The 57671-nt window shown below is 72.3% G+C and carries 43 protein-coding genes and 5 pseudogenes (1 of these 48 running past the window's edge); 22 read left to right on the top strand and 26 right to left on the bottom strand.

Annotation, left to right across the window (positions count from 1 at the left end; translation table 11 throughout):
- On the bottom strand, positions 1-902 hold a 902-nt coding region (locus tag AB0L29_RS28160), incomplete at its 3' end, for an IS701 family transposase (protein ID WP_365830820.1).
- A 227-nt stretch (positions 903-1129) separates the two neighbouring features.
- Between AB0L29_RS28160 and AB0L29_RS28165 the strand changes: the two genes are divergently transcribed.
- Positions 1130-2359, top strand: a complete 1230-nt coding sequence (locus AB0L29_RS28165; protein WP_365830822.1) for a Xaa-Pro peptidase family protein — start codon at positions 1130-1132, stop codon at positions 2357-2359.
- Positions 2360-2607: 248 nt separating this feature from the next.
- Here the strand turns inward: AB0L29_RS28165 and AB0L29_RS28170 are convergent, their stop codons facing one another.
- From AB0L29_RS28170 to AB0L29_RS28180, 3 genes are all read right to left on the bottom strand, one after another.
- Entirely contained in the window at positions 2608-3021 is a 414-nt protein-coding gene (locus AB0L29_RS28170) for a nitroreductase family deazaflavin-dependent oxidoreductase (protein ID WP_365830824.1), read from the bottom strand.
- A 125-nt stretch (positions 3022-3146) separates the two neighbouring features.
- Positions 3147-3803: a leucine efflux protein LeuE gene (leuE, locus tag AB0L29_RS28175; protein ID WP_365830826.1), complete on the bottom strand. Its 657-nt coding sequence runs from the start codon at positions 3801-3803 to the stop codon at positions 3147-3149.
- Between the two features lie 62 nt (positions 3804-3865).
- On the bottom strand, positions 3866-5353 hold the full coding sequence (locus AB0L29_RS28180; protein WP_365830828.1) for a radical SAM protein: 1488 nt from the start codon (positions 5351-5353) through the stop codon (positions 3866-3868).
- Positions 5354-6116: 763 nt separating this feature from the next.
- Here AB0L29_RS28180 and AB0L29_RS28185 point away from each other — a divergent pair.
- The 4 genes from AB0L29_RS28185 (at position 6117) to AB0L29_RS28200 (ending at position 11808) form a co-directional block, all read left to right on the top strand.
- Complete coding sequence (locus AB0L29_RS28185) at positions 6117-8105, top strand: ABC transporter ATP-binding protein (RefSeq protein ID WP_365830830.1); 1989 nt, start codon at positions 6117-6119, stop codon at positions 8103-8105.
- 19 nt (positions 8106-8124) lie between these two features.
- Positions 8125-10053 carry a methyltransferase, FxLD system gene (gene fxlM, locus AB0L29_RS28190; protein ID WP_365830832.1) on the top strand — a complete coding sequence of 643 codons (1929 nt, stop codon included), beginning with the start codon at positions 8125-8127 and terminating at the stop codon, positions 10051-10053.
- Between the two features lie 103 nt (positions 10054-10156).
- A complete protein-coding gene (locus tag AB0L29_RS28195; protein ID WP_365830947.1) occupies positions 10157-11248 on the top strand; it encodes a bifunctional class I SAM-dependent methyltransferase/NUDIX hydrolase in 1092 nt (363 codons plus the stop codon).
- 65 nt (positions 11249-11313) lie between these two features.
- The gene (locus tag AB0L29_RS28200) at positions 11314-11808 is read left to right on the top strand and encodes a proprotein convertase P-domain-containing protein (protein WP_365830834.1); all 495 of its coding nucleotides are present in this window, start codon (positions 11314-11316) and stop codon (positions 11806-11808) included.
- A 134-nt stretch (positions 11809-11942) separates the two neighbouring features.
- On the opposite strand, the gene AB0L29_RS28205 is transcribed toward AB0L29_RS28200, so the two are convergent.
- The 3 genes and pseudogenes from AB0L29_RS28205 to AB0L29_RS28215 form a co-directional block, all read right to left on the bottom strand.
- Positions 11943-12746 (bottom strand): phosphatidate cytidylyltransferase, encoded by an 804-nt coding sequence (locus tag AB0L29_RS28205; RefSeq protein WP_365830949.1) that lies wholly within the window; start codon positions 12744-12746, stop codon positions 11943-11945.
- Positions 12743-14512, bottom strand: a complete 1770-nt coding sequence (locus tag AB0L29_RS28210) for a histidinol-phosphate transaminase (RefSeq protein WP_365830836.1) — start codon at positions 14510-14512, stop codon at positions 12743-12745. Before AB0L29_RS28210 ends, AB0L29_RS28205 begins: the two co-directional genes overlap by 4 nt.
- A gap of 509 nt (positions 14513-15021) precedes the next feature.
- Positions 15022-15270, bottom strand: a pseudogene (locus AB0L29_RS28215) (RHS repeat-associated core domain-containing protein); the annotation flags it as partial.
- A 323-nt stretch (positions 15271-15593) separates the two neighbouring features.
- On the opposite strand from AB0L29_RS28215, the gene AB0L29_RS28220 reads away from it, so the two are divergent.
- The 5 genes from AB0L29_RS28220 to AB0L29_RS28240 all read left to right on the top strand — a co-directional run bounded on the left by AB0L29_RS28220 (position 15594) and on the right by AB0L29_RS28240 (position 21308).
- Complete coding sequence (locus tag AB0L29_RS28220; protein WP_365830838.1) at positions 15594-17279, top strand: ribonuclease J; 1686 nt, start codon at positions 15594-15596, stop codon at positions 17277-17279.
- Positions 17280-18315: 1036 nt separating this feature from the next.
- The gene (locus tag AB0L29_RS28225) at positions 18316-18576 is read left to right on the top strand and encodes a hypothetical protein (protein ID WP_365830951.1); all 261 of its coding nucleotides are present in this window, start codon (positions 18316-18318) and stop codon (positions 18574-18576) included.
- 522 nt (positions 18577-19098) lie between these two features.
- Positions 19099-20496, top strand: a complete 1398-nt coding sequence (locus AB0L29_RS28230; RefSeq protein ID WP_365830953.1) for a DEAD/DEAH box helicase — start codon at positions 19099-19101, stop codon at positions 20494-20496.
- Positions 20497-20542: 46 nt separating this feature from the next.
- Positions 20543-20944 (top strand): CBS domain-containing protein, encoded by a 402-nt coding sequence (locus tag AB0L29_RS28235; protein WP_365830840.1) that lies wholly within the window; start codon positions 20543-20545, stop codon positions 20942-20944.
- 55 nt (positions 20945-20999) lie between these two features.
- A complete protein-coding gene (locus tag AB0L29_RS28240; RefSeq protein ID WP_365830842.1) occupies positions 21000-21308 on the top strand; it encodes an SCO5918 family protein in 309 nt (102 codons plus the stop codon).
- A 613-nt stretch (positions 21309-21921) separates the two neighbouring features.
- Here the strand turns inward: AB0L29_RS28240 and AB0L29_RS28245 are convergent.
- The 8 genes from AB0L29_RS28245 to AB0L29_RS28280 form a co-directional block, all read right to left on the bottom strand.
- Entirely contained in the window at positions 21922-23778 is a 1857-nt protein-coding gene (locus AB0L29_RS28245; protein ID WP_365830955.1) for an SWIM zinc finger family protein, read from the bottom strand.
- 1088 nt (positions 23779-24866) lie between these two features.
- The gene (locus AB0L29_RS28250; RefSeq protein WP_365830844.1) at positions 24867-27695 is read right to left on the bottom strand and encodes a DEAD/DEAH box helicase; all 2829 of its coding nucleotides are present in this window, start codon (positions 27693-27695) and stop codon (positions 24867-24869) included.
- A gap of 235 nt (positions 27696-27930) precedes the next feature.
- Positions 27931-28515, bottom strand: a complete 585-nt coding sequence (locus AB0L29_RS28255; protein ID WP_365830846.1) for a sugar kinase — start codon at positions 28513-28515, stop codon at positions 27931-27933.
- Positions 28512-29657: an ROK family glucokinase gene (locus AB0L29_RS28260; protein ID WP_365830848.1), complete on the bottom strand. Its 1146-nt coding sequence runs from the start codon at positions 29655-29657 to the stop codon at positions 28512-28514. The genes AB0L29_RS28255 and AB0L29_RS28260 overlap by 4 nt, the downstream gene beginning before the upstream one ends.
- A gap of 312 nt (positions 29658-29969) precedes the next feature.
- Positions 29970-30755: an ATP-binding cassette domain-containing protein gene (locus AB0L29_RS28265; protein ID WP_365830850.1), complete on the bottom strand. Its 786-nt coding sequence runs from the start codon at positions 30753-30755 to the stop codon at positions 29970-29972.
- Positions 30752-31792 carry an ABC transporter permease gene (locus AB0L29_RS28270; protein ID WP_365830852.1) on the bottom strand — a complete coding sequence of 347 codons (1041 nt, stop codon included), beginning with the start codon at positions 31790-31792 and terminating at the stop codon, positions 30752-30754. Before AB0L29_RS28270 ends, AB0L29_RS28265 begins: the two co-directional genes overlap by 4 nt.
- Positions 31789-32793, bottom strand: a complete 1005-nt coding sequence (locus tag AB0L29_RS28275; protein WP_365830854.1) for a sugar ABC transporter substrate-binding protein — start codon at positions 32791-32793, stop codon at positions 31789-31791. Before AB0L29_RS28275 ends, AB0L29_RS28270 begins: the two co-directional genes overlap by 4 nt.
- 181 nt (positions 32794-32974) lie before the next feature.
- Complete coding sequence (locus tag AB0L29_RS28280) at positions 32975-33712, bottom strand: GntR family transcriptional regulator (protein WP_365830957.1); 738 nt, start codon at positions 33710-33712, stop codon at positions 32975-32977.
- Positions 33713-33840: 128 nt separating this feature from the next.
- On the opposite strand from AB0L29_RS28280, the gene AB0L29_RS28285 reads away from it, so the two are divergent.
- Positions 33841-34863, top strand: a complete 1023-nt coding sequence (locus tag AB0L29_RS28285; RefSeq protein WP_365830856.1) for a Gfo/Idh/MocA family oxidoreductase — start codon at positions 33841-33843, stop codon at positions 34861-34863.
- A gap of 105 nt (positions 34864-34968) precedes the next feature.
- Here the strand turns inward: AB0L29_RS28285 and AB0L29_RS28290 are convergent, their stop codons facing one another.
- From AB0L29_RS28290 to AB0L29_RS28300, 3 genes are all read right to left on the bottom strand, one after another.
- The gene (locus AB0L29_RS28290; RefSeq protein ID WP_365830858.1) at positions 34969-35364 is read right to left on the bottom strand and encodes a ribonuclease domain-containing protein; all 396 of its coding nucleotides are present in this window, start codon (positions 35362-35364) and stop codon (positions 34969-34971) included.
- A 309-nt stretch (positions 35365-35673) separates the two neighbouring features.
- Positions 35674-36300, bottom strand: a complete 627-nt coding sequence (locus tag AB0L29_RS28295; RefSeq protein WP_365830860.1) for a dihydrofolate reductase family protein — start codon at positions 36298-36300, stop codon at positions 35674-35676.
- 102 nt (positions 36301-36402) lie between these two features.
- The gene (locus AB0L29_RS28300) at positions 36403-37215 is read right to left on the bottom strand and encodes an AIM24 family protein (protein WP_365830862.1); all 813 of its coding nucleotides are present in this window, start codon (positions 37213-37215) and stop codon (positions 36403-36405) included.
- A gap of 100 nt (positions 37216-37315) precedes the next feature.
- Here AB0L29_RS28300 and AB0L29_RS28305 point away from each other — a divergent pair, with 100 nt between their 5' ends.
- The gene (locus AB0L29_RS28305; protein WP_365830864.1) at positions 37316-38083 is read left to right on the top strand and encodes an SDR family oxidoreductase; all 768 of its coding nucleotides are present in this window, start codon (positions 37316-37318) and stop codon (positions 38081-38083) included.
- A gap of 57 nt (positions 38084-38140) precedes the next feature.
- On the opposite strand, the gene alc is transcribed toward AB0L29_RS28305, so the two are convergent.
- Positions 38141-39271, bottom strand: coding sequence for an allantoicase (gene alc / locus AB0L29_RS28310; RefSeq protein ID WP_365830866.1), 1131 nt, complete (start codon positions 39269-39271; stop codon positions 38141-38143).
- Positions 39272-39332: 61 nt separating this feature from the next.
- Positions 39333-40670, bottom strand: a complete 1338-nt coding sequence (gene allB / locus AB0L29_RS28315; RefSeq protein WP_365830868.1) for an allantoinase AllB — start codon at positions 40668-40670, stop codon at positions 39333-39335.
- Positions 40671-40940: 270 nt separating this feature from the next.
- Between allB and AB0L29_RS28320 the strand changes: the two genes are divergently transcribed.
- Positions 40941-41744: an IclR family transcriptional regulator gene (locus AB0L29_RS28320; RefSeq protein ID WP_365830870.1), complete on the top strand. Its 804-nt coding sequence runs from the start codon at positions 40941-40943 to the stop codon at positions 41742-41744.
- Between the two features lie 89 nt (positions 41745-41833).
- Here AB0L29_RS28320 and AB0L29_RS28325 read toward each other — a convergent pair whose 3' ends face one another.
- Positions 41834-42121, bottom strand: coding sequence for a DUF5955 family protein (locus AB0L29_RS28325; RefSeq protein ID WP_365830958.1), 288 nt, complete (start codon positions 42119-42121; stop codon positions 41834-41836).
- A gap of 254 nt (positions 42122-42375) precedes the next feature.
- Between AB0L29_RS28325 and AB0L29_RS28330 the strand changes: the two genes are divergently transcribed.
- Positions 42376-42990 (top strand): nucleotidyltransferase family protein, encoded by a 615-nt coding sequence (locus AB0L29_RS28330; protein WP_365830872.1) that lies wholly within the window; start codon positions 42376-42378, stop codon positions 42988-42990.
- 186 nt (positions 42991-43176) lie between these two features.
- Positions 43177-44802, top strand: a complete 1626-nt coding sequence (gene aceB, locus AB0L29_RS28335; protein ID WP_365830874.1) for a malate synthase A — start codon at positions 43177-43179, stop codon at positions 44800-44802.
- On the opposite strand, the gene AB0L29_RS28340 is transcribed toward aceB, so the two are convergent.
- From AB0L29_RS28340 to AB0L29_RS28355, 4 genes and pseudogenes are all read right to left on the bottom strand, one after another.
- Entirely contained in the window at positions 44792-45085 is a 294-nt protein-coding gene (locus AB0L29_RS28340; RefSeq protein WP_365830876.1) for an Rdx family protein, read from the bottom strand. The two genes, aceB and AB0L29_RS28340, sit on opposite strands and share 11 nt — an antisense overlap.
- Positions 45082-45996, bottom strand: coding sequence for a HipA family kinase (locus tag AB0L29_RS28345; RefSeq protein ID WP_365830878.1), 915 nt, complete (start codon positions 45994-45996; stop codon positions 45082-45084). Before AB0L29_RS28345 ends, AB0L29_RS28340 begins: the two co-directional genes overlap by 4 nt.
- Before the next feature lie 79 nt (positions 45997-46075).
- Positions 46076-46249: pseudogene (locus tag AB0L29_RS28350) on the bottom strand (site-specific integrase); the annotation flags it as partial.
- A gap of 65 nt (positions 46250-46314) precedes the next feature.
- Positions 46315-47048 (bottom strand): annotated as a pseudogene (locus AB0L29_RS28355) (IS6 family transposase).
- A gap of 253 nt (positions 47049-47301) precedes the next feature.
- Here AB0L29_RS28355 and AB0L29_RS28360 point away from each other — a divergent pair.
- Positions 47302-47613, top strand: a pseudogene (locus tag AB0L29_RS28360) (nitroreductase family protein); the annotation flags it as partial.
- A gap of 111 nt (positions 47614-47724) precedes the next feature.
- Here AB0L29_RS28360 and AB0L29_RS28365 read toward each other — a convergent pair.
- Positions 47725-48306, bottom strand: a pseudogene (locus AB0L29_RS28365) (hypothetical protein); the annotation flags it as partial.
- A gap of 779 nt (positions 48307-49085) precedes the next feature.
- Here AB0L29_RS28365 and AB0L29_RS28370 point away from each other — a divergent pair.
- The 6 genes from AB0L29_RS28370 to cas6e form a co-directional block, all read left to right on the top strand.
- A complete protein-coding gene (locus tag AB0L29_RS28370) occupies positions 49086-49325 on the top strand; it encodes a hypothetical protein (protein ID WP_365830880.1) in 240 nt (79 codons plus the stop codon).
- Positions 49326-49553: 228 nt separating this feature from the next.
- Complete coding sequence (gene casA, locus AB0L29_RS28375; RefSeq protein ID WP_365830960.1) at positions 49554-54284, top strand: type I-E CRISPR-associated protein Cse1/CasA; 4731 nt, start codon at positions 49554-49556, stop codon at positions 54282-54284.
- On the top strand, positions 54281-55123 hold the full coding sequence (gene casB, locus AB0L29_RS28380; RefSeq protein ID WP_365830882.1) for a type I-E CRISPR-associated protein Cse2/CasB: 843 nt from the start codon (positions 54281-54283) through the stop codon (positions 55121-55123). Before casA ends, casB begins: the two co-directional genes overlap by 4 nt.
- Before the next feature lie 91 nt (positions 55124-55214).
- Entirely contained in the window at positions 55215-56423 is a 1209-nt protein-coding gene (gene cas7e / locus AB0L29_RS28385) for a type I-E CRISPR-associated protein Cas7/Cse4/CasC (protein ID WP_365830962.1), read from the top strand.
- Complete coding sequence (gene cas5e, locus AB0L29_RS28390; RefSeq protein ID WP_365830884.1) at positions 56420-57205, top strand: type I-E CRISPR-associated protein Cas5/CasD; 786 nt, start codon at positions 56420-56422, stop codon at positions 57203-57205. The genes cas7e and cas5e overlap by 4 nt, the downstream gene beginning before the upstream one ends.
- Positions 57205-57671 carry the 5' portion of a type I-E CRISPR-associated protein Cas6/Cse3/CasE gene (cas6e, locus tag AB0L29_RS28395; protein WP_365830886.1) on the top strand. Its footprint extends 259 nt past the window's final position, so 467 of the gene's 726 nt are visible here — the first part of the coding sequence; it begins with the start codon at positions 57205-57207; its stop codon lies off the right edge, out of view. The genes cas5e and cas6e overlap by 1 nt, the downstream gene beginning before the upstream one ends.

The following is a 57671-nucleotide window of genomic DNA, read 5'->3' on the forward strand; positions in this document are numbered from 1 at the left end:
TCGACGGCCTTGCCGGCCGGGCGGACGCGCACGGCGGCGAAGCGGGACCGTAACTGGCCGCGCGAGCCGGGCCGCCAGGCGACGGTGGTGAACGCTTCCTGCCCGAGATCGGCGGCCCGGGCTGCCACCGAGGGGGCCCGGTGACGGTAGCGGGGCTGGGGCCGGCAGCCGACGGGACTCTTGCGCTCCGGAGCCACGGGCTGGGCGTCGAACGGGTGGGCACTCACGTCCGCGCGGACGGCCGGCACGTAGTCGATTTTGCGGTCTGTCAGGCCGGCCCGCAGGTGGGCATTGGTGCCGTAGGCGGCATCGGCCACCACGACCGGCGGCCTCATGCCCCAGTCGGCCAGCTCATCGAGCATGTCCAGAGCCAGCCGCCACTTCTCGCGGTGTGTGACCTCGGACGGTACACGGGCAAGGGCCCGGCGTTCGGTGTCCGAGCACCACTCCTTGGGCAGGAACAGCCGGCACTGCAGCGGGCAGGAGGCGGTGTCACCGGCGGCGTGGACGCTGACCGCGACCTGGCAGTTGGCGCGTTTGCCCAGGGCCCCGCAGTACTGCGGAGCCACCCCGGCCGACATCCGGCCGTCCTTGGGCACCGACACGTCATCGATCACCCAGGCCGTCGGGCTGATCAGCGGCAGCATCCGCTCACAGATCCGCCGCTGCACCGGCACCGGGTCCCAGGTGGACTGGTTCACGAACTGCTGCAGGTTCTGTTCGTTGCCGTCCGGCAGCCTCGAGGCCATGGCCTGGATCGACTTGCGTCGGCCGTCGAGCATCAGTCCCCGCAGGTAGCAGTCGCCCTTGGCCCGCTGGTCCTTGCGCGGCAGCGACGCGAAGACGTCCGCCGCGTACAGCGCTAACTTCGCCCGGACACGGTTCACTTCATGTGCGTCCATCCACCCGACATGCCCAGGAACAGGCCGAGAACCCGGCGGCTTGGTCCGGCGAGAGGTCCGTCGCACGGGTGACTGAGTGGTGCCGATGCGTGAGACGAGGGACTCGACGGGGCACACGTGGCGTGGCGGGGCCGATTCCGCGCGTGCGTCCTCCACCGTCGTACGAGGGCGAACGCTCGCCACCACTGCTGCGCCCTGCTCGCCGCCCTATTCGCCAAGGACGATGCATGCGCACACAGATCATCGGCGCCGTCCGCGAACGGCTGCAGGACCGGGGCTTGGACGCCTACATCGCCTGCACTCCTTCCAACGTCTTCTATACGACGGGCTTCCAGAGTTTCTTCCTGATGCAGTGGTGGAGGATGCTGGGCACGGTCCTTGCCGTCATCCCGGCCGACCCCACCCAGCCGCCCGCCCTGGTGGTCAGCGACTTCGAAGCGGTACAAGCCCGTGAGGAGTCCGGTTTTGAAGACGTCCGGCCGTTTCGGGTGTGGGTGGAGCTGCGTGACGCTCGCGACCTGGCCGACCCTTCGGCCACCGCTGCACCCGGCAGCCGTCCGGCCCAGTACGACACCGCCGAGCAGGACGCGCTGCTGCGTTCCGTCCTGGCGGACCGCGGCCTGCTCAGCGCCCGGATCGGCACGGATCTGCGGTACGTCCCGTACGACACCGTACGCCGGGTCGCCGCCTTCGCGCCCCGGCTGACCTGGGAAGACATGACGGACGACCTGTACGGACTGCGCAGCGTGAAATACGACTTCGAGATCGAGAGGCTGCGGCGGGCCACGGAACTGTCCGAAGCGGGCATGAGCTTCGCCGTCCGCGACCTGCGCCCCGGCCTCACGGCCCTCGATCTGCGGCACCGCTACCAGCAGGGCGTCCTGGCCGCCGCCATGGCCGATCCCCGTTACGCCGGCTACAGCGACCAGTGGATGCTGCCTGCCGTCGGCCCCTCCACCGGGACCGGTGCCGCTCCCGGGACCGGTCCCGTTCTCGCGGACGGTGCCCTCATCAAGTTCGACTGCGGCGTCACCCTGGGCGGCTACCGCGGCGACGGCGGACGCACCTTCGCCTTCCGCACCGTCCGGCCCGCCGCGCGGCGCCTGCACGACGTCCTGCTCGGCGCCCACCGGGAAGCCCGGTCCGTCATCCGTCCGGGTGTCACCGCCCGCGAGGTGTTCCAGGCCGCGCAACGGCACATCCGCGCGGGCGGTTACCCCTCCTTCACCCGCGGCCACTACGGCCATTCGGTGGGGATCGACACCTTCCACGAGGAACCGCCCTACCTCAGCGCCGACGAGGAACGGCCACTGCTGCCCGGCATGGTGCTCGCGGTGGAGACCCCCTCGTATTCCTCGGACACCGGGGCCATCATGATCGAAGACCTGTTATTGGTGACCGATGACGGTCACGAGGTGCTCCACCGGCTGCCGCACGAGCTGACAGTGGTGGGCTGACCACGTCGTATGACCTCCGTCGGCGGGACCACCCGCCGGAACAGCAGCCACACCTCGTCCGGCACCGACCGCTCGACCGGATCCGTCGTGCACCGCCCGACGAGCGGTCACACCACCGGAAAGGACGTCCTGACACTCCAGCGGGAGTTGACCATTTGCTGGTCGGAGGAGGTCTTTCGGGTGACTTCCGCTGACCCCTCACCCAGCGGTCCGACGGAAGTCACCGTTGCGGGCGTTCGGGCAGGAGTTCAGCGTCGTTCGAGCAGAACCACCGGGATCACCCGGGACGTCCGCTTCTCGTATTCCGCGAATGCCGGGAAGCGCTGCTTCTGGGTCTCCCACACAGGGTCGCGCTCATCCCGGCCGAGGACGCGCGCCCGGACCGGGATCGTCTCCGTACCGACTTCGATCTCGACGTCCGGGTGGGCGAGCAGGTTGTGATACCAGGCCGGATTCGTGTCCGCCCCGGCCGCGGAGGCGAAGACCGCCCAGCCGTCCGCGGTCTCCTGGTACATCACCGGGTTCTCTCGAGGAGAGCCGCTCTTCGCCCCGATGTGGTGCAGCACGAGCATCGGCACGCCCTCGAACTGCCCGCCGACGCGTCCGCCATTGGCGCGGAACTCGTCGATGATCTTCTGATTCCATTTGTTCGCGTCGGTCATTCTCCCATTTTCCGCCACCGCGCATCCGTCAGCTCGTGTCGCCACACCACCAACCGCACTTGCCTGCACACAGGCCTGATTCACCCACCGCGGCAAGAGCCGTCAAAAAGGCGCCGGTGCCACGCTCAGTTGCTCGTCGTGGCCAGCTTCGCCGCGAAACCGAGGAACAGTGCTCCTGCCCCCGTGGTGAGGCCCGCCGAGAGCTTCCGGCGGCGGCGGAACTGCGTGGCGAGGTACGTGCCGCCGAGGATCAACGCGGTCACGTACACGATGCTGATGGCTTGGTAGACGAGTGCGAGCAGCGCGAAGGACAGCCCCGGGTACGCGTACCGGGGGTCGACGAACTGTACGAAGAACGAGATGAAGAACAAGATCGCCTTCGGGTTCAGGACGGTGATCACCAACGAGCGCCGGAACAGCCTTCCGCCCGTCGAGGGGTCGGGGCCGGCCGCCGCGTCCTCCGCCGTCTTCTCGTTGCGGCGCCGCCACATCGCCCAGGCCGCCCGGATCATGCCCACCGCGATCCAGGTCAGGTAGCCGGCCCCGGCGTACTTCACGAGGGCGAACAGCAGCTCGTTGGTCCGCAGCAGCGAAGCGAGCCCGGCAGCCGTCGCCACCATGAGCAGGGTCTCGCCCAGGAACACGCCTGCCGCGGCGCGACAGCCGGCCGAGACCCCGAGCCGTGCCGCGACCGACAGCGTGAACAATGAACTCGGCCCCGGCAGCAGGATGATCAGCAGCGCGCCCAGGGCATAGGTCAGCAGGTTCTCCACTCCCAGCATTCCGGCATCCTCCCCTTCGCCCGCCGGGGGCCCGGCAGCCGGCCGGCCCCCGGGCGGCACGGCTATCCGACGTTGTTTCCCGTGCGCACCTTGTACGCGCTGACCATCTCATCCACCTCGCCGATGCGCTCCAGGGCGTACTTCTCACTGATGTGGGTGAAGTTGTCCGCCCAGAAAGCACCCAGCTCGTCGATGTCGAGCAAGTCCTGATCGCCGAACCTGGCGAACATCTCCTCCCGGTCCTCCCGCGTCACGGTGATTCCCAGAGCAGTCAGGTAGCCGTCGATCTCGGCGCTGCTCTTGAAGGAGTCCGGCCGCTCGTAGTCGACGAGCAGATCCCATGCCGGACCGTTCGGCAACGGAATGAACTGCGAGAACTCGACCAAGGAGAGCTCCACCTCGCCCAGCATCTGCCGGATCCCGGCGATGGTGCGGTCCGGCGTCTCCGGCCGCTCCCCCGGGGCGCCGGCGATGTACGAGGCATGAACCGAGATGCCCGCCTTGTTCAGCATCCGAATGGCTTCGAGATTGGTTTCGTCGGTTGTCTTGTTCTTCCGCTGCGCCTCGAGCATTTCGGGGTCGGCGGCGTCCAGCCCGATGGTGGCGCGCGTGACGCCGAGCCGCCGGAGCTTGTCGACGTTGTTGCGCTTGGTCAGCCCGAGGGCGCGGGCGTAGACCATGAGCTGCAGTTCGCCCTCGTCGATACGGCGCTTCAGGTGCGGCGGGGTGGCGTCGATGAGGGCGTCCACGTAGCGGGGACTGGCGGTGAAACTGTCGTAGACCTCGAAGAACAGGTTGATTCCGTGCTCGCGGTTGTACTGGTCGATCGCTTTCCAGAAGCCGCGGGGATCACTCGTATTGACGGTCAGGTCCGCGATGGAGCAGTAGGTGCAGCGCTTGTAGCCGTTCTCGCAGCCGCGTGCGTTGTTCACCGTCACCGGCCGCACCCGGTGGTCGTGGAGGTGGCCGAATTGCGTACGGTAATGGTCGGCGTAGATGTCGAGTACGTCCTCGATGAAGGACGGGTCCGGAATCGTGTTGCGCAGGGAGAGCGCGTACTTCGGTGCCGGATTGAGGTGGATCCGGCCGTCGTGCCGGTAGGCGGGCGAGGACACCCCGGACAGGCTGGTGCCGTCGAGCAGAGCGCGCACCAGTTCCACGAACGGGATCTCGCCGCCGTCGTTGGCTATCACGTAGTCGATCTGGTGCCTGTTGCGAAGGATCGTCTCGGGAAAGAAGATCGCGTGGTCGTCGCCGAGGACGACCTCGGCCCCGCACGCCTTGGCGGTCTCGGCGATCCTCAGGGTCTCGGAGTAGGCCGGGGTCAGCGCGCTGACCCCGACGAGATCGGGCGCGAAGGCCCGGACGGCCTGTTGCACGGTCTCGGTGTTGCTGATGCCACCGTCGACGACCCGGATGTCCACACGATCACCCAACGCTTCTCGCGTCGCGGTGGCGAGCTGGATGATCCCTATGTGCGGGTAGCAGGCGCAGTTCGAGGCGTTCCTGTTTGCGGTGGGGTCGGGGGCGTTCGCGAGCAGTACCTTCATCGTCGTTCCCTCACTGGCACAGGGAGAGCGAAGCGTACGGGCCGACGGCGGCCCGCCCGTACGGACGGGTCATGAAGATTTGCACGCGGAATATGCATGCACCAGGCATCAATCGGCCAGAGCGGCGACTGAAACCGGATCATCCGATTCCATTCGGCCACATGAAAACGATCAAGACACTGGACGCGGCTTCCCGGCAGTGCGGCTCGCGCCTCGATGACCGCCGCCGGAGGCCTCCCTCCGCCCCGGGAGCTGAGGTGAGCCGGCGGACTCACACCGAGCGTGCGATCCCCCGCTTCTCCTGATGACCGCGGTCGGCGGCCGCTCCCTGGATCCGGCGCTCTGCTCGCCCGCTTCCGCTGAATCACGCTCCATCCCCCGGCGCGGGAACAGCGGCACGCTCGGCGTTTCGGCCACCGCCGCTCCAACCTCCGGCCCAGGGGCCGCAAGGGCCGATGCAGCCCGCAAGCTCCGGCGTGCGCTCAATCCCAGGGTTACCAACACGACCGAAACACATGTGTTCGAAATTCCGGTCGGCTCGTTGAGCCGCAGGAGCAGCCACACAACCGTCAAGGGGGACCACGTTGACTTCGGCCAGGACACCAGCACATGCAATTGCCCACAACGTGGCACGGAGCGAGGAGTACTCGTACCGCGAGTCCAGCGGCAGGGCCTCTGCGCGGATGGTCACGGTCACCATGGTGCGGTGGCTGCCCACGCCGGATCTCCGGGCTCTGAGCCGGTCCGGGCCGGGAGGCGCGCTGTGAAGAGGTTCTTCGGACGCGTGCAGTTGGCCGAGCCGGAGGTCTCCGACGCCGAGCAGGAGCTTTTCGGCGGCCCTCTGCGCTACGACTTGGGCTGGTCGGAACACGAGCGTGCCCGGCTCGACCTGACGATGGTGTCGGCTCTGCGCTCCATGCCGAGGCTGGTCGGGGCGACCTTGCGGATGGCGTGGCAGGCGGACCGCCGCGCTCTGCTCACGGTCGCCGTCAGCGAGATCGGGCAGGGTCTCGCGGCGGCCGTCGGGTTGCTCGCGGTCAACGCCGTCATGCACGCGCTGCTCGGCTCCGGCACCCCCGAGCAGCGACTGCACGCAGTGCTGCCCGGGCTGCTCGCCGCCGCCGGAGCGGCCGTGGTCAACTCGGGCCTGGCCGGATGGTCCACCGCGCGGGCGGGCCGGCTGGAGCCGCTGGTCGAGCGGATCGCCACGACCCAGTACCTGGCCGCCGCCGCGTCGGTGGAGCTGGAGGCCATCGAGGACCCGGAGTTCCGACGGCTGATCGACGTCGCCCAGTACGGCGCCGGATCCGCCCGCCGCATGATCGGCGCTTGCGTGGCCGCGCTGAACGGAACCATCTCCCTGATCTCCACGGCCGGTGTGCTCACCGTCCTCCATCCCGCGCTGCTGCCGATGCTGATCCTGATCGCGGCGCCGCGCGGCTGGGGCGCGATGCGGGTGGCGCAGGAACGGTACGTGTCGGTGATGAGCTGGGTCGAGCACGTGCGGGCCAGCCGCCTCATCGGCAACCTGCTCACGGAGCGTACCGCCGCGCAGGAGGTGCGCATCCACGCCGTCGGGCCGTTCCTGCTCAGCCGCTACGAGCGGATGGCCGAGAGCGCCGAGGCCGAGCAGGAGCGGCTGGCCACCGGCAAAGCCGTCACCGAGTGGGTGGCCGCCGCGCTGTCCGGCCTCGCCATGGCGGCGACGTACGCGGCCATGTTCTTGCTGATCATGAGCGGCCACATGAGTCTGGCCGTGGCCGGGACCGCCTTCATCGCCGTCCGGTCCGGCTCGGCGAGCCTGGGCGCGCTGGTGATGAACGTGAACCAGCTGCACGAGGAGTCCCTCTATGTCCGCGACCACGCCCGGTTCCTGGACGAGGCGGCCCGGCGCACCATTCCCGGCGGGGGTGATCCCGTTCCGGCCCAGGTGAGGCAGATCGTCCTCGACCGGGTCGGCTACCGCTACCCGGACCGGGAAGCCCCCGCCCTGGACGAGGTGTCCCTCACGCTGCCCATGGGCTCGGTCACCGCCGTGGTCGGCGAGAACGGCTCCGGCAAGAGCACCCTGATGAAGGTGTTGTCGGGCCTGTTGCTGCCGCAGAGCGGGACGGTGTTGTGGGGTGAGGCCGACATCGCCTCCCTGGACCGCTCCGAGGTCTTCGACCGTGTCGCGCTGCTCACCCAGGACTTCCAACGCTGGCCCGTGACCGCCGCGTTGAACATCCGGATCGGCCGGCCCGCCCGGCCGGCCGACTCCGAGGACCTGCAGCCGTCCGTGGACTACGCAGGTGCCGGACCGGTCATCGCAAAGCTTCCCGACGGCCTGAACAGCCTGCTGGCCCGGATGTTCCGCGGCGCGAGCGAACTGTCGGGCGGCGAGTGGCAGAAGGTCGGGCTCGCCCGGACCCACTGGCGCAGCTCCACTTCGGACGCCGACGGCGTGCTCATCGTGGACGAGCCCACCTCCGCCCTCGATCCGGAAGCCGAGATCGCCGCTTTCGACCGCATCCGCCGGCTGGCCGCCCCGAACCGGGCCGTCGTCCTGGTCACCCACCGCATGTCCGGCGTGCGCCACGCCGACCGCATCCACGTCCTGCACCACGGACGGCTCGTCGAGCACGGCAGCCACGACGAACTCATGGCCGCCCAGGGGCGCTACGCCGCGATGTTCGACGCGCAGGCCGCCCAGTACGCCCCCGCGGGCACCATCCCCCGCCCCGGCTCCCCCACCGTCGCAGATCCCGTATGACCCGCTCGAAAGGCCCAGCGTGACGACTCCCCCCACCACCGCGCAGGAACACGGTCCCAGCACGCTGCGGCACCGGCTCGTCGATCAGCTCCTCGCGGCCGGCCACGTCCGCACCGCCACTGTCGAGGCCGCCCTGCGCAGGGTTCCCCGCCATGCTTTCGCACCGGAAGTGCCCGTGCAGACCGCGTACGCCGATGACATCATCCCCACCCGGCACGCGCCCGACGGCCGCATCAGCAGCTCCGTCAGCGCGCCGTGGCTGCAGGCCGTCATGCTCGAATCGGCCCGCCTCCGGCCCGGCCACCATGTCCTGGAGGTCGGCTCAGGCGGTTACAACGCCGCTTTGATCGCCGAACTGGTCGGCCCGGCCGGACAGGTCACCACCGTCGACATCGACCCTGACGTCACCGACCGCGCCACCCGCTTCCTCTGCGCCACCGGATACGACCGTGTCCGTGTCCTGACCGCGGACGCCGAGCATCTACCCCCCGAGGCCGTCCCCGAGGGCGGCTTCGACGCGGTGATCGTCACGGTCGACACCTGGGATCTTCCGTGGATCAGCATGGTTGCGGAGGGCGGACGCCTCGTCGCCCCGCTGCGCCTCCACCAGTACGTGTGGTCCATCGGTTTCACCCGACGCGACGGTGCGCTCGTCAGTGACGAGCCGCTCACCGTGTGCGGCTTCGTGCCCATGCAGGGCGCCGGCGCGTGGGACCCGAATCTGCGCACCGTCCCGGGCCGCGGCATCCGCCTCGCCTTCGAGGACGGAACGCCCATGCCCGTCGACCAGCTCGCCCCGGCCTTCGACAAGGCGCCCTGCACGGTCCGCACGGGCGTCACCGTCGGGGGTGAGGAACCCTTCGACTCCCTCACCCTGTATCTGGCCGGCGTGCTCCCCGGCTTCTGCCGCCTGTCCGTCGACCCGGACCGCCGCACCGGCGTCACCAGCCCCCCACCGCCGCACTGGCCCGGCGCGGCCATCGTGCGCGGGACATCACTGGCCCGGCCGGCACACGAACGGATCGGAGACGGAGATCACGGCAGAGGTGTACACGAGTTCGTCATGCACGGCTACGGACCAGCCGGTGACCTGGCGGCCGCGGAGATGGCCCAGCACGTCCAGCACTGGCAGCGCAACCACCGCGCCGCGCCCTGCCCGCGCATCACCGTCCAGCCCAAGGACGCCACCGGACCGACAGGCGCCGACACCGACGGCCCGCACGTGTTCCACAAGAAGCACACGCGAATCAAGATCGACTGGCCCGTCGTTCCCGGCGCCGCAGCGCCTGCTCCGGTGCCGCCCCGGCTCCCGGCCCCCGCCGATGCCCGCCAGGACCGAGATCCCGGCCATCCCGCCCTCCGGCAAAGGAGCCCAATGGCGACCACCCCGGCCACCGCCCACCACTGGGAGTCGCTCTGGGCCGGCGGACGCCGGTACCGGGAGGTCACCAGCACCGAGGCCACGCTGCTCGCCGACCACGTCGGACCGGGCCGCGGACGCCCGGCTCTCGACATCGGCACCGGTGAGGGCTCCCTCGCCCGCCACCTCCACCGGCTCGGTTACCGCACCACCGGCATCGACTTCGCGCCCAGCGCCATCGCCGCAGCCCGGAACACCCAGCAGGGCGAGGGGCCGGCCTGGCACCTGATGGACTTCGCCTCCGATGACCTCGGCGCCCTGCCGGATGCCGCGTATGCGGTCGTCACCTGCCGCCTGGTCTACCGGTGGATGGACGACAAGGTGGCCTTCCTCGACCGCGTCCGGCAGGTCCTGGCGCCCGGCGGGACCTTCTGGGTCGTCACCGAACTCGCCGGCCGTCGCGAGGAGAACGATCCGTACAGGCACCTCGGGATCACACCCGTCGAGGCGGAGACACTTACCGCGGGCTGGTCCGTCGTACGCACGGTCGATCTCGACGTGCTGCGCTGCTATGCACTCCGCCCCTGAACTCGGCATGGAGGTCAACATGTCGGACGTCGAACATCAGACCCGCCTCGCCTGGGACGCCTACGGAGCACACCACCTGAGGCGCGGTACGCCCCTGCCGGAAATGGATCAGATCACCTGGGGCCCTGCCCCGAACGGGCCGGGGGACGCCGTCCTCGGGGACATCGAGGGCCTGCGGGTCCTGGACATCGGCTGCGGCCCTGGCCGGCACGCCGCCCACCTGGCCCGTACCTACGGTGCACAGGTGGACGGCGTCGATGCTTCCCTCAGCCAGATCGAGAGAGCGCGTGCCCGCCACTCCGGTGTGCCGGGACTGCGGCTGCTCCACGCCGACGCCGTCGAGCACCTGGGGACGGCGGCCCCGTACGACGTGATCTACTCCCTCAGCACCTTCCACTTCCTCGACCCGCACCGGCTCCTGCCCGCCCTGGCGACCGCCCTCAAACCGGGCGGACGGCTGTACTTCACCGTGCTGCACACCAACTCCGCCGGCGACGGCCCCGCCTCGACCGTCACCCCACGTCCGGAGGTCCTGCGCCTGGCCGGCGGCGACGATCTCACCGTGCACATGTGGGTGCTCACACCCGAGGTGTGGGAAGACCTGCTCGTCCAGTACGGGTTCCGCGTGCAGGGCATCACCGTCCTCGACGCACCGGAGAAGAACAACCACGCCTCCTACCGGCTCTTCCAGGTCCACCGGCCGGCCCGCATCACCGCCCGCCCCCGCACCCCGAAACCACCCCTCGCCCACGCGGCCGTCGGCGTCGGCGCCGTGCTGATCGGGCCTCAGGGCCTCCTCCTCGGCCGACACCGGCTGGGCACACGGGAGCTGCCCGGCGGGACCGTGGAGCCGGGCGAGTCACTGCAGGAGGCAGTCGTGCGTGAACTCGCCGAGGAGACCGGCCTGCACGCCGACCCCACCGACGTCCGCCTCCTGGGCATGCTCCTCGACCACGTCGGCGACATCGTCCGCATCACCTGCGGCGCGCTCGTCACCCGCTGGCAGGGCGAGCCGGCCGACCAGCCCGGCGAGAGCGTCGGTGACTGGCGCTGGTGGCCGCTGGACGCCCTGCCCCCGGACCTGTTCGAGTGCAGCGCCCAGATCCTCACCGCGTGGCGCCCCGGCCTGCCGATCGACCACGTCCCCGCCCACTTCACACCCGTCACCGACCCACCCGGGACCGCCTCCGCGTGACCCGAGCCCTGGACGGTCGGGGCCATACGGACGACCGCACCGTGGCCCTCTGCAAGGACGAACCCATGGCCGCGCCACACGTGGCCGGCGCCTTCGCGATCCTGCGGGAGGCGTTCCCGGCCAGAAGCATCGGGGAACTCGAGTCGCTCCTGCATTCCAGCGGGAAGTCCGTCACCTGCGCCGGCGCCGGCACCCCGCGCATCGACATCGGCGCGGCACTGGACGGAACAGTGACGAACCCGGAGCCCGAACCGGCCGCCGAACCCCGCCCTTCGACGATCGCCGACACCACGGATCACCCCATCCCCGGCCCGGGAACGGCCCAGTCACCGATCACCGTGACCGGCCTCCCGGGCAACGCGCCCGGCAATCTCCAGGTGCGCGTGGACGCCACGCACGAGTGGCGCGGTGACCTGGAGATCCACCTGGTCGACCCGAACGGCGAGCCGTACCAGGTGAAGCAGGACTCCGCTACGGAAGGCGGCGGCACCGTCCGGCAGATCTCCGCCATCGACACCGGCACCTCGCCGGCGAACGGCACCTGGAAGCTTCGCGCCTAGGACATCTCCCAGGGCGCCACGGGCACCCTCAACAGCTGGACACCGGCCTACTGAGCCGTCCCCGTGCCAGGTGGTCCCCGACGAAGACGCCGGGGCCTGGCGCGGCGCCGGCTGCGCGGGCTCAGTGGTGTGGATCAGCGCAGGACCAGCAGGACGGCCAGCGCGATGAGCAGGGAGTCGATACGGTCCAGCAGGCCGCCGGATCCGGCGAGCCACCGGCCCGAGTCCTTCGCTCGCGCACCCCTCTTGATCATGGATTCGAGCAGGTCGCCGACCGGACCGCCGACCGCCACCGCAACCGCCATCGGCCAGCTCAGGGCGGACAGCAGGGCGAGCACTGCCAACCCGGCTCCGGCTCCGGCCAAGGTCCCGCTCCACCGCTTGGCCGGCGACAGGGGCGACAGTGGTGGCCCGCCGATCCTCTGACCGGCGAAGTACGCCACGATGTCGGCGACCGACACCGCCACGAACAGTGCCAGCCCGCTCGCTCCGAGGGGCACGAGTGCGGCCAGGACACTCAGCCACGCCAGCCCGAGCAGGCCGGCGCCGAGCCGGTACCCGCCATGGTCGGCGTCACCGCTCAGCAGCGGCACCGCGGCCAACGCGAGCGCCGCGACAGCGAGCACCCGGAGCACCTGCCCGGGCAACAGCCAGGCGGCCAGCACCACACCCGTCACCCCCATGGCCAGCACCATCCGATCCGGCCGCCCCAGCCGTACCAGCCCGCCATATTCCATCACCGCGATCACCCCGACCACGATGGCGACAGCAGCAGTGCCCGGACGCCCCCACCAGAACGCTGCGGTGACCAGGGGCACGCCGATCGCCCACGCGCACCATCGGATCAGCAGCTCGCGGCGCCGGGACGCGATCACCGCGATACCGCTCAGCACCAGTGCGCCACCGAGACAGGGCGCCAGGGAGGCCACCGTGATCATCTGGCGCACACGCTCCGGCGCACCGGACCGAGTGAAGCCGGACCCGGCCGCAGCACCTTCAGCGCGGCCCGGCACGCGGCGACGATCCGCGCGTTCTCCTCGGTGTCCTTCACCGCGACGCGCACGGCACGCCCCTGGTACAGCGGCGACAGCGGGGACAGGTCACGCAGGTAGACGTCGTGGCGTCGGCACACGGTCACCAGTTGCGCGGCACTCGGCCCGCCCGGCGGCAGGATGAGAGTGAGGAAGTTCGCCACGGATTCCTCGACCACCGTCTCTGGATCCGCTTCCATCAGAGCGGTCGCGAGTTGGCTTCGCAGTATGTGGGTGCGCGACCAGCAGTCGCTGTAGTACGCCGGGTCGCGCAGGGCTGCCACAGCGGCCAGCTGTGCGGGCAGACTGACCGGCCAAGGCGGCGTCCGCCGGCGCAACTGCGCCGCGACGTCCGGCTCGGCCACCAGGTATGCGGCCCGCAGGCCGGACAGCGCGTACATCTTGGACAGTGAGGTGCAGACGACCACACGCTCGCTCGTCGCCGCCAGGTCGGCGAGTGATTCGGTCAGACCCGCATAGCCCAGGTACGCCTCGTCGATCCACCAGCGAGTGCGGGCGGGCGCGGCAGCGATCAGCGCGCGCAGCTCCGCGCCTCGGACGTGGCGGCCCGTCGGGTTGTTCGGGTTGACCAGCACCACGAGGTCGTACCGGCCGGATTCGACGGCGTCGGACAGCCGGCCCAGATCGATCCGCCAGCCGTCCTCGCGGCGCAGCCCGAAGCGATCCACCCGGCATCCGATCACTCTCTCCGTGACGTGGGCGTACTCGCCGTAGCAAGGATCGATCAGAAGAACCCTGCTCCGTGGAGTCAGCCAGTGGCCGAACGCCCGGAAGATCAAGTCGGATGAACCGGCGCCGAGCGCGAGTGTCCCCATGGGCAGCGCCCGGACCGTGGAGATCTCCGACAGCAAGCCCTCGGCACCGGCCGGCGGCGAAGTACGGGCCATCCAGGCCGGGTCCTCCGCGAGCACCTCCCGCACCCCGGGGGCCGGTGGGAACCAGGCGTCCAGCACGTCAGCGGCCACGACCCGCCGACGCCGGTGCAGGGTACGGAAGTCCGTGCCGATGGCGGTGAACGAGGCGCCGCCGTGTTCGCAGCCGTCCGGCCGGGGTGCGAACGCCATGTCGAGCCGCCAGTCGACCGCGGACCGCAGCCGCTCCAGCGTGCTGCCGTACCGGTCCATCGCGCGGTGCACCATCTCGGTCACGCGACCGGTCAGGACCTCGAACGTCACGGCACCACTGCGGACGGTACGGCCGGCCGGGCGCAGGCCGACGGCCAGATACATGTCGAGCAGGTCGGTGCGGCCCATCGCCACGACCTTGCGGCCGCCACGGGCGGCGATCCAGCGGAGCGCCGCATGCATCAGCAGGAAGGCCGCCGCGGTGGCCCGCCAGCGCGGTTCGACAGTGAGAATGCGCACCTCGAACAGGTCGTCGTCGTTCAGTACCGGCAGTTCGTCACGGCTCAGGTACTTGTCCAGTGCGTAGCGCCCCAGCCAAGGCGGAGTGACGCTCACGAAGCCGATGCGATCCGCTCCTCTGGCCGCGACGAGGTAGACGTTGTCCCCGTCGAGTCCGTCGCGAAGCCGCCCCGTCGGGCTCACCGCATGCTGGCCCAGCTCTTGTGCGTACACCCGGTGACGCACTTCGAAGATCCACTCAAGGTCATCCGGTGTCGCGGTACGAAGCTGGAGCGGGGCACAGCCCATGAGAACCTCTCTCGGTGTAGGAGCACTCGAGGATCGAATACGCAAGCCGGCCATGCCAGGGTCAAGCGGCGCGGCCGGTCTGAGTACGCCTACTCAGGCGCAGCGCTGCTTCGCATGCATGCTTTTCCCTCCGAGGGGCTCACGTCGGCTCCGCGCCCTGTGAGAGCTCCGAAGCGTCGAGACGGCTCGCGCAGGCGCGCACCGGTCCGCCGTTCCCGCACCACGGCACACGGGCTAGCGGCGGACCAGGGCACGTGTGAGCTCGGCCGGAGGGCGAGGTGGCCCCGGTCCCGGGCACCGCACCCGGCCGGGGCGGGGCGCCGGCGCCGCAGTCGCGGCCGAGGGCGCGCTCGTCGTCGGCGATGCCGGACTCCTGCCGGCCCAGCCGATCGGGACAGCTCGTCGAGACAGCTTGTAACGGGACGATCGGGTGTGCGCGCCAGCCGTGGCGGGCCGGCCGGCCTGCGGGACTTCGCTCCCCGCTCAGGTGACCGGAGGAAGAGCATGCCCAGACCGGTGGGATCGGACACGTTCACGCAGTCACCCCTGGCGTAGAGGTAGGGGTCGGTTTCCTGACCGGAGGGGTCGGGCTGGGTGAAGCGGCCGATCTGCGGGTCGTAGTAGCGGGCGCCCGTCTTGTACGGACCCGTCGGGTCGAGGTAGGCGCCGGTGTAGCGGTAGGGCTGGGGGACGGCCTCGGTGGTGGTGCCGCGGGGCAGGCCGGTGGGGCCGTAGGCGTAGGTGTGGGTGCGCTGCCCGCCGGCGGTGCCCGAGGTGGTCACCGACATGGTGGTGCCGTTGGTGTCGTACTCGAAGGAGTCCTTGCGGTCGTCGGCGAAGGTCAAGTCGTTCGGCAGGTCCGTGCCCACGACCGTCTGGTACGCCGACACCTGCGCCGTGGCGCCCATGGGGAGTTTGGCGGAGGTGCCGTTGTTGCGTACCGTCTGTCCTGTCGTCCGCCTCCTTTCCCGCATCGCGCCGTCCTCGGAGAAGACGGCACCGTGGGAAAGGGGATCACACGGGCAAAGGGATCACACGGGCAATGGATCACCCCCTCCCGCTCTCCGGGTAACGTCGGGGTATGAGTCATCCGCACCCCGAACTGAAAGCCGCCCCGCCCCTGCCCGAGGGAGGGCTGCGGGTCATCCCCCTGGGCGGCCTAGGTGAGATCGGCCGTAACATGACCGTCTTCGAGCATGCCGGGAAGCTGCTCATCGTCGACTGCGGGGTGCTGTTCCCCGAGGAGACCCAGCCCGGCGTGGACGTGATCCTGCCGGACTTCACCTCGATCCGGGACCGGCTGGACGACATCGTGGCCGTGGTGCTCACCCACGGCCACGAGGACCACATCGGCGGCGTGCCGTATCTGCTGCGCGAGCGGTCCGACATCCCCGTCGTCGGCTCCAAGCTGACGCTGGCGTTCCTGGAGGCCAAACTCAAGGAACACGGCATCCGGCCGCGCACGGTGCGGGTGCGGGAGGGCGACCGGCGCGGGTTCGGGCCCTTCGACTGCGAGTTCGTGGCGGTCAACCACTCCATCCCGGACAGCCTCGCGGTCGCGATCCGCACCGGGGCCGGGATGGTGCTGCACACCGGCGACTTCAAGATGGACCAGTTCCCCCTCGACGACCGCATCACCGATCTGCGTGCCTTCGCCCGCCTCGGCGAGGAGGGCGTGGACCTGTTCCTGACCGATTCCACCAACGCCGAGGTGCCCGGCTTCACCACCTCCGAGCGCGAGCTGAACCCGGCGATCGAGCAGGTGATGCGCACCGCGCCGCGCCGGGTCATCGTCTCCAGCTTCGCCAGTCACGTGCACCGCATCCAGCAGGTGCTGGACGCCGCCCACCAGTACGGCCGCAAGGTCGCCTTCGTGGGCCGGTCGATGGTCCGCAACATGGGCATCGCCCGCGAACTGGGTTATCTGAAGGTCCCGTCCGGCTTGGTCGTGAGCACGAAGGAGCTGGAGAAGCTCCCGGACCACCAGATCACTCTGGTGTGCACCGGCTCCCAGGGCGAACCGATGGCCGCGCTGTCGCGGATGGCCAACCGCGACCACATGATCCGCATCGGCAAGGGCGACACCGTCCTGCTCGCCAGTTCCCTCATCCCCGGCAACGAGAACGCCATCTACCGGGTGATCAACGGGCTGACCCGGTGGGGTGCGAACGTGGTCCACAAGGGCAACGCCAAGGTGCACGTCTCCGGGCACGCCAGCGCCGGCGAACTCGTCTACTGCTACAACATCGTCAAACCCCGCAACGTCATGCCCGTGCACGGCGAGTGGCGTCACCTGCGGGCCAACGGCGACCTCGCCATCCGTACCGGCGTCGATCCCGACCGGGTCGTCATCGCCGAGGACGGCGTCGTCGTCGACCTCGTCGACGGCCGCGCGTCCATCACCGGCAAGGTACCCGCCGGCAACGTCTACGTGGACGGCATGGAAGTCGGCGGCGCCACCGAAGCCTCCCTCAAGGACCGCCTCACCCTCGCCGCCGAGGGGGTGGTCACGGTGGTGGCGATCGTCGACGCGGACACCGGCGCCCTCGCCGAGGCCCCCGACTTCCTGGCCCGCGGCTTCGTCCACGACGAGACGACCTTCGAGCCCGTCATCCCCGTCATCGAGAAGACCCTGGCCACCGCGGCCGCGGAAGGCGTCGGTGACGCGCGCCAACTCGAACAGCTCATCGCCCGCGCCGTGGCGAACTGGGCGTTCCGCACCCACCGCCGCAAGCCCCTCATCATCCCCGTCATCATCGACGCCTGAGCCACGGCCCGGCAGCACGGTCCCCGGTCCCGATCGCGGCCCCGCGGCATCGGGGCCGGGCACCGAAGCCGGCAGCCGCCCGAGAGGGCCGGGGCACCGACGCCGATCCGCAGGGTGGCCGGGACCGCGCAGCAGCAGCCGCCCTCGCCGGCCCGGGCTGCCTCGAACCCCTCGAACGGGCCCGCGCCGCCGCGCGCTCCGCTCCCCGGCAGGGGAAGTCGGCCGCATCCGGCGAGGCGGGAGCCGCTGCCGGCCCGACCGGGCGGCACACAGCGGATCGAGTGCGCCCGCCGGAACGGGCAGTTCGGTGTGGAAGTCACGCACGCGCGGCCCCCAGGCGCCGTCCGGCAGAGCCGGCGCGGAACCGGTGGGGCGAGGGAGATGCGCGGACAGGGCGAAGAAAGCCGGCCTTCCGATGACGTCGGGCGGGAGGTGATCGCCGTCATGACGCGGGCCCTGCCCCGGGCCGGGCGCAACCGGCCCGGCGCGTCGATCGCCGAAAAGCCGTGTCTCCGGAGCCACCACTCGGGCTCGGGCGGAACGCGCGCCGGCGGGCGAGCCCCGCAAACCAGCGTCCGGACCGCCCCGGGAGCGCCACCGTCGGCACCGTCCCGGTCGCTCACGACCCGTCCGACGAGCCGTCCTGCGGACTGTGCGGCCGGTCGGTCCCGGTGCGGACGAGGATCCGCGTGGCAGGCGTGGTGGTGTCGGCGCGGACGCTCGCTGCCATGGCGGCGCGTGCCGCGTCGAGGGCGGCGGGCGGCGGGCGGCGGGATGACGAGGAAGGGGAAGTCGCAGGACGACCGTGCCGGGCCCGACGGCCCGGCGACCGGCGACCGGCGACCGCTTGCCTCCGGGCGGGGTACGGGTTCATGATCAGTACCGGGTACGGCGCCCGCCTGTCTCGGGGACTTCGTTTCACGGGACTCCGCGAACCGCCCGGTCCGGAGGTGACGGCCGTCGTGGTCGAGGGCCGGGGGAAGCACGTCGAAGTAGAGTGATCGGCACTCTGGTCCAGCCGCACAGCGAGGTCGCCATGGAGTCCCAGAAAGCACCCTCGGCCGGGTACGCCGAGGTTCACGTCGTCGCCGCGTCGCCCGAAGTCGCCCGGCAGGTGGCGGAAGTTCTTCGGCGTTCCTTCGCCTCCACCGAGCAGCGCAGCTACCCGGTGAGCGGCGAGGGCGGAACCCGTCTCGAACTCACCGTGGACACCACGCGCGCGGCGGAACCGGCCCGTTCGTGGCTGGAGTCCAGCCGGTGGAACGGACACGCCGACCGGGAGTCCCGGCAGGGCTGACCCCTGGCGCCCCATGGCAGGACGGCTCCCCGCCCTTTTTCCGCGGTCGGGGGGCCGATCACCCGTGTACGCCTTCATCGCGATGTGCCGGGGTCGGGGCGCGGCTCGTACGACGACGTCGGGGGGAACTCCGACTGTCATCGGGGGCTTTCGCGCATCGGACCCGCTGCCGTCCTCGTTCCCGGTGACGACGCCACCGGGCAGACCGTCCATCGGCGGAGGTGCGAAGTCAGTTTCCCCGCCACGTCCTTGGGCACCGTCCTTCCCGGTTGCGCGCCGAACCCTTCCGGACTCCCTCCGCGCGCCTGGTCCTGAGGTCCGTCAGCCCTTTTCCGCGGGCCGGTCGGACCGGGCGGTGTCCGGTGGCCCCGCACACGCGACCTGGCGCGTGAACTCTCCGAACCGGCCGACGTACCCGATCCACGGTGGCGGCGGATCACCCATGTCGCCGTCAACGTGGCGCCCGACGCGGAGGTGACGCGGGAGATCGGCGAGACCGCGCACGCCCTGGCGCACGTCGTCATCGCGAACCGGCCCTTCACCGACGTCCGTCAGTGGGGCCACCGCACCGAGCCGCTGAGCTTGTTCGCCCTCCCCGAGACGATCACCCCGGCGCTTCCCGCCGTGGAGGGCTTCGCCGATCTCGACATGCCCCAGGAGCTGCTGACCACGCTGGTCTCGCAGGGTGTGACCGTCCCGTTCCCCATCCAGGCGGCCACGCTGCCGAACTCCCTGGCCGGCCGGGACGTGCTGGGCCGCGGGCGTACCGGTTCGGGCAAGACCCTGGCCTTCGGGCTGGCGCTGCTGGCCCGTACCGCCGGGCGGCGCACCCAGGCCCGGCAGCCGCTGGGACTGGTCCTCGTGCCCACGCGTGAGCTGGCACAGCAGGTCACCGATGCGCTCACCCCCTACGCCCGCTCGGTGAGGCTGCGGCTGGCCACGGTGGTGGGCGGGATGTCGATCGGCCGCCAGGCGAGCGCGCTGCGCGGTGGCGCCGAGGTCGTCATCGCCACTCCGGGACGCCTCAAGGACCTCATCGACCGCGGCGAGTGCCGCCTGGGCCAGATCGCCGTCACCGTCCTGGACGAGGCCGACCAGATGGCCGACATGGGCTTCATGCCGCAGGTCACCGCTCTTCTCGACCAGGTCCGCCCCGAGGGCCAGCGCATGCTGTTCTCCGCCACCCTCGACCGCAACGTCGACCTGCTCGTGCGCCGCTACCTGACCGACCCCGTCGTGCATTCGGTCGACCCCTCGGCCGGCGCGGTCACCACGATGGAGCACCACGTGCTCCACGTCCACGGCGCCGACAAGCACGCGGCCACCACCCAGATCGCCGCACGCGACGGCCGCGTGATCATGTTCCTGGACACCAAGCACGCCGTCGACCGCCTCACCCAGGACCTGCTCGGCAACGGGGTGCGCGCCGCCGCCCTGCACGGCGGCAAGTCACAGCCGCAGCGCACCCGAACCCTGACGCAGTTCAAGACCGGGCACGTCAACCTGCTGGTGGCCACCAACGTCGCCGCGCGCGGCATCCACGTCGACAACCTCGACCTCGTCGTCAACGTCGACCCGCCCACCGACCACAAGGACTACCTGCACCGCGGCGGCCGCACCGCCCGCGCCGGCGAGTCCGGCAGCGTCGTCACCCTCGTCACCCCCAACCAGCGCCGCGGCATGATCCGCCTGATGTCGGACGCCGGAATCCGGCCGCACACCACCCAGGTCCGCACCGGCGACGAGGCCCTGCACCGCATCACCGGCGCCCAGGCCCCGTCCGGCATCCCGGTCGTCATCACCGCACCGGTCGTCGAACGCCCCAAGAAGCGCGGCGCCACCACCCGCGGCCGGCGCCGCCCCGCCCCGGCAGCCCGGCGCGCACCCCTACGGCAGCCCACCACCGACCCGACCGCCTAGGACCGTCCTGGTCAGGAAGCCGACCCGTCTGCGCAGGAGGCACCCTTTGACACTGGTCCAGATGCAGACCCGCCCCGCGAGCACCCGCCCCGTGCGCAGCACGGCGGCCGACGCCGTGGACGCGGCCGGACCGCGGGTCTGGGACGACATGACCGTCGAGGTGGCGCTGTCCGTCATGGCCGCCGGCACGGGGCACCTGGTCGTCTGCGACGAGGACGGCCGGTGCACCGGCCTGGTCACCCAGGCCCGGCTCACCACCATCCGGGGCAGCTCCGGATACACCGACAGGATCCGCCCGCGCGACATCACCGACGGCAGCGGGCCCTTCGTCTCGCCGCTGGCCACGAGGGCCGAAGCCCAGGACGCGATGCCCTGCGGGCGGCCCGAGGCCGTACCCGCGACCGACGAACACGGCAACGCCCCGGGCGTCCTCGCCCCCTCCCGCTGAACCGCCGCACCCTCGGTCGGCCCCGTCTCGTCTCCCCTTCTCCTTGCGAGGCATCATGCGCTGTGTCATCGCCCGCTTCCCCTTCGAGCTGACCAGGAGCGGCGTGCTGGAATCGATGAAGGGCGTCAAGCCCGAACCGGTCACCGGCGACTCCGTGATCATCGGGCGACGCCGCTACCCCGCCAAGCAGGTCGGCCAGGTCGTCACCCGCCAGGACCGCCGCGACTTCAGCGCGGCCGAGGTCCTCCGGGCCATGTCCCGGCTCGGCTTCACCTGTCGCGCCCTGCCCGGGGCCGCGCCCGCGCGCATCGAGAGTCCGATGCAGCGGGCTTCCACGATGCTCGGCTCTCCCCTGTCCGTCTGACCGGCGCGACAGGCGCGAGCCGATACCGGAACAGCGGTGGGGGTCCGACCGGCGCGCGCCGGTCGGCCCTCCACCGCGTGCCGTGTTCCCTCGGCGCGGCGGCGGGTCAGAGGTCGCTTGTCAGGCCGGCGAAGCGATGCGGGCCGCACGCCTGCCTCGCCGCCTGCTGACCACAGCCGCAGGCGGATTCACGACGCCTCGTTCCGGGGGCGTTCCGGATTGTCCCCCATCGTGATCATCAAGGTGGCTCACTGGCCGGTCCGATGCCCGCCGGTGCCGGCAACTGCGGGAAACGGTGCTCCATGAGCCGGGCCGGACGCCGGTCGAGTGCGCGAATCCGTATCGTCAGCTGTTCGATCTGTGCCAGGTGGTGCCGAGTGAGGGACCGAGGATGAGGACGGGGGTGTCCTCGGGGCCGTCGAAGCGGTACTGGAGGGCAGGGGTCTTCGTGCCGCTCACCGCCCACGCCAACCGCCGGGGACGGCGGTGCCGTCCCCGGGCCCGCGGGCCGGAGCCGGGCGGCCGGAGCCGGGCGCGCGACCGCCCCGGCGGACCGTCGGCGAGCCCGCCGCCGTCGGCGTTCGCGCCCGGGCGTCCGCCCGCCGCCGCCCGGTCAGGCTCCCGGCACGGCGCCCAGGCCCGTCAGGGCGCCGACCGGATCCGGGTCGGGGGTGCCGCGGGGCCACCAGTCCTCGCGCCCCGGCTCGGATTCGTAGGCGTACCACAGGCCGTCGCGGCCGAGGCGGAGCTGGACGTGCCCCCCGGGGTGGGTGAGGCGGTTGCGCCAGGGCCGGAAGGCGGGGAGGTCGGCGGCGAGCAGCAGGGGGCGGGCGCGGTCGAAGCGTCCGGCCGGCGGGTCCCACGGTTCTTCCAGGACGGCGAGGCCTTCCGGTCCGCCCTGGCGCCACGCGGCGACCGCGCGGGCCAGCTCGGCCGGGGTGCGGCCCGCGGCGGAGGCGAGGGAGGCGTAGAGCGCGCGGCTGCCGGCGGTGAGTCCGGAGCCGGGGCGGGCGGCGGCGAGGCGGACCGCGTCCTGCCACAGCGTGAGGTGCCCGACCGGGTCGCGGCCGGTGGTGAGCAGGGCGTGGGCGCGGACGGCGGCGTCGGTGGCCAGCTGGTCCAGTGCAAAGGGGTCCGGGCCCCCCGGGGCCGCCGGGTACGCCGGAGGCTGCTCGGGGTGCGGCGGTACCGGCAACGGCGCCGGGAGGGGCGGGAGCCGACGCGCGGCGAGGGCGCCGGCGGCCCGGACGCCGGGCAGCGGCGCGGTTTTCCTGTCCTGGGCGGCGCGGGCGGCGCTGCGGCGGGACAGGGCGTCCAGCAGGTCGCGTTCGCCGCGGCCGCGCAGCAGGAGCAGGACGAAGGGGTCGGCGTCGAGCAGGCGTGCCGTCTGGTAGCAGAGGGCGGCGGCGTGCTTGCAGGGGTGGCCGGAGTCGGGGCAGCTGCAGCGCGGGGCGAGGTCGCCGGGGCCGGGCAGCAGGGGGACCTTGCAGTCCGCCAGGGACTGGGGCATCTCCTTGTCCAGGAGAGCGGCGATGTGCCCGGGCCGGTCGGCGGCGGCCTCCAGGAACCGCTCCCAGTCGGCGTCGTCCAGCGTGCGCAGCCGCACCTGCACGCGGTAGGGCCGGGGACGGCTGCCGCGTACGTACGCCAGGACGAGCCCGGGCGTCACCGTGATGGCGTCGACGTGCCCGCGCTCGGCGTATCCCCGCCCGCGCGCCAGCCGCTTGGCGTCCAGCGCACCCTCCTCCAGCGCGGTGACCCACGCGTTCCCCCACCAGGTCTCGGCGAACCCACGGCCGTCCGCCTCGCGCGGCGGGAGGGCCGGGAAGGTCCGGCGCAGGTCGCCGTCGCGGCCGGGGGCGGCCATGGTGCGGGGGACCCGGGGGCCGGCGGGGGCGGTCCGAACGGATCCGGCGGGCGGGACGGTGTGGGGGGCGGGCGGGATCGTGGGGGTGGCCCGCGGGTCCTCGGGGAGTGCGGGTGCGGGCCACGGGGCGCCGTCGGTCGCCGGGGCGGCGGACGGCCCGGGCGTCCGGGCTGCCGGAGCCGACGGGGAAGCCGGACCGTCCTCGTGGGACCGGTCGTTTCCGCCGGGCTCCTCACCCGGCGCGTCCGCCGCGGTGGGCGTCCGGAACGCGCCCGCGAGCAGCTCCCGGACGTCACGCGCACGAGGTCCGGCCGCACGGTCGCGCGCTCCGCGGCCGGGCCGGGCGGCGCTCGAAGGGGACCGCTGCCCGGTCCGGCCGGTTCCGGCTTCCCCGGCCGGGACGTCCGGCCGCGCCCGGCGGCCGGTGTCCGGCTCCACGGCCGGGGTTCCCGGCCGTTCGCGTCCCGTGCCGGCGGCCTCCCCCGGCGTGCCCGTCCAGGAGCGGTGCCGGGACGCGCCGGACGCGCCGGGCAGGTCCGGCCGCACGCGGCGCACCGCCTCGTCCTCCGTGAGGCCGGCCCGGGTCCGGCGCGCGGCCCGCAACGCCTCGCGGGCGAGGTCCGCCGGGCGGGGAGCGCGCCGGTCCGCGTGCTCCGCGTCGGCCGCCGTCCCACGGCCGACCTCGTCGCCGGGCCGATCCGGCACGTCCCCGGACCGACCCGTCACGCCGTCGGACCGACCCGCCGCATCACCGGACCGACCCGTCACGCCGTCGGACCGACCCGCCACGTCCCCGGACCGACCCGCCACATCGCCGGACCGACCCGCCACATCACCGGACCGACCCGCCACGCCGTCGGACCGACCCGCCACATCACCGGACCAACCCGCCACGCCGTCGGACCGACCCGCCACATCACCGGACCGACCCGCCGCATCCCCGGGAACCCCGGTGCGGGTGTCCCCCGCCGTCCCTCGCGGTGTGCCGTCGCGAGCGTCCGCCGGCGCGGGCCGGCCGGCCGCCGCATCCGGCCCGCCGCCGGAGACACCGGCGGGCACGCCCGGAGTCACGTGACGCGGCGCGTCGCCGGACACCTCCGGCGACCCGGCCCGCGCGGCACCCACGGAACCGCGGGCCGGCCGGCCCGCGGCCTCGTCGCCCGGCGGACCGCCGGGCGCATCGAACGCGCGGGACGTGCCGGGCCCGGCACCTCCCGCGGTCTCCCCCGCGCCGCCCTCGGGGACACCGCCGAAAGCGCCCGCCGCCGCGCCCGGCACGTCGGCCCCGGCCCCGCGGGCGTCCACGCCGCGCGCCGCGCCTTCCGGCAACGGGTCCCCGGACCCGCGGCCGGCCGGACCCGGATCGCCGGCCGGGCCCGGATCGCCCGCCACGCCCGCCGCGGCCCGTGTGCTCCCGCCACCGGCCGCCCCTCCCCGGCGCTTCGCGACCGCCCTGCGCAGGGCCTCGCGCGCCGCGTCGCCCGGGCGGGGGGTCCCGGCCGGGGGCGTGCCGGGAGCCGGGCGGTCCCTGTCCGGCCCGGCGGGCCGGACAGGCCGCCGGTCCGTGCGGTCCTGGCCGGGCGCGGCGGGCCGGGCGGGCTGCCGGCCGGAGTCCGCCGTGCCGGACTCGCGGTCGGTCCGCTCCCGTGCCGCCCGCAGGGCCCGGCGGGCCTCGTCGGCGGGGCGGGGGGTCATGACGTCCTCCGCAGGGAGACCAGGTCGGACAGCTCGCGGTCCGTCAGCTCGGTGAGGGCCGACTCGCCGGAGCCGAGGATCGCGTCGGCCAGGGCGCGCTTGGACTGCAGCATCTCGGCGATGCGGTCCTCGACCGTACCCTCGGTGATGAAGCGGTGGACCTGGACCGGCTGGGTCTGGCCGATGCGGTAGGCGCGGTCGGTGGCCTGTTCCTCGACGGCCGGGTTCCACCAGCGGTCGAAGTGGACGACGTGCCCCGCGCGGGTGAGGTTCAGTCCGGTGCCGGCGGCCTTGAGGGACAGCACCAGGACCGGCGTCCGCCCCTCCTGGAAGCGGTCCACCATGCGTTCGCGCTCCGGGACCGGCGTGCCGCCGTGCAGGAGGTCGGCCGGCACCGCGCGGGCGGCCAGGTGGGAGGTGATCAAGCGTGCCATGCCGACGTACTGCGTGAAGACCAGGGCCGAGCCGTCCTCGGCCAGCAGGGTGTCCAGCAGCTCGTCCAGCAGAGCGAGTTTGCCGGAACGGGTGGCCGACCGGTCGTCCACGGCCCGCGCGTGCTCCTCCTTCAGGAACAGGGCCGGGTGGTCGCAGATCTGCTTCAGCGAGGTGAGCAGCTTGAGCACCAGGCCGCGACGGGCCATGCCCCGCGAGGTCTCGATGGCGAGCATCGACTCGCGCACCACCGCCTCGTACAGGGCGGCCTGTTCGCGGGTGAGGGGGACCGGGTGGTCGGTCTCCGTCTTGGGCGGCAGCTCGGGGACGATGCCCGGGTCGGACTTCCTGCGGCGCAGCAGGAAGGGGCGGACCAGGCTGGCCAGGCGCCGCACCGCCTCCTCGTCCTCGCCGTTCTCCACCGCGCGGGCGTGCCGGGCGCGGAAGGACTTCAGGGGGCCCAGGAGCCCGGGGGTGGTCCAGTCGAGGAGCGCCCACAGCTCGGAGAGGTTGTTCTCCACCGGGGTGCCGGTCAGGGCCACGCGCGCCGGGGACGGGATGGTGCGCAGGGCCTTCGCGGTGGCCGAGTAGGGGTTCTTGACGTGCTGGGCCTCGTCCGCGACGACCATGCCCCAGGACTGCTGGGCCAGGGTCGGCGCGGCCGAGCGCATGGTGCCGTAGGTGGTGAGGACGAAGCCGCCGTCCAGGCCGGCCAGGGTGCGGTCGGGACCGTGGAAGCGGCGCACGGGGACGCCGGGCGCGAAGCGGGTGATCTCCCGCTGCCAGTTGCCGAGCAGGGAGGCCGGGCAGACCACCAGGGTCGGTTCGCGGCGGGCCCGCTTCAGGTGCAGGGCGATGAGGGTGACGGTCTTGCCGAGGCCCATGTCGTCGGCGAGGCAGCCGCCGAGGCCGAGGGAGGTCATGAGGTCGAGCCAGGCCAGGCCGCGCAGCTGGTAGTCGCGCAGGGTGGCCCGCAGTCCCGGCGGGGGCTGGGCGGGCCGCACCCCGGCGGTGAGGCGGTCGCGCAGGTCGGCCAGCGCGCCGGCCGGCACGGCCGGGACCGTCTCGCCGTCGACCTCGGCGCTGCCGGTGAGCGCGACGGACAGGGCGTCGACGGGGTCGAGCAGGCCGAGGTCGCGTTTGCGGGCCTTGCGGACGAGGGCCGGGTCGACCAGCACCCACCGGTCGCGCAGCCGGACGACCGGGCGGTGGGCTTCGGCGAGGGTGTCCATCTCGGCCTCGGTGAGCGGATCGCCGCCGAGGGCGAGCTGCCAGCGGAACTGCAGCAGGTCCCCGCTCTCGAAGAAGCCGGTGCCGTCGGTCGCCGAGCCGGGCGCGGGCCGGACCACCGCCGTGGCGGACAGGTCCTGCGCCAGGTCCCGGGGCCAGTGCACGGCGACTCCGGCCGCGGCCAGCCGGGTGGCCGCCACGCCCAGCAGGTCGCCCAGCTCCTCCTCCGACAGGGCCAGGACGTCGGGCACCTCCTGCTCGCAGAGCCGGTCAAGCGGCGGCCAGACGCGGGCCGCGCGACGCACCGCGAGGGCGGTGTCCACGCGCGCGCGGGGGCCGAAGGCGTCGTCCGCCCGGCCCGCCCACAGGGCCGCCGCGTCGGTCACGAGGACGGGGTCGGCGAGGCTGTGCACCTGCACGACCGCCGCACCCGCGCCGCGCCCGCCGTCGTGGGAGTCGTCGAACAGGTCGTACGCCGACAGGTCCAGGCGGAGCGAGATCCGCACGCCCGCGTCCATGCCGGCGGCGACCTCGGCGGCCCAGCCGTGCGCGTCGGGCAGGTGCAGGCCCTCGCGCGCGGCGAAGGGCCTGCCCGAGGCGTGGGGGGCGGCCGGGGTGCGGGGCAGGGTGTCGGCGACGGCGTCCAAGAAGGCGCGCACCAGTGCTTCCGGTTCGGGCAGCCGGATCGGGCCGGGGCCGGGCAGCGGGACGGCGTGGCCCTCGTACGGCAGGGCGGCGGCCACCGCGCGCAGGTGTGCGACGTCGTCGGGTTCGAGCGGGCCGGCGCGCCAGGCGTCGTGGCCGGTGGCCGTCAGGCCGGGCAGCAGCCGGCCGCGGGCGGTCAGCCGCAGGGCGTGCAGGGCGGCCGCGCCCCAGCAGGCGGTGGCGGGGTGGGCCGCGGGGTCGTGCCGGGCCCGCACCAGCAGCGGCAGGGCCTCGTCGAGCGGGAGCGACAGCGCCGGGGCGGTCCGCCGCCGCACACCGGCTCCGTGCCGTCGTACGACGGTGAGCTCGGTGTCCCCGGCGGGCGGGTCGCCGCCCTCGGGGTCCCAGAAGGCGATCCGCCCGTCGCGCGGGAGGGGGGCGGGCAGGAAGACGGCCGCGAGCCGGAGGGGGATCCGCGCCCCGCCCGTCCGCTCGGCCGCCGCGGCCGTGTCGCCCATAGGTCCTGTCACCTCCCGCCCGTGTGCCGGATCAGACGTCCTCGACTCTACGGGCGGGGTCTGACAGTCGGTTCCGGCGGCTGTCCCGAGCCCCGTCGTCGGACTCCCGTCGTCCGCCCGCCGGGCCGTGACCCGCGTACTTGGACGCACTCGGGCCGGGGTCCGGTGCGGAGGGAGGGCGTGCGGGGCGCCGCCGGGCAGGCGGGGGTCCGACGGCGGGGCCCGGCGGTGCCGGTCAGGGCACGGTGCGGGAGACGAGGTAGACCCAGGGGTAGGCCGGGTTGGACATGTTCACGACGATGTCGTGCGTGGGGGCGGGGTTCTTCTGTTTGTGCACCAGACCCCACCACGCGTCCGGGTCCGCGAACCTCCAGCCGCTGACCCGCTGGTCGCGCGCGCCGATGGTGATGTCGCCCCGCCTCAGGTCCTGCCGGTTCGTGCCCACGCCGGCCAGGAAGGCGTCCAGGCCCGCCGCGTTGGTCTCGAACTGGACGTAGAGGCGGCTGGTCTTCCAGTTGTTGGTCTCGTAATAGGCGACGTGCCAGGCGGGATGCGGGACGGGCACCTGGTAGAGGCGGCGCTGCAGCTTCGACGGCCAGCCCTCGGTCAGGCCGGTCGCCGAGTACTTCGCCTCCTTGTCCTTGCCGCTGTCGCGGCTCTGGTTCGCGGAGATCACCAGGTAGCCGGCCGGGATGCCGATGAGCAGCACGATGATCAGCAGGGTGAGCGCCCTGCGGCGGATCATGCGGCCGCGGTCCTCGGCCGGTCCGTGTCCCTCCCCGGAGGGGCCGGTCTGCTGCGGCAGGGCGTCGGCCGTCACAGCGACTCCCGGGTGGTGCGGGCCTTGGCGTACCGCTCGTAGCGCTCGTAGCGCTCCACCCGGCGGCGCTTGGCGCGGCGGAAGCGGCGGGCGACCAGCCGGGCGAGGTCGGCGGCGCCGACCATGCCGGCCTCGGGGCCGAGCTGGGCGCGCACGAGGCGGGCCTCGGGGCGGTAGCCGCGGCCGGTGAGATGGCGTTTGAAGGCGTCCCGCGCGGGGCCGATGAGCAGGTCGTCGGCGGCCGAGACGCCGCCGCCGATCACGAAGCAGGAGGGGTCGAGGGCGGCGGCGAGGTTGGCGATGCCGACGCCGAGCCACTGGCCGATGTCCTGCAGCAGCTCGATGCACATGGCGTCGCCCTCGCGGGCCAGCTCGGTGATCATCGGGCCGGTGATGTCGGAGATGCTGCCCTTGACGTGCTCGATGATCCCGTACGCCACCGGCGAGTCGGCGGCGGCCAGCTCGCGCGCCTCGCGCACCAGGGCGTTGCCGGAGCTGTACTGCTCCCAGCAGCCGCGGTTGCCGCACGGACAGCGGTGGCCGCCGGGCACGACCTGCATGTGGCCGAACTCGCCGGCGACGCCGTACTTGCCGCGCTTGACCTGGCCGTCCTCCAGGATGGCGCCGCCGATGCCGGTGCCGAGCGTGATCATGACGAGGTGGTCCTCGCCGCGGCCGGCACCGAAGCGCCACTCGGCCCAGGCCGCGGTGTTGGCGTCGTTGTCGACCAGGACGGGGACCGCGAGGCGGCCGGCGATGCGGTCGCGCAGCGGCTCGTTGCGCCAGGACAGGTGGGGCGCGAACAGCACGCGGTTGCGGTCGGCGTCGACCCAGCCGGCCGCGCCGATGCCGACCGCGTGCACGTCGTGCCGGTCGGACAGGTCCAGGACCAGCTCCACGATGGTGTCCTCGACGACCTTGGGGCTCTTGGACTTGTCCGGGGTCTCCGTGCGGAGCTTCTCCAGGATGTTGCCGTCGGCGTCCACGACGCCCGCCATCACCTTCGTGCCGCCGATGTCGATGCCGACCGTCGGCACGCGGGGTGCGGTCAGGTGGGAGCGGCGCTCCCTCGTGCCCACGGTGCGGAGCACGGGGGCGCGGCGGGAGCCGATGGGGGCGGTGAAGTCGCGGTAGGTGCTCATCGCCGCCGATTCTGCCGCACGGCTCCGCCAGGTGCCGAACAGGGAAGCACGGGGGCCGTACGGATCGCCGCCGGACGCCGGTGCGCGGGGCCTGCCCGCACCGGCACCCCCGGGCCCTGTCGTCCGGCTCCCGCCCGGTGCGGCGACGCCGTGCACACGCCCTCGCCGCACCGGGCGGGCCCGGCCCGAGTGCGTCCGGGTACACGCTTCGCGGCCCGGCACGCCGGGAGCACGCACCCGACGCCGCCGGGCCCGTCCGGCGGCGGACGGCGGGCGGACGGCGGGCGGACGGCGGGAGTTCGACGGCAGGCTCTACCCGCGCCGCAGCTCGTGGCGGAGTTCCTCCAGGTCCTCCCCGCCCGCCATCTGCCGGGTCAGCTCGTCGAGCGTGATCTCCTCCCGCGGGTGGTTGCCCACCATCGTGCCTCTCCGCAGCAGCACGAACCGGTCGCCCACCAGGTACGCGTGATGCGGGTTGTGGGTGATGAAGACGACACCCAGGCCCCGGTCCCGTGCCGCGGCCACGTACTTCAGGACCACGCCGGACTGCTTCACCCCCAGCGCCGCCGTCGGTTCGTCCAGCACCAGCACCTTCGCGCCGAAGTACACCGCCCGCGCGATCGCCACGCACTGGCGTTCGCCGCCGGAGAGCGTGCCGATGGGCTGGTCGACGTCGCGCAGGTCGATGCCCATGCGCAGGAGTTCCTCGCGCGTGGTCCTGCGCATGAGGTCGACGTCCAGGCGCCTCAGGACGCCCTTGCGGGGTTCGGAGCCGAGGAAGAAGTTGCGCCACACCGGCATGAGCGGGACGACCGCCAGGTCCTGGTGGACGGTCGCGATGCCGCGGTCCAGCGCCTCGCGCGGGGAGGACAGGCGGGTCTCCTCGCCCTCGATGCGCAGGGTGCCGCCGTCGTGCCCGTGCAGCCCCGCGATGATCTTGATGAGGGTCGACTTGCCCGCGCCGTTGTCCCCGAGGACGCAGGTGATCTCACCGGCGCGCACCTCCAGCGAGACCCCCTCCAGGGCGCGGACGCTGCCGTAGTGCTTGCCGACGCCGGACAGCTCCACGAGCGCCGTGCGGTCCCGCGCGCCGGTCATCCGGTGGCCTCCGCCCGCTTGCGGACCCAGGCGTTGAGCAGGGTCGCCAGGAGCAGCATCGCTCCGAGGAAGAACTTGAACCAGTCGGGGTCCCACTCGGCGAAGACGATGCCCTTGCCGGTCATGCCGAACAGCAGCGCGCCGACCGCCGAGCCGACGGCGCTGCCGTACCCGCCGGTGATCAGGCAGCCGCCGATGACGGCCGCGATGATGTAGGTCAGCTCGTTGCCGACGCCCTCGCCGGACTGGACGACATCGTACGAGAAGAGCAGGTGCTGGCCGGAGATCCAGGCGCCGAGGGCCACGCCCATGTAGAGGCCGATCTTGGTCTTCGCCACCGGGACGCCGACCGCGCGGGCCGCGTCCTGGTTGCCGCCGACGGCGAAGATCCAGTTCCCGGCGCGGGTGCGCAGCAGGATCCAGCTGGCGAGGGCGACCAGGGCCAGCCACCACACGACGGTGATCTTGATGGTGACGCCGCCGGGCGTGAGCGTCGAGGCGAAGAGGGCGCGGGCGGCGGGGAAGCCCTCCATGTCGGCGATCGTCTTGGTGGAGACGGTGCCGCCGATCAGCTTGGTGAGGCCGAGGTTCGCGCCGGTCAGCATCAGGAAGGTGCCGAGCGTGACGATGAAGCTCGGCAGTCCGGTGCGGATGAGCACGAAGCCGTTGAGGGCACCGACGGCCAGGGTGACCAGCAGGGACACGCCCACGCCGACCCAGACGTTCGCGGTCATCTGGTAGCTGAACATCGACGAGACCAGCGCGGAGGACGTCACCAGCACGCCCGCCGACAGGTCGAACTCGCCGCCGATCATCAGCAGCGCCACGGGGACGGCCATGATGCCGATCGTGGAGGACGCGTACAGGACCGTGCTGAGGCTGGAGGGGCGCAGGAAGCTGTCGGCCGCCAGCGCGAAGAACACGAAGACCGCGAGCGCGCCGACGACCGAGCCCAGTTCGGGTCGGCTCAGCAGCTTCCGCAGCGAAGAGCTCTGCAGAAACCTTTCATCAGTGGAGGGTCCGGCGATCGCGCTCATCGGGTCCCCCGCTTCGTGTACTCCTCGAGGGCGGCCGCGTCGGCCTTGGTGACGATCTGCGGACCGGTGAGCACCGGGCGTCCGCCGCCGAGGACGTCGGCGTTGTACTTGTGGAGCCACAGCAGGTCGACGGCCTCGTAGCCCTGGAGGTAGGGCTGCTGGTCGACGGCGAAGCCGAGGGTGCCGTCCCGGAGCCCGGCGGCCACCTTGGCGTTGAGGTCGAAGGTGGCGACCTCGGCGTCGCTGCCCGCCCCCTGCCGGGCCTTCACCGCGGTGTCGGCGTACGGGGCACCGAGCGTGACCACCGCGTCGACGGCCCGGTCCGACTGGAGCCTGGCCTCGATCGCGGCCTGCACGTCCGGCATGCTCGTGCCGTTGACGTAGAGCCGGACCACCTTGCCGTCGAACGTCTTGTCCACGCCGTCGCAGCGCTGCTCGTGACCGACGTTGCCCTGCTCGTGCAGGACGCACAGGACCTTCTTCCTGCCCCGCTCGTCCAGCTCCTCGCCGACGGCCTCGCCGGCGACCGTCTCGTCCTGGCCGACATGGGTGAGCGCGCCGAACTCCTCGGATCGGGCCGAGCCGGAGTTCACGGTGACCACCGGGATGCCGGCCTTGCGGGCGCGGGCGACGGCGGCCTTCATCGCGTCGGGCTTGGCGAGGGTGACGATGATCCCGTCGACCTTCTTGTCGACGGCCGCGTCCACGAGCTGCGCCTGCTGCTGCGCCTCGTCGTCATGGGAGTACAGGAAGTCGATGTTGTCCTTGGCGGCGGCCTGCTCGGCACCGCTCTGGACGATGTCCCAGAAGGTGTCGCCGTCGCCCGAGTGCGTGATCATCGCGAAGGTCCAGCGGGGCGTGTCCACCGCCGCCCTCCCCCGGGCCGCCGCGGCCTTGCGGGCGTCCTCCGCCCGTTTGCCGCCGGTGCTGCTGCATCCGGCGAGGGAGACGCAGAGCGCCCCCGCCACCGCGATGCCCACCCAGGTCCGAAACCGTGCCACGAGGCCGTGCCCTTCTTGCCGTGTTCTGTCGTACGCGAGGAGCGGGTGAACCGAATGGCCTCACCAGCCCCAAACGCCCCATTGTCGAACACGGGCCCTTGGCGTCACATGGCCGGGGAGGGCGGGCGGGTCATATTGTCCGGACAATGCGACGAAGACCCGTCCCCGGCCGGGGACGGGCTCAGGAGCGCACGAGCAGCTGGAACTCGAAGGAGTAGCGGGAGGGCCGGTAGGTGTGGGTGCCGAACTCCACCGTGCGGCCGGTGTCGTCGAAGGTCACGCGCTGCATGGTCAGCAGCGGCGCGCCCGCCTCCTCGCCGAGCCGTTCGGCCTCGGCGGCGGTGGCGGCGCGGGCGCCGATGGACTGCCGGGCGCTGTGCAGGGTGATCCCGGCGGCCCGCATCAGCCGGTACAGACCGGTGGCCTCCAGCTGCCCGGTGTCCAGGTCGAGCAGACCGGTCGGCAGGTAGTTGCACAGGTACGCCATCGGCTCACCGTGCGCCAGCCGCAGCCGCTCCACCTGGTGCACCTCGCCGCCCTCGGCCACGCCGAGCGCCGCCGCGACCTCGGTGGACGCCGGGACGATGGTGTTGACCAGCACCTTCGTGGCCGGGCGCTGGCCCGCCGCCTCCAGGTCGTCGTAGAGGCTGCTGAGCTCCAGCGGGCGCTTGACCTGACTGTGCACCACCTGTGTGCCCACGCCGCGGCGGCGCACCAGCAGGCCCTTGTCGACGAGGGACTGGATGGCCTGGCGGACGGTCGGCCGGGACAGGCCGAGCCGGGCGGCGAGCTCGATCTCGTTGCCCAGCAGGCTGCCGGGGGTCAGCGTGCCGTGCTCGATCGCTGCCTCCAGCTGCTGGGCCAGCTGGAAGTACAACGGCACGGGGGAGCTGCGGTCCACGCTCAGCTCGAGCTGCACGGTCGGATCCACTTCTGGTTTCGGCACGGGCCGAGCGTAGCTCCGAGCGTTGTTGACGGGAAGTCGTGTAGTCCGGTTGTCAGGACATGCTCATTGACAGCGGAGGGCTCGGGCCCCACTTTGTTTCCATGCGCATCGGGATCATCGGTACGGGCCGCATCGGCACGATCCACGCGAACACGCTCAGCCGGCACCGCGACGTCGGTTCCCTGATCCTCACGGACGCGGACGCCTCACGGGCCCAGGAGCTGGCGCACCGGCTGGGCGAGACGGCGGCGCCCGGAGTGGACGAGATCTTCCGGTGGGGCGTGGACGCCGTGGTGATCACGACGGCGACGTCGGCCCACGCCGAACTGATCGGCCGGGCGGCACGCTCGGGCCTGCCGGTCTTCTGCGAGAAGCCCATCGCCCTCGACCTGCCGGGGACCCTGAGCGCGATCGCCGAGGTGGAGGCGGCCGGGACGGTGCTGCAGATGGGGTTCCAGCGGCGCTTCGACGCGGGCTACCGGGGGGCGCGCGAGGCCGTGCGGGCGGGGCGGCTCGGGCGGCTGCACACGGTCCGGGCCCTGACCAGCGACCAGGCGCCGCCGCCCGCGCAGTGGCTGCCGCTGTCCGGCGGGTTGTACCGGGACACGTCGATCCACGACTTCGACGTCCTGCGCTGGGTGACGGGCCGGGAGGTGGTGGACGTGTACGCCGCCGGGTCCGACGCCGGGCCCGCGATGTTCCGCGCGGCGGGCGACGTGGACACGGGCGCGGCGCTGCTCACGCTCGACGACGGCACGCTGGCCACGATCACCGCGACACGGCTGAACGGCGCGGGCTACGACGTGCGCATGGAGCTGGCCGGGGAGCTCGACCAGATCGTCGTCGGCCTGGACGACCGTACGCCGATCGCGTCCACCGAGCCGACCGGGCCGCCGGCCGCGGACAAGCCGTGGACCGGCTTCCTGGAGCGCTTCGGTCCCGCCTACGAGGCGGAACTGAACGCGTTCGTCGAGGTCGTCCGGGGCGGGCGCGCCAACCCCTGCGACGGCCGGGAGGCCCTGCAGGCCCTGCGGATCGCCGAGGCGTGCGAGCTGTCCCGGCGGGAGCGCAGACCGGTACGGCTCGCGGAGATCCCGGGCGGGGCGGCGCCGGCGTTCGCCTGAGGGGTGGCCTCCGCCCTGTTCGCCGCCGCCGGGAGCCGGAAGTCCCGCCGAGCCCGGGGACGGGACTTCCGGCCGGCCGCGCGGGGGCGCCGGGGGCCGCCCGGCTCAGCAGCCGTAGTCGATCAGGTCGAACGAGGCGTAGTGGTCGGCGGTGTAGTAGTCCTCCTGGTGCTCCTCGCCGGTGACGAGGCGGCGCGCGCCGCGCGTGGCGGAGCCGGGCGTGACGACCGTGTACTCGTGGTAGTAGCCGGTGGGCCGGCCGGGCAGGACGCGTTCGCGGTTCTGGAACACGCTCCCGTCCTGCGCGTACGGGAACGGCCCGCCCCGCTCGATCAGTTCGAGGGTGTCGTACGCCTGGGCGGGCAGGTCGCCGTGGCAGATGCTGCCGACCGCCGAGGGGGCGGCGCCGGCCGTGGTCGGGGAGACGGTGCCGCCGACCAGCAGGGCGGACAGGAGGGCGGCTGCCGTGCCGAGGCGCGTGAGGCGTGGGGGGAATCTCATGGGCCACATGATGACGCGCGTAGAGCGGGCCGCGTCAATGGCGGATCCGTGGATTTTCCCGTGAAGTCCCGTGTGTTTTCGGGGAGTTAACCTGCCGCCCGGCGTCCCCGCGCCGTCCCCGCGAACGCCGCCGCGGGCCCCGGCGGCCCGAGCGCCCCCGGCCGTTCACCCGGCCGTTCCCCCGGCCGTTCCCCCGTCGGCCAGGACGCCGGCCGCCCCGGCCCGCGGCGGCCCGGTGCCCGGCGGGCCGCCCCGGGGCGGGGAGGTGCGGCGGCCGCCCGTTCCCCGGCTGTCGCCCGGCGCCGTCGGCTAGCTGTTCTCCGGCAGCTGGTACGAGCCGTACTCCGGCCGTCCCGCCAGGTCGTACGACTGCACCGAGACGCCCGCGCCGGTGACGTGCCCGCCGGTGTGCCGGAACGCGGTCGGCACCGCCCCCTCCCTGAAGAGGCGGCGGCCGGCGCCCAGCACGACGGGGAAGGTCAGCAGGTGGACGGTGTCGACGAGGTCCCGGGCCAGCAGGGACTGGGCGAGGGCGCCGCTGCCGTGGACCTGCAGCTCGCCGTCGGTGCGCTCCTTCAGGGCGGTGACCTCCCGGGCGAGGTCGCCGCCGAGGACGGTGGTGCCCGCCCACCGCGGGTCGGCGAGGGTGGTGGAGACGACGTACTTCGGCAGGTCGTTCAGCCGGGAGGCGATCGGGTCGCCGGGGTCGGTCACCTTCGGCCAGTGCGAGGCGAAGATGTCGTACGTGCGGCGGCCGAGGAGGAAGGCTCCCACCCGGTCGAAGACGCCGGTCATGAAGCGCATGAAGTCGCCGTCGCCGTACGGGACGCTCCAGCCGCCCTGGTCGAATCCGTCGCGGGTGTCCTCGGCGGGGCCGCCGGGGGCCTGGTAGACGCCGTCGAGGGTGATGAAGGTGGTGAGGACGAGCTTGCCCATGGGGGTGCCTTCTCTCGGGCTCGGGTGGGGTCCGTTGTCATCAGGTCAGACCCCTGCGGCTCCCGCAACTCATCGGCACCCGTGTGCCTCGTCCGGTGTGCGTCACCCGGTGTGCGTCGAGAACAGGCCGCCCGTCGGGCCCTGCTTGTCGCCGCCCTGGGCCTTCTTCAGGGCGTTGGCCAGGCTCTCGATGGTCAGGGACTGCAGGATGACCCTGCCGCTGCCCTCCAGGGTGGCCAGGGACAGGCCCTCGCCGCCGAGGACGGCGTTCATCAGGCCCTGGCGGTTGAGGCCCCCGACGCGCTGCACGCCGTACCGGACGCCTTCCTCGAACGCGACGACGCACCCCGTGTCGACCTCGATGCGGCCTCCGAAGTCGGCGGGGTCGAGGTCGATGAAGTTGCCGGCGCCCGCGATGATCACCGTGCCGCGCCCGGTGAACTTCTCCAGGACGAAGCCCTCGCCGCCGCTCGTCCCGGTGCGGCCGCCCTGGAAGGCGATGCCGAAGTCGACGGTGGACTCGGCGGCCACGAACGCGTCCTTCTCCGCGAACCACGCGCGCGTGCCGTCCAGTTCCAGCGCGCGCATCTCGCCGGGGAGCACGCCCGCGAAGCCGACCGTGCCCTCGCCGCCCTGCGCGGTGAAGTACTGGAACGCGATCGACTCGCCCGCCAGGACCCGCTGGCCGACCTGCATGGCCGTGCCCATCGCCTGGCGCAGCAGACCGCCCGGCCCGCCCGAGCCCGGCCGCGACTGCTGTCCGCCGCCGGACGGGCCGGTCAGCCGGGTCTCCATGGTCACGTTCGCCGTCTTGAACAGGAACTTGCCCGCCTCGCAGTACACCGTCTGGCCGGGCTGCAGGCTGACGACCGCCATCTGCATGGCGTTGCCGACGATCTCTCGCTGAAGCGTCACGGGGAGAGAACGCGGGAGGGGAGGGCCGAGTTCCTGGCGGGCCGAGGTCGACGTCCGTTCACCGCCGGTGCTCGCAGGCGGCGACGGCTGGGGTGGACCCATGACTTCTCGAGCAACTCCCGAAGGAACTCCCGAAGGAACTCTCGTCGGCAAGGTGGCCCTGGTGACCGGGGGCAGCCGCGGCATCGGCGCGGCGACGGCCCTGCGGCTCGCACGCGAGGGGGCGGACGTCGCCCTCACCTACGTCAGCGCGAAGGAGGCGGCCGAGGAGGTGGCCGGGGCCGTCGAGGCGCTGGGGCGGCGGGCGGTGGCGCTGCGCGCGGACCTGGCCGACGCCGGGGAGGCGGCCGGGACGGTGGAGCGTGCGGCCCGGGCGCTGGGCGGGCTCGACGTGCTGGTGAACAACGCGGGCGTGGGCGTGCTGGGACCGGTGGAGACCCTGTCGGCGGCCGAGGTCGACCGGGTCCTCGCCGTGAACGTGCGGGGCGTCTACCTGGCCTCCCGCGCGGCCGCGGTCCGGATGGGCCCGGGCGGCCGGATCATCACCATCGGCACCTGCATGACCCAGCGCGTCCCCGGTCCCGGCGGGACGCTCTACGCGATGAGCAAGGCGGCTCTGATCGGGCTGACGAAGGCGCTGGCCCGGGAGCTGGGTCCGCGCGGGATCACCGCGAACATCGTCCACCCGGGTCCCATCGACACCGACATGAACCCGGCGGACGGCCCCTACGCGGCCGGGCAGGCGGCGATGACGGCGCTGGGCCGCTTCGGGACGGCCGAGGAGGTGGCGTCCACGGTGGCGTACCTGGCGCGGGCCACGTACGTCACGGGCGCGGAGTTCGCCGTGGACGGCGGGCACGCGGCGTGAGGCGTGCGGGGCGCGCCGGTGCCGTCCGGCCGGTGCGCCCCGCGGGCCGGGGGCGGCTCAGCCGCCCGGGTCCTGGTGGCGGGCCGCCAGCCGGGACGCGCCCTCCTCGGTGAGGGAGCCGAACAGGCGCAGGCGGGAGATGCCCCCGTCGGGGAAGACGTCCAGGCGCGCGTGCGTGCCGACGGCGGGTTCCGCGAGCACGAAGCGGTGGTCGGTGTCGGGCTGGAGACGGGTGCGGGGCAGGATCTCCCGCCACTCGCCGCTCTCGCCGTCCTTCACCGACACCGACGCCCAGCCGGCGCTGTTGCCCTTGAGGCAGGCGGTGTCGATCACGACCGCGCGGACCTCGGACCGCTCCACCAGCCGGTAGCGGATCCAGTCGTTGCCCCGGTCGCGGCGGCGCCGGGTCTCCCAGCCCTCGTCCATCCTGCGGGAGCGGCCCGGCCGGATGGTGTGGGCGGCGGGCGAGTAGAAGAGGTCGGAGGCGTCCTCGACGCTGCCGCCGTTCTCCAGGGCGACGACGTCGAAGGTGCCCAGCGCCCGGAGCCACGCGGGATCCGGGACGACCTCGCCGTACACGCGCAGCCGCGCGATGCCCCCGTCGGGGTGCTGGTTGAGGCGCAGGTGGGTGAAGCGCCGCTCGACGGCGACCTCGAAGCCGTTGGCCGCGTGGCCGCCGACCGGGGTGCGCGGGACCAGCGTCGTCCACCGCACGCCGCCCGAGAGCAGTTCCCCGGGCGAGGGGGCGCCCGGCACCGACGTGGCCTCGATCGACACCGCCTGCGGGTGGTTGCCGCGGAAGTGGGCGGTGTCGACGACGATGCCGCGGACGACGCCGGGCGCGCCGAGGCGGATCAGCGCCCAGTCGTGGTCCTCGGCGGCCGGCCAGGGGTGCTCGGCCGAGGCGCCGCGGCGCCGGCGGGTCTCCCAGCCGTCCATGACCTTGCCCTTGTGCCCGAAGTGCTCGGGGTCGAACTCGGCGCGCCCGGGCGCCAGCAGGTTCTCGCGCTGCGCGAAGAACTCGTCGCCGGCGGCGACGACACCGGCGCCGAGCCGCCGGTCGGCGAGGTCGGTGTGGTGGGTGAAGGGGAAGTCGGCGGTGCGGTAGTCCGCGTACGGGTCACCGCCCCGGTAGGGGTTCGCGTCGCCGGTGAAACGAGCCGGCGGGGGGTGCTGCTGCGCCGTCACGGTGATCAGGTCCGCCTTTCGGGACTCGGCCGGTGCGGTTGCGGGGGTGAGCGCGGAGCCCTCACGGGTTCCGGTCGAGCAGGCGGCCCCGCGGTGCGGTGAACGCGCCGTCCGCCGTGATGCGCTGCCCGCGCAGCCAGGTGGACTTCACCACCCCGTACAGGGTCCGGCCCGCGTACGCCGTGACGCGGTTGCGGTGCTGGAGGGCCGCCGGGTCGACGGTGAACGTCTCGTCGGGCGCGAGGACGGCGAAGTCGGCGTCGCGGCCCGCCTCGACGGCGCCCTTGCGGCGCAGGCCCACCAGGCCGGCCGGCCGCGTGGACATCCAGCGCGCGACGTCCTGCAGACCGTGTCCCCGCCTGCGGGCCTCCGTCCACACGGCGGACAGGCTCAGCTGGAGGCTGGAGATGCCGCCCCAGGCGGTGGCGAAGTCGTCCGTCTTCAGGTCGGCCGTCGAGGGGGAGTGGTCGGTGACGACGCAGTCGATGACGCCGTCGGCCAGCGCCCGCCAGAGCAGGTCCCGGTTGGCGGCCTCGCGGATGGGCGGGCAGCACTTGAACTCGCTGGCGCCGTCCGGGACCTCCTCGGCGGTCAGGGTCAGGTAGTGCGGGCAGGTCTCCACGGTGAGGCGCACGCCCTCGGCCCTGGCCTCGGCGATCAGCGGCAGCGCGTCACCGGAGGACAGGTGCAGGACGTGCACGCGCGCGTGGAGGCGCCGGGCCTGCGCGACGAGGGTGGCGATGGCGGTGTTCTCGGCCTCGCGCGGGCGGCCGGCGAGGAAGTCGGCGTACCGGGGGCCGCCGCGCTGCGGCGCGGAGGCCAGGTGGTGCGGGTCCTCGGCGTGCACGGTCAGCAGGCCGTCGAAGGCGGCGATCTCCGCCAGGGAGCGGGCGAGCCGGTCCTGGTCCAGGTGCGGGAACTCCGCCACGCCCGAGGGCGACAGGAACGCCTTGAAGCCGAGGACGCCGGCCTCGTGCAGCGGGCGCAGGTCCGCGACGTTGTCCGGCAGGGCGCCGCCCCAGAAGCCGACGTCGACGTGCGTCCTGCCGGCGGCGGCCCTCCGCTTGGCCCGGAGGTTGCCGACCGTCGTCGTGGGCGGCAGGGAGTTGAGCGGCATGTCGACCAGGGTGGTGATGCCGCCGGCCGCCGCGGCGCGCGTGGCGGTCCAGAAGCCCTCCCACTCGGCGCGGCCGGGGTCGTTGACGTGCACGTGGGTGTCGACCAGTCCGGGCAGCACGACGTGGTCGCCGACGTCCTCCAGGCGGGCGCCCCGGGGCAGGGGCGCGTCGTACGGCAGGACGGCCGTGATCGTGCCGCCGGCGACCGCGATCGACGCGGCGCGCGTCCCTGCGGGAGTGATGACGCGCGTCGAGCGCAGCACCAGTTCGGCGTCGGGCACCCGGGCCCCTCTCCTTCGCCGCCGTCGGACGTTCGGTCACGGGACGGGTTTCCGCGTCACGGAATTCAACGTTCTGTTGAAAAAGTCTTCACTCCCGCTCCCCCGCCGTCAAGGGCACACTTCTCCCGGGTGGCCGCCGCGCTCCGGCACTGGACGTTTCCATAGAGCGGAATTATGCTTCCGGGAAGCAGAAAAAGCCGCGTGCCGACGGGGGTCCGACCGGCTGCCGAGCAGGCTTCTGCCCTCCCGCCAGCCCGAAAGGAACGCGCCGTGCCGACGTCCAGAGCCAGCACCACCGGCTCCGCCCGGTCCTCCGCCAGCGGCGGCGTCCAGTCCCTGGAGCGCACCTTCGACCTGCTCGAGCGGATGGCGGACGCCGGCGGCGAGGTCGGCCTGAGCGAGCTGTCCGCGAGCAGCGGGCTGCCCCTGCCGACCATCCACCGCCTGATGCGCACCCTGGTGGCCTGCGGGTACGTCCGCCAGCAGCCCAACCGCCGCTACGCGCTCGGCCCGCGCCTGATCCGGCTCGGCGAGTCCGCGGCCCGGCTGCTGGGCACCTGGGCCCGCCCGCACCTGGCCCGCCTGGTCGAGGAGACCGGCGAGACGGCGAACATGGCGCTGCTGGACGGGGACGAGATCGTGTACGTGGCACAGGTGCCCTCCAAGCACTCGATGCGCATGTTCACCGAGGTCGGCCGGCGCGTCCTGCCGCACTCCACGGGCGTGGGCAAGGCCCTGCTCGCCGGCCTCCCGCCCGAGGAGGTCCGGGCGCTGCTCGCCCGGACGGGCATGCCCGCCGCGACCGAGAGGACGATCACCACGCCCGAGGGCTTCCTCGCGGCACTGGAGGAGGTGCGCCGGCAGGGCTACGCCGTCGACGACGGCGAGCAGGAGACAGGGGTGCGCTGCCTGGCGGTCTCCGTGCCCCGCTCCCCCACCGCGGCGGCCATCTCCATCTCCGGCCCGGCGGGCCGGGTCACGGAGGCGGCGACGGAGAGGATCGTGCCGGTGCTGCAGCAGGTGGCGGCGGAGCTGTCCGAGGCGCTCACGAGCACGGGCGGCCCCACCGCCTGAGCACCCCCGCGTCCGCACCGGCGGCCCTTGTTGCCGTCAGGGGCCGGGGGCCGCCGGCACCGCGGGGGCGCGCTTTCCGCGCCCCGCCGTCACCCCCGGGGCGGCCCGCCGAACAGCTCCACCGCGTCCCGCACCTCCGACAGCCCCCGGGACAGCGCGCTCACCGAGCCGATCGCCCCGGCGACCAGCAGCAGGGAGCGGCGCAGCCGCGGGACCTCGGGGACGCCGCCGGCCGTCATGGCGGCCAGTGCGGCCAGTTCCTCCTCCGCGATGCCACGATCCGCGAACTTTCCCGGATGGGCGGCGAGTTGGCGGCGCAGCCGGGACACGGCCGAGCGCAGCCGCGTCACCCGCGGATCCTCGTCGCCGCCGGTCACAGACCCCTGCCGCCGCTGCTCCACGCTCCGCGACACAGCTCTCCCCCTCCGCACGCCGTCATGCGCGTTGTGTTCCGACGCCTCCCCGCCCCGGACAGCGGCCGAACGCCCGGCCCGGTCGGTGCGGGCGACAGTTAACGCCACCCCGGCCGCCCGGCGCCAGTCCGCTGCGTCATCGAGTTGCTCCGCTGCGTGACATCCGGCACGGACCCCGAAGTCCCCGGCCCGGCCCGGTCGTGGGGTATGCAGGACCCATGACGACACCGGAGGCGACCGGGGACACGCGGGTGGTGGCCGGGCTGCTGCTCGCCGCGGGAGGCGGACGGCGGCTCGGCGGGCGGCCCAAGGCGCTGCTGGAGCACCGCGGACGGCCGCTCGTGGAGCACGCCGTGCGGGCGCTGCGCGCGGGCGGCTGCGCGCAGGTGCACGTGGTGCTGGGCGCGCGGGCGGACGAGGTGCGCGCGCGGGCCGCGCTGCCGGACTGCGTGCTGGTCGACAACCCGGACTGGGAGCAGGGCATGGGCTCGTCGCTGCGCGTCGGGCTCGGCTCGCTGGCCGGGACCGGCTCGCGGGCCGCGCTGGTCTCGCTCGTCGACCAGCCGGGCATCGGCCCGCGGGCGGTGGCCCGGGTGCTCGGCGCGTTCGCCTCGGAGGAGTCGCTGGTCTCGGCCGCCTACGACGGCGTACGGGGCCATCCGGTCCTCCTCGGCGCCGCGCACTGGGCGGGCGTCGCCGCGACGGCGACCGGGGACCGGGGGGCGCGCGCCTACCTGAAGGCGCGCCGGGAGGCGGTCGCGCTGGTCGAGTGCGGGGACGTGGCGCAGGCGTACGACATCGACACGGCGGCCGACCTCGCGTTCCTCGAGTGAGACCGGCGGCACCGAGCGCCGGATCGCCCCGGCCCTGCGTGTCCCGGCTCCTGCACACCGTTGAAATTCCACCATGAGGAAAGTACTGTCCGCTGTTCAGAAGAGCCCGGCGGCTCCGCGGGCGCCCGCCGCCCTGCCGGGGAGTCCGGTACCCGGTGCCACGCCCGCCGAAGGAAGGGACCGTTCATGTCCGCACCAGCGCCGTCCCCGCCGCTCGTCGTCGACGCCGGGCCCCTGCCCCGGCAGGAGGAGGTCCTCACCGACGCGGCGCTCGCCTTCGTGGCCGAGCTGCACCGGCGGTTCACGCCCCGGCGCGACGAGCTCCTCGCCCGCCGCGCGCAGCGCCGCGCCGGGATCGCCCGCACCCGCACGCTCGACTTCCTCCCGGAGACCGCCGCGATCCGCGCGGACGACTCCTGGAAGGTGGCCCCGGCCCCGCCCGCCCTGGAGGACCGCCGGGTCGAGATCACCGGCCCCGCCGACCGCCGGATGACCGTCAACGCCCTCAACTCGGGCGCCCGCGTCTGGCTCGCGGACTTCGAGGACGCCTTGTCCCCTACCTGGGAGAACATCGTCCTCGGCCAGCTCAACCTGATCGACGCGTACACCCGGGACATCGACTTCACGGACCCGGTCTCCGGCAAGTCCTACGCCCTGCGCCCCGACGAGGAGCTGGCGACGGTCGTGATGCGCCCGCGCGGCTGGCACCTGGACGAGCGCCATCTCGTCGACGGGCACGGCACGCCGGTCCCCGGCGCCCTCGTCGACTTCGGCCTGTACTTCTTCCACAACGCCCGGCGCCTGCTGGACCTGGGCAAGGGCCCGTACTTCTACCTCCCGAAGACGGAGTCCCACCTGGAGGCCCGCCTCTGGAACGACGTGTTCGTCTTCGCGCAGGACCACGCCGGCATCCCGCGGGGCACCGTCCGCGCGACCGTCCTGATCGAGACGATCACGGCGGCGTACGAGATGGAGGAGATCCTCTACGAACTGCGCGAGCACGCCTCCGGGCTGAACGCCGGCCGCTGGGACTACCTGTTCTCCCTCGTCAAGAACTTCCGTGACGCCGGGGCGGAGTTCGTCCTGCCGGACCGCAACGCGGTGACGATGACGGCCCCGTTCATGCGGGCGTACACCGAACTGCTCGTGCGCACCTGCCACCGGCGCGGCGCGCACGCGATCGGCGGCATGGCCGCCTTCGTCCCCTCCCGCAGGGACCCCGAGGCCAACAAGGCCGCCTTCGAGAAGGTCCGCGCCGACAAGGACCGCGAGGCGAACGACGGCTTCGACGGCTCCTGGGTCGCCCACCCCGACCTGGTGCCGGTCGCCATGGAGTCCTTCGACAAGGTCCTGGGCGACCGGCCCCACCAGAAGGACCGGCTGCGCGAGGACGTCGACGTCGGGGCGGCCGACCTGATCGCCGTCGGCTCCCTCGACGCCAGGCCGACGTACGCGGGCCTGGTCAACGCCGTCCAGGTCGGCATCCGCTACATCGAGGCCTGGCTGCGCGGCCTCGGCGCCGTCGCGATCTTCAACCTGATGGAGGACGCGGCCACCGCCGAGATCTCCCGCTCCCAGATCTGGCAGTGGATCAACGCCGGCGTCGTCCTCGACAACGGCGAGAGGGTCACCGCCGGCCTGGTCCGCCGGATCGCCGCCGGGGAACTCGCCGCCATCAGGGCCGAGGCCGGCGAGGAGGCCTTCGCCGCGGGCAACTGGCGGCAGGCCCACGACCTGCTGCTGACGGTCTCCCTCGACGAGGACTACGTCGACTTCCTGACCCTTCCGGCGTACGAGCGGCTCAAGGGCTGAGCGGCTGCTCCTCCGAGTGGCCCAGGGGCTTCCCCGGGGCCACCCGGTCGCGCACGGCCCTCTTCACGGCCGTCGGCTCGGGGAAGCCCTGCTCGCGGCGGTCCCAGACGACCTCGTCGTCGACGCGGACGACGAAGACGCCGCCCGTGCCGGGCTTGAGGGCCAGCTCCGTCAGTTCGGCCTCGAAGGTCGTCAGCAGCTCCTGCGCCAGCCAGGCGGCGCGCGGCAGCCAGCGGCACCGGGTGCAGTACTCGATCTGCACGCGGTGAGGTCGCGTGGTCATCCCGGGTACACCGCCCCGTCCTGTTCCGCGGCCGGTCCGCCGTGCAGGTCCGGGACCCACTTGAGCCAGTCCGGCCGTCCTTGCCGGGTCCGCGCCGTCCGGCGGGCCTCCTCGGCGGCGAGTTCCTCCCGCGAGGGGAAGTCGGTGGGGAGCCAGGCCGCGGAGGCCCGCACGCGCGCGTGCAGATAGCCGACGTAGGCGTCCCGGACCGCGTCCGGCGTCGCGAAGCCCTCCTGGTCCGCGAGCCAGGCATCGGGCACCTCCGCCACGACCTCGCGCAGCAGTTCCTCGGTCACCCGGGGTGCCAGTTCCGCGTCCGCCGCCCGGACGTCGGGCCCGTAGTGGCCGAGCGCGTGGTGGCGGAAGTCGTACGCCTTCCGGGGCTCCGAGGCGTCCCAGCGGTGGTGGAAGACCAGGGCGGCGCCGTGGTCGATCAGCCACAGGCGCGGGGGCGCGGTGCCGAAGGTAGGCCAGATCACCAGGTTGGAACTGTGCACGGTGCGGTCGACGTTCACGGTCAGGGCGTCGAGCCAGACGATCCGCCCCGCCTCCAGCGGGTCGACGGGAAAGGTCCTGGCGATCTCCGGTGTGAGGTCCCGCGCGCCCGGCAGGTAGTCCATGCCGAGGTTGACCCCCGCGCTGGAGGCGTGCAGCCCCCGCACCTCCTGGTGCGGCTCGTGCGCGGCGATCGCCGGGTCGAAGTGCACCAGGACCAGCTCCGGGAACCGCAGCCCCAGGGCGCGGGCCAGCCGGCCCACGATCACCTCGGCGACCAGCGCCTTGCGGCCCTGCGCGGAGCCGGTGAACTTCACGACGTAGGTGCCCAGGTCGTCGGCCTCGACGACGCCGGGCACGGAGCCGCCGGAGCGCAGGGGTGCGATGTAGCGGGTGGCGATGACCTCTCTCAGCATCTTCAAAGGTCCTACGGCTCGATTACCTTACATTCCACGGCCAGCTCCAACGCGACGCAATCCGGGAAAACCTCCCTGCTCAACCCCGGGGAGAATCTGGGGAGCTCCGGCTGGCATGCTCGTCTCCCGTTCTCCCCAGCAGTCCGTCAATGGCGGTGCGTCCCTTGCTTCCGGCCTCCGGCATGAAGTGAGCATAGTAACCAAGCGTGACAGCCGGGGAGGAGTGCCCGAGCCATCGCGCCAGCGTCACCACGGGCGTTGTCACGTTGGTGGGGTGTTGATCGGTTGAGGGCGTAGAGGGGGCGGGCGGGGCCTGGATTACGCTGCGGTGGGCGGGGCGGTGGCGCCAGTGATCTGGTCCCAGATGGCGAAGCGGATGGTCATCTCGACGCGGTAGTGGGCGGCGGTCATCAGATGGCGGCGGGGCCGGAAAAGGGGTGAGATGCCGCTGAACGCGGACAGGAACTGCTGGGTTCCGCCGACGCCGCGGAAGCCCTTCATGGCACGTTCACGCTGCCGGGTGGGCTGATGACTGTTCTCGGCTCGGTTGTTCAAGCCCTTGTGCGAGCGGTGCTCGACGGAGGGCATGACCTCGCGGTGGGCCGCGTCGTAGGAACGGAGCTTGTCGGTGACCACCACCCGCGGCACCGAGCAAGTCTTCTTGAGTAGTTTACGGAAGAAGCGCCTGGCCGCAGCGGTGTCCCGCCGGTTCTGGACCAAGATGTCGAGCACGTTGCCGTCCTGGTCGACGGCCCGCCACAGGTACCGCTGCTCGCCGTTGACCCTGACGAAGACCTCGTCCAGGTGCCACTTGTCCCCGGGCCGGGGCTGGCGGCGGCGCAGGCCGTTGGCGTAGGACTGCCGAACTTCGCGCACCAGCGGCGGATCGTCTCGTGGGTCACCATCACGCCGCGCTCGAGCATCAGCTCCTCGACCTCGCGGAAGCTGAGCGGGAAGCGGAAGTACAGCCACACGCAGTGCGCGATCACCTCGACCGGGTACCGGTGCCCCTTTACGACGGCGGTGCGTTGTCCACAGACGCCCCCTCCCAGCACGACCAACCAGAAAATGATTCCACCCGATCAGCCAACGTGACAGCGCCCGGCTGGACGCTCCCGGGGACGCGGACAGGAGAGGGCCGGCCGGCCCTGGCCCGGGGACGGTGAGGACCTTGAGGGTCTCGTGCACGGCGTGATGTGTAGAGATAGGAGACACCGGTGGTGAGCGGAAGAGCACGCTGGTTCGTCGGCCGGATATCCAGCGGCTCCGGATGGGCGGCGCCCCGGCGTCTGTGAGGAGGAAGCCATGGCAGAGCGATCACCCGACGAGAAGACGGTGGCCACGCTGGTGGCAGCGGCCACCGCGGCGCCGTCCATGCACAATGCGCAGCCGTGGCGCTTTCGCTACCTGAGCGACGAGCGCGACCTGTTGCTGCTGGCCGACCCCGAGCGGGCCATGTCCCGATCCGACCCCGACAACCGGGCACTGCACATCGGCTGCGGGGCGGCATTGTTCAACCTGCGCGTCGCTGCCGCACACGCGGGCCTCGTCCCGAGGACGACACTGCTGCCCGAGCCCGGCGATCCTCTGCTGCTGGCCGCCGTCCGTCTGCCCGACCGTCGGAGCAGCCGCAGACAGCGCAGAACCTAACGAAGCACTACTAGGAAGTGTTGGCGCGGTGAGTAGCGGACTGGATGTTCAGTTTGTTGAACAGCCAGCGGTGGATGATCAGCGTTTGATGCGTCCGCGAACGGCGAGAACGGCGAGGGCGAGAAGGGCGGGTTCTACGAGGCGGGAGGTCATCTCGATGTAGGTGCCAGCGGTGGTCAGATCCTGTCCGCTGGAGCGGAACACTACCGAGTTGATTGTGATGTTCAGGGACTTCTCGAAGCGCTTCCCTGTCCACCTATCCCTAGTGGGGTTCTGAGGGTCGGCTTTTGCGATCTCGAAGGTGACCTTACCTCCGCCAGGTGGCACATTGCGGGTCGCCTTCTGCTTCGGGTCCTCCTGCGGGAGCCCGAAGCCCATCAGTAGCGCGATGGTGATCAGCATGGTGGCCGCCAACCAGCCCAAGGCACGTAGCGCGCGCAGGCCGTAGCCGGAGAGCATCCAGTAGGCGTACAGCAGCCCGCGTTCGGCGCGGGGGGTGCCGGTGCGGTCGTGGCGGCGCATCTCCATCTCGCCGTAGTAGAAGTCCGCTGCCCCCGGCTCGTTCTTGCCGTCCTCGAACCCCTTGCGCAGCGCTCGGTACACCGGCGCCAGCTGCGCCGGCCCGACGCGTCCGGCGCCGAGCACAGCCCGGTTCCAACCAGATCACTGGCGCCACCGCCCCGCCCACCGCAGCGTAATCCAGGCCCCGCCCGCCCCCTCTACGCCCTCAACCGATCAACACCCCACCAACGTGACAACGCCCCGGCCCAAAGCCCGGTCCCGCCACATGCCTCACGCGCTGTCAGAGAACCACTCAATAACGTGACAGCGCCGACGGGCATCGCCAGGCCAAGGCAGCTCTTGCGGACCGTTTCCACGGGCAGGACCGGGACGACCTGACGGCGGCCGACCCGGATGCGTACACGTCTCTCATGCCGTACTGTGCAAGCCTGCGGCATACGGTCTTCCTGCGTGGGCGGGTTCCCCGGCTGCGTACTCTCCTCGAGAGCCAGTGCTAACTGCTCGCGTGCAAGGGGCAGTTGGTTGTCACGATCACCTGGCAGGGTCTTCTGACCGTGGCCGCGAGTCCCTGCGCTTGCAGGGGTGGCCCCTGAGGAGCTGGGCCTTCAAAATGCTCCCCGCCCTCTGCGGGGGTTGAGGTGGCGATGCGCCGTCAAGAACAGCCTTGGGCTAAGTGAAGGACATTGCCCTGCTCAAGGAACTGAGGTGCTGGGCCTCCAAGAGTAAGCCAGCAACAGCTTTCGACGAACCGTGCACAGGGTGCGCGGCCACCCAGTAGGCTGTCACTGACAGTGGGTTAGGCGTTACCACCTGTGTAACACCCATGCCCAAAAGCGGCCGGACCCGCTTTTCCCTTCCCGATAGCGCGGGAAGGACGGGTCCGGCCTGTCCTCACTCAAGGACGAAAGGAATTCTACGTGACCACCGGAAATCCGGCAGCTCGTCCCTCTCCCCCTCCGCCGGAGCCGTTCTGGCAGGGGCTGCTGATGATGCTGTCCGCCGTCCCGCCCGCGGCCTCCCTGTCCGCCACCTCCCCCTCCCCGTCCGGGCCTTGCTCGTCCCTTCCCTTCCCGCTCGCGCCGTGGGTGTGGGTTGTGGTGATCGTGACGGTGGTGCTTCTGCCGCGGCCGGGCGGTGCGGGCCGACGCTTCGCCTGACGCGCAGGTGCTGCGGAGCGTTCACCGATGGCTTGCGCCGCGGTGAGCGTTCCGTAGTCCTCCACGCCATTCGTGTCGACGGCCCACTACCACGACACCCCGCAGGCCAGGGCTCTTTTGTCGCTTTGGCCGCGCAGGAAGAGGGCAAGCATGTCTGATGAGCGCATGAGTCCACGTTTGGACCACGTTCTGCTGCCGCTCGACCAGTTGTCCGTACCCACGCGGCAGATGTGGGCGAAGCACGAGCGGAAAACGGACAGTTGGCTTCCGTTGTGGCGCCACATGGCGGACAGCGGGGCCGTTGCCGGGCTGCTGTGGAAGCACTGGCTGCCTCGGTCCGTCCAGGCGCTGGTGAGTGAAGTCCTGCCTGCCGGTGAGGCGGACGCGTACGTCCTCGTGCGTTTTCTGGCTGCCGTCCATGACGCGGGGAAGGCCACGCCTGCCTTCGCGTGCCAAGTGGAGTCCTTGGCCGGGGTGATGAGGGACGTCGGCCTCGACATGCCCTTGGTTCGGGAGTACGGCCAGGATCGGCGGCTGGCTCCGCACGGGCTGGCCGGGCAGTTGCTGCTGCAGGAGTGGATGGCTGAACGCTTCGGTCTGCGTGGCCGTGCGTCCGGGCAGTTCGCGGTCGTTGCGGGCGGTCATCATGGGGTGCCGCCCGATCATCAGCAGATTCATGACCTGCAGTTGCGTCCGCACTTGCTGCGGCATCCGGGGCCGAGCGAGAGCGTGTGGCATCAGGTCCAGTACGAGCTGATGGATGCCTGTGCTCAGGCGACCGGGGCCAGGAGCAGGCTGCCGGAGTGGGGGCAGGTTCGGCTGCCGCAGACGGTGCAGGTGGTTCTGACGGCGGTGGTGATCCTCGCGGACTGGATCGCCAGCGCGCCCGAGCTGTTTCCCTACGATCCGGAGAGTTGGCAGCCGTTTGGACCGGTGGGCGAGCAGCGCAGGCTCCGTGCCGCCTGGGACGAGCTGGACCTGCCGAAGCCGTGGAGTCCCGAGGAACCTCGGCACTCCACCGCCGAGTTGTTCGCGCGGCGCTTTCCTAGGCTCAAGGGCGCGGCGATCCGGCCGGTTCAGTCCGAGGCCGTGCAGGTGGCGCGCTCCATGCCCGAGCCGGGGCTGCTGGTGATCGAGGCCCCCATGGGCGAGGGGAAGACCGAGGCGGCACTGGCTGCTGCGGAGGTTCTGGCGGCGCGGTCCGGTGCCGGCGGGGTGCTGGTGGCTTTGCCCACGCGTGCAACGGGGGATGCTATGTTCCCTCGTCTGCTGGAGTGGCTGGAACGGCTCCCTGGCGGCACGGTGGAGGGGGACCGTCGGCGTACGGTCGTTCTGGCCCATGCCAAGGCGGCGCTCAACAGGGTGTGGGCAGGCCTCCTGCGCCGGAGGCAGCCGTCCATCCTCGGTGTCGATCCGGACGAGCGGCACCAGCAGGGTGAGGCGGATGCCAAGCCTTCCGTCCTGCATGCGCACCAGTGGTTGCGCGGGCGCAAAAAGCAGTTGCTGGCGTCGTTCGGGGTGGCGACCATCGACCAGGTGTTGTTCGCCGGGTTGAAGAGCCGCCACCTGGCTCTGCGGCATCTGGCGGTGGCGGGCAAGGTCGTGGTGATCGACGAGGTGCACGCCTACGACGCCTACATGGGGCGCTACCTCGACCGCGTGCTGGAGTGGCTGGCGGCGTACCGGGTTCCGGTGGTGCTGCTGTCGGCCACGCTGCCGCAGGAACGGCGGCGTGCGCTGGTGGCCGCCTACGCCGGTTCGGCGGCGGACGGCGTGGAGACGAGCTCCGACGCCTACCCCCTGATCACTGCCGCCTGTCCGGGCCGGCCGGTTCTTTCAGCGCGGCCGTCGGCTGCCTCCGGCCGGCAAACGCAGGTGGTGCTGGAGCGGCTGGACGACGACCTGGAGGTGTTGGCCGACCGCCTTGAGCGAGAGCTGGCCGACGGCGGCTGCGCGCTGGTCGTACGCAACACCGTGGACCGGGTCCTGCAGACCGCGGACGTGCTGCGGCAGCGCCTGGGCGAGGACGCGGTTACGGTGGCGCACTCACGCTTCCTCGCCGCGGACCGGGCGGCGAAGGACGCCGGGCTGCTGCGGCGGTTCGGCCCGGACGGGCGGGAGCGTCCCGCTCGTCATGTGGTCGTGGCCAGCCAGGTGGCGGAGCAGTCGCTCGACATCGATTTCGATCTGCTGGTGACGGATCTGGCTCCGGTGGACCTGGTGCTGCAGAGGATGGGACGGCTGCACCGACACCAGCGCTCCCGGCCTCGGCGCCTGGCCCGACCGCGCTGCCTGACCACCGGAGTGGACTGGTCTGCGGCGCCTCCGCAGCCGGTCAAGGGGACGTGCGCGGTGTACCGGAGTGAGTACGTCCTGCTGCGCTCCATCGCCGTGCTGGAGCCGTATTTCGACGGCGTGGCTCTGGAGCTACCGGGCGGCATCAGCCCGCTGGTGCAGAGGGCCTACGGCGAGCAGCCCGTTGGTCCGCAGACGTGGGCGCAGAGGCTGAGCAAGTTGCGGGATGCGCACGAAGGATTGCTCGCCGAGAAGCGGGAGAAAGCGGGGAGTTTCCTCCTCGATCCGGTCGGGCGGCCGGGGCGGCCGGTGTACGGGTGGTTGGAGGCCGCCGCCGGCGATGTGGACGACACCCGTGCGGGACGTGCCCAGGTGCGCGACAGCCCGGAGACGCTCGAGGTGCTGGTCGTTCAGCGGCAGGCCGACGGCCGATTGACCACAGTGCCGTGGCTGGACGGCGGCCGCGAGGGGGGGCGGGGCGGACTGGAGCTGCCGACCGATTTCGCTCCGTCTCGGCGCGCCGCCGAGGCAGTGGCCGCGAGCGCGCTCACTCTGCCGGGGCGTTTCAGCTCGCCGTGGTTGATCGACAGGACGATCGCCGAGCTGGAGCAGTTCCGGGTTCCCGCCTGGCAGGCAAAGGACTGCCCTTGGCTGGCAGGCGAGTTGATCCTTGTGCTCGACGCCGATTGTCAGTGCCGTCTGGCAGGCTTCCAGCTCACCTACAGCCGTGCCGACGGCCTGCGGGTGACGGCTCCTGGCGTGCCCGCGGCCAGGGGCGGTGCGACGGGGGGAGGCGCGCAGGCGCCACCGGAGAACGATGAAGCCCAAGAGGGGGGTATGGGTGAGCAGGATGAGCACGCGGCCAAAGCCAGTGCCGGTGCTGCTATCGCAAACCGCGCGGCATCTGTCGAGGCCGGCGTGGTGAGCGCACGCGGTTCCGGAACGGGCGGGCTGCCGTCCTTCGACCTGGTGGCCATGCCGTGGTTGCCGGTGCAGCACGCGGACGGGGCGGTGGAGGAGGTCTCCCTTCTCGGCTTGTTCGAACAGGCGGATTCGCTACGGCGGCTGGTGGGGGACGTTCCCACACAGGAGATCGCCCTGCTGCGGCTGTTGCTGGCGATCTTGTATGACGCGTTGGACGGTCCGGCCGAGGTCGAGGACTGGGAAGACCTGTGGATGTCGCCCCGGCCGTTCGCGCCGGTGGCCGACTACCTGGCACGTCACCGGGACCGGTTCGATCTCTTCCACCCCGAGCGGCCGTTCTATCAGGTCGCCGGCCTGCGCACGGAAAAGGGAGAGGTCGCGCCGCTCACCCGGATCGTCGCGGATGTGCCGGTGGGGGAGCTCTTCTTCACCATGCGGCAGCCCGGCGTCGAAATGCTGTCGTACGCGGAGGCCGCCCGGTGGCTCGTGCACACCCACGCCTACGACACCTCCGGCATCAAGTCCGCCATGGTCGGCGACAAGCGAGGAAAGGCAGGCAAGGTCTACCCGCTGGGAGTGGGCTCCCTGGGCAACCTCGGCGGCGTCTTCGCCGAGGGGGCGACGCTACGCGAAACCCTGCTGCTCAACCTCATCGCCCTGGAAGAGACGGGGGCGAACTGGGACACCTCCGACAGGGAGGACATGCCGGTCTGGCGGCGCCCCACCCCGCTGGGTCCCGGAGAGCGCGACGGCGCCGGCAGCCCGGCCCGGCCCACCGGCCTTCGCGATCTGTATACCTGGCAGTCCCGCAGAATCCGGCTGCACACCGAGGACGGCGCGGTCACCGGAGTGGTGCTCGGCTACGGCGACCCGCTGGCGCTGGCGGCGCCGTGGAAGCTGGAGCCAATGTCGAGCTGGCGGCGCAGCGAGACGCAGGAGAAGAAGCAGGGACGCACCCCGGTGTACACGCCGCTACGGCACGATCCGAGCAGGGCGGCCTGGCGCGGGCTGGGCTCCCTACTTCCGGCCCGCCAGCAGGTGACCGACGGCGGTAAACGAGGCGAGCCCGACCGGATTCTGCGATCCGGCATCACCCGGTGGTTCACGCAAGTAATCACGACCAGTGAGATCCCTCCCGGAACCCTGGTTAGGCTGCATCTGATCGGTGCGGTCTACGGCACGCAGCAGTCCGTGATTGACGAGATTGTGGACGACTCGGTGATTCTGCCTGTGATCACCCTGCACGAGGCGGACCCGGTGTACGGCGCCACCGCCGTCGACGCGGTCAGCGACGCCGAGCTAGCCGTAAGCGCCCTGGGCCAGCTCGCCGGGAACCTGGCGCGCGCCGCCGGGAGCGACCCGACGACTCCCGTCGCCGCCGCCCGCGATCTGGGCTTCGGTGCCCTGGACGGCCCCTACCGGGCATGGCTGAAGGACCTACTGGCCTTCCCGGACCTGGAGACGGCTCGCCAGCAGTGGCGGGAGACGGTCCGCGAACATCTCGAACGGCTAAGCCGGCAACTGCTCGACTCCACAGGCCCCGCCGCGGACGAAGGACGCATGATCGACGTCCCCGGACAGGGCAGCCGGCTGATGGACACCGGCCGCGCCGAGCAGTGGTTCAGAGCCCGCCTGTACAAGGTCCTGGGCCCGCCGCCAAGCCGACCTACCACCGTCCCAGTACCGGCCCAGTCAGGCCCTCGACTCGTCGGCCCCGACCGCGCGGAGAGCGCACGATGACGACAACGACACCACACACCGAGCCCGCTCCCGCCACCCCGAAGCAGGACAGCGACAACACGCGCCGCCTCTCCGTGCCCCGCTCCGTCGCCCTGTCGACCGTCAGCCGGCTGCAGAGCGGCTACCGCCGAGACGACGCAGCCGCGGTCGCCGCGGTCGCCCGGCTGCGCCGCGAGGCCGGCCGCGACCTCTACACCTCGCCCTCCAGCTGGGGCCTGGAATATCTGGAGGACCTCGCCCGGCTGCGGGAACAGCGCAGGCAAGAAGACCGCAGCGGCAGCGACCCGTCCCGGCACCTGTCGCACAAGATCAGGCTTTGGCAGGAGCAGCGGGAAGAGCGCGAGGAGCGCGCGGTCCACCTCGCCGTGACCCTCTGGGCACTCCACCAGCAGTCCATCCGGGACCACCCCATGCATCTTGCCGGCTGGTCCCTGGGCCGCGCCGTACGGCGGCTCGCCGACGGCAAAACAGGAGTGCAGGACGAACCGGCCCGCCCGTCGGCCAACGATCAGGCAGCCGACCGCAGGATGGACGCCAACTCGCCCATCCGAACCCGGTTCGTACGCATCGGCACCTCGGTGGACTTCGACATGCTCAGCCGCCGGCTGCGCGAGATGGTGCTGCTACTGCGCAACGCCCGCATCCCCCTGGACTACGGCCTGCTCGCCGAGCAGCTCTACCGCTGGCAGGACGAGGCGAGCCAGGGCAGCGTCAGGCGCTCCTGGGGCCGTGACTTCCACCGCCTCTACCAGACCTCGTCGGCGAACGACGAGGAAGAAGTCGCCTCTGCTTCCGCTGCCCGGACACCGGACGCATCACTCGACGACGCCGGCGAGTAGTCCGCGTCCACCAGCCGCGAGACGACCGCGGCTCACTTCCTCTCCTGCGCCCGGCCCGGCGCAGCATCCCCTGAAGAGAAACGGAACCATGGTGACCCGCACTATCCTCGACATCCACGTTCTCCAGACCGTTCCGCCGAGCAACCTCAACCGCGACGACACCGGAACGCCGAAGTCGGCCTACTACGGAGGAGTGCGCCGCGCACGGGTCTCCAGCCAGGCCTGGAAGCGCGCGACCCGCAAGGCGTTCAACGACCTGCTGCCTCCCGAGGCACTCGGTGTCCGCACCAAGAAGGTCGCCGAGGCCCTGGCCGAGCGGATCACCGCCAAGGACGGCTCCCTGCAGCCGGTGGCCGTCGAGTTGGCCGCCGAAACGCTGCAGGCGGCCACCGGCACCAAGATCGAGGTGCCGAAGCGGAAGGGGAAGAACGGCGACGAGCCGGCCGCCTCCCCCACCTCCTCGTACCTGATGTTCCTCAGCCGGCGCCAGCTGGATGCCCTGGCCGAGCTGGCGATCGAAGCCGGCGGCGGCACGGGGGACGTCGACGCGCTCAAGAACCACTTCAAGAAGAAGGAGAACAAGGCCGCGGCCCGGCAGGCCGTCGACTCCCGGCACTCGGTGGACATCGCCCTCTTCGGCCGCATGGTCGCCGACTCCGCGGACCTGAACGTCGAGGCGGCCACGCAGGTGGCGCACGCCATCAGCGTGCACAAGTCGGACATCGAGTCCGACTACTACACGGCCGTCGACGACCTGAACACCGCTGAGGAATCCGGCGCCGGAATGATCGGCACCGTCGACTTCAACTCCGCCACCCTCTACCGCTACGCCGCCGTGAACGTCGACGAGTTGCAGCGCAACCTCGGGCTCGGACTCCGGGACGACGAAGCACCCAGCGCGCCGGTGGAGAAGGCCGTCGCGGCGTTCCTGGAAGCGTTCATCACCTCCCTGCCGACCGGGAAGGTGAACACCTTCGGCAACCACACCCTGCCCTCCGCCGTGATCGTGAAGCTCCGCGACCGCCGCCCGGTCAGCTTCGTGAGCGCCTTCGAGGAGCCGGTGCCGCAGGGCCCCGGCGGGGGATACCTGCGCGAGAGCTGCCGCCGACTCGTCGCATACGTACCGGACCTGGAGAGGCAGTACGGCATCGAAACCCCCGAGGACCACAGCTGGGTCTTCCGTGTGGGTGACGAAACCGAAGCGCTGGCCGAACTGGGGCAGCAGGTCTCCTTGAAGGCACTGCTGCAGGACGTTGGCGCCGCCGTCGCCCAGCGACTCGCCTCCGGAGCCGCCGCATGACGGTGCTGCTGCTGCGGCTCGCCGGCCCCCTGCAGTCCTGGGGCTCCGCAGCCCGCTTCGCCCGCCGCACCACGGAGAACGCGCCCACCAAGAGCGGCGTGCTCGGTCTGCTCGCCGCCGCCGACGGCCGGCCCCGCACCGCGGACCTCTCCGACCTGGCAGCCCTCCGGTTCGGCGTACGCATCGACCAACCCGGCCTGCGCCTAAGAGACTTCCACACCGCCCACCACGCCGACTCCGGCAAGGCCATGCCGTTGTCGGAGCGCTTCTACCTCGCCGACGCCGTCTTCGTCGCCGGCGTCGAAGGCGAGCAGGCCCTGCTGCAGCGTCTGCACCAGGGCCTGCTCGCCCCGCACTTCCTGCCCTACCTCGGCCGACGCTCCTGCCCCCCGTCCCGCCCTCTCGACATGGGCCCGCCGAGGGCGGACACCACCTTGGAGGAGGCCCTGCGCACCGCACCGTGGCAGGCATCCCCCTGGTACCGGCGGCAGCTGACGCGCCAAAAGAGCCGGAGCGACGCTGCGGCCGCCCCGGAGTCCCTGGAGTCGCTGATCGACTGCCCGCCAGGACAGCTCCCGCACCTGTCCCTGCGCGACACGCCGGTCAGCTTCGCCCCACGGCACCGGCAATACCAGCTACGCGGCATCCGCACCGACCGGGTCGTCCCACCGTCTCCCGCAGCACCCGCCGTGTCCGGGCCGCACGACCCGACGACCCTGCTACGCCCCCTCGACGGGCCCGCAGGCGCCGCCACGGCAGAGAACATCCCGAGGTCCAACTGATGTACCTGACCCGCTTCCGCATCAACACCGCCCGATCCGGCGCCCGCCGACTCCTCGGCTCCCCCCACCTCATGCACGGCGCCGTGAACATGGCCTTCCCCGACGCCCTGCCCCGCAACGGCGAGGGACCACGGGTGCTGTGGCGCGTGGACCCGGCCGCCTCCGCCCGCGCCGATCTGTTCATCGTCAGCCCCGACCGCCCAGACCTGACCCACCTGGTCGAACAGGCCGGCTGGCCCAACCTCGACCAACCGGGCTGGACCACCTTCGCCTACAAGGAGTTCCTCGACCGCCTCACCGCAGGCAGCACCTGGGCCTTCCGGCTCACCGCCAACCCAGTCCACTACATCCGCAAGGAAGGCGACGCGGCAGGCGCCGAGACCAAGCGGACCGCCCACATCACCCCCCGCCACCAGATCGGCTGGCTGCTGGCCCGGCAGGAACGCGCCGGCTTCGAGATCGTCCG

The sequence above is a fragment of the Streptomyces sp. NPDC052701 genome (genome assembly GCF_040678355.1).
In the GTDB taxonomy this organism is placed as follows: Bacteria; Actinomycetota; Actinomycetes; order Streptomycetales; family Streptomycetaceae; genus Streptomyces.

What these genes read in the sequence shown, in the direction of transcription:
- AB0L29_RS28165 (WP_365830822.1), top strand. Translation starts at nt 1,130, where the DNA reads ATGCGCACACAGATCATCGGCGCCGTCCGCGAACGGCTGCAGGACCGG.
- AB0L29_RS28170 (WP_365830824.1), bottom strand. Translation starts at nt 3,021, where the DNA reads ATGACCGACGCGAACAAATGGAATCAGAAGATCATCGACGAGTTCCGC.
- leuE (WP_365830826.1), bottom strand. Translation starts at nt 3,803, where the DNA reads ATGCTGGGAGTGGAGAACCTGCTGACCTATGCCCTGGGCGCGCTGCTG.
- AB0L29_RS28180 (WP_365830828.1), bottom strand. Translation starts at nt 5,353, where the DNA reads ATGAAGGTACTGCTCGCGAACGCCCCCGACCCCACCGCAAACAGGAAC.
- AB0L29_RS28195 (WP_365830947.1), top strand. Translation starts at nt 10,157, where the DNA reads ATGGATCAGATCACCTGGGGCCCTGCCCCGAACGGGCCGGGGGACGCC.
- AB0L29_RS28200 (WP_365830834.1), top strand. Translation starts at nt 11,314, where the DNA reads ATGGCCGCGCCACACGTGGCCGGCGCCTTCGCGATCCTGCGGGAGGCG.
- AB0L29_RS28205 (WP_365830949.1), bottom strand. Translation starts at nt 12,746, where the DNA reads ATGATCACGGTGGCCTCCCTGGCGCCCTGTCTCGGTGGCGCACTGGTG.
- AB0L29_RS28210 (WP_365830836.1), bottom strand. Translation starts at nt 14,512, where the DNA reads ATGGGCTGTGCCCCGCTCCAGCTTCGTACCGCGACACCGGATGACCTT.
- AB0L29_RS28220 (WP_365830838.1), top strand. Translation starts at nt 15,594, where the DNA reads ATGAGTCATCCGCACCCCGAACTGAAAGCCGCCCCGCCCCTGCCCGAG.
- AB0L29_RS28225 (WP_365830951.1), top strand. Translation starts at nt 18,316, where the DNA reads ATGGAGTCCCAGAAAGCACCCTCGGCCGGGTACGCCGAGGTTCACGTC.
- AB0L29_RS28240 (WP_365830842.1), top strand. Translation starts at nt 21,000, where the DNA reads ATGCGCTGTGTCATCGCCCGCTTCCCCTTCGAGCTGACCAGGAGCGGC.
- AB0L29_RS28250 (WP_365830844.1), bottom strand. Translation starts at nt 27,695, where the DNA reads ATGGGCGACACGGCCGCGGCGGCCGAGCGGACGGGCGGGGCGCGGATC.
- AB0L29_RS28260 (WP_365830848.1), bottom strand. Translation starts at nt 29,657, where the DNA reads ATGAGCACCTACCGCGACTTCACCGCCCCCATCGGCTCCCGCCGCGCC.
- AB0L29_RS28265 (WP_365830850.1), bottom strand. Translation starts at nt 30,755, where the DNA reads ATGACCGGCGCGCGGGACCGCACGGCGCTCGTGGAGCTGTCCGGCGTC.
- AB0L29_RS28270 (WP_365830852.1), bottom strand. Translation starts at nt 31,792, where the DNA reads ATGAGCGCGATCGCCGGACCCTCCACTGATGAAAGGTTTCTGCAGAGC.
- AB0L29_RS28285 (WP_365830856.1), top strand. Translation starts at nt 33,841, where the DNA reads ATGCGCATCGGGATCATCGGTACGGGCCGCATCGGCACGATCCACGCG.
- AB0L29_RS28290 (WP_365830858.1), bottom strand. Translation starts at nt 35,364, where the DNA reads ATGAGATTCCCCCCACGCCTCACGCGCCTCGGCACGGCAGCCGCCCTC.
- AB0L29_RS28295 (WP_365830860.1), bottom strand. Translation starts at nt 36,300, where the DNA reads ATGGGCAAGCTCGTCCTCACCACCTTCATCACCCTCGACGGCGTCTAC.
- AB0L29_RS28305 (WP_365830864.1), top strand. Translation starts at nt 37,316, where the DNA reads ATGACTTCTCGAGCAACTCCCGAAGGAACTCCCGAAGGAACTCTCGTC.
- AB0L29_RS28330 (WP_365830872.1), top strand. Translation starts at nt 42,376, where the DNA reads ATGACGACACCGGAGGCGACCGGGGACACGCGGGTGGTGGCCGGGCTG.
- aceB (WP_365830874.1), top strand. Translation starts at nt 43,177, where the DNA reads ATGTCCGCACCAGCGCCGTCCCCGCCGCTCGTCGTCGACGCCGGGCCC.
- AB0L29_RS28340 (WP_365830876.1), bottom strand. Translation starts at nt 45,085, where the DNA reads ATGACCACGCGACCTCACCGCGTGCAGATCGAGTACTGCACCCGGTGC.
- AB0L29_RS28345 (WP_365830878.1), bottom strand. Translation starts at nt 45,996, where the DNA reads ATGCTGAGAGAGGTCATCGCCACCCGCTACATCGCACCCCTGCGCTCC.
- casA (WP_365830960.1), top strand. Translation starts at nt 49,554, where the DNA reads ATGTGGGCGAAGCACGAGCGGAAAACGGACAGTTGGCTTCCGTTGTGG.
- casB (WP_365830882.1), top strand. Translation starts at nt 54,281, where the DNA reads ATGACGACAACGACACCACACACCGAGCCCGCTCCCGCCACCCCGAAG.
- cas5e (WP_365830884.1), top strand. Translation starts at nt 56,420, where the DNA reads ATGACGGTGCTGCTGCTGCGGCTCGCCGGCCCCCTGCAGTCCTGGGGC.